General features: G+C 69.9%; 53 protein-coding genes and 1 pseudogene (2 of these 54 running past the window's edge). 32 read left to right on the top strand and 22 right to left on the bottom strand.

The features are described from left to right. A protein-coding gene (locus ACZ3I3_RS01940; protein WP_467361760.1) for an aminotransferase class III-fold pyridoxal phosphate-dependent enzyme crosses the window boundary here: on the bottom strand, positions 1-48 show its beginning. It extends 1,308 nt beyond the left edge of the window; 48 of the gene's 1,356 nt are visible here — the first part of the coding sequence; it begins with the start codon at positions 46-48; its stop codon lies off the left edge, out of view. A gap of 173 nt (positions 49-221) precedes the next feature. Here ACZ3I3_RS01940 and ACZ3I3_RS01945 point away from each other — a divergent pair, with 173 nt between their 5' ends. From ACZ3I3_RS01945 to ACZ3I3_RS01960, 4 genes are all read left to right on the top strand, one after another. Next, entirely contained in the window at positions 222-839 is a 618-nt protein-coding gene (locus ACZ3I3_RS01945; RefSeq protein ID WP_467361762.1) for a type 1 glutamine amidotransferase family protein, read from the top strand. Further along, positions 836-1,294 carry a MarR family winged helix-turn-helix transcriptional regulator gene (locus tag ACZ3I3_RS01950; protein WP_467361763.1) on the top strand — a complete coding sequence of 153 codons (459 nt, stop codon included), beginning with the start codon at positions 836-838 and terminating at the stop codon, positions 1,292-1,294. Before ACZ3I3_RS01945 ends, ACZ3I3_RS01950 begins: the two co-directional genes overlap by 4 nt. A 79-nt stretch (positions 1,295-1,373) precedes the next feature. Further along, positions 1,374-3,398 carry a serine/threonine-protein kinase gene (locus ACZ3I3_RS01955; RefSeq protein ID WP_467361765.1) on the top strand — a complete coding sequence of 675 codons (2,025 nt, stop codon included), beginning with the start codon at positions 1,374-1,376 and terminating at the stop codon, positions 3,396-3,398. A gap of 127 nt (positions 3,399-3,525) precedes the next feature. Further along, the gene (locus tag ACZ3I3_RS01960) at positions 3,526-5,070 is read left to right on the top strand and encodes a substrate-binding domain-containing protein (RefSeq protein ID WP_467361767.1); all 1,545 of its coding nucleotides are present in this window, start codon (positions 3,526-3,528) and stop codon (positions 5,068-5,070) included. Positions 5,071-5,085: 15 nt separating this feature from the next. Here ACZ3I3_RS01960 and ACZ3I3_RS01965 read toward each other — a convergent pair whose 3' ends face one another. After that, positions 5,086-5,841, bottom strand: coding sequence for an SLATT domain-containing protein (locus tag ACZ3I3_RS01965; protein WP_467361768.1), 756 nt, complete (start codon positions 5,839-5,841; stop codon positions 5,086-5,088). 243 nt (positions 5,842-6,084) lie between these two features. Here ACZ3I3_RS01965 and ACZ3I3_RS01970 point away from each other — a divergent pair, with 243 nt between their 5' ends. The 6 genes from ACZ3I3_RS01970 to ACZ3I3_RS01995 all read left to right on the top strand — a co-directional run bounded on the left by ACZ3I3_RS01970 (position 6,085) and on the right by ACZ3I3_RS01995 (position 11,080). After that, positions 6,085-6,444 carry a YbaB/EbfC family nucleoid-associated protein gene (locus tag ACZ3I3_RS01970; RefSeq protein WP_467361770.1) on the top strand — a complete coding sequence of 120 codons (360 nt, stop codon included), beginning with the start codon at positions 6,085-6,087 and terminating at the stop codon, positions 6,442-6,444. 100 nt (positions 6,445-6,544) lie between these two features. Beyond that, on the top strand, positions 6,545-7,144 hold the full coding sequence (gene recR / locus ACZ3I3_RS01975) for a recombination mediator RecR (RefSeq protein WP_003991835.1): 600 nt from the start codon (positions 6,545-6,547) through the stop codon (positions 7,142-7,144). Further along, a complete protein-coding gene (locus tag ACZ3I3_RS01980; protein ID WP_306965117.1) occupies positions 7,137-7,796 on the top strand; it encodes a DUF5063 domain-containing protein in 660 nt (219 codons plus the stop codon). The genes recR and ACZ3I3_RS01980 overlap by 8 nt, the downstream gene beginning before the upstream one ends. A 60-nt stretch (positions 7,797-7,856) precedes the next feature. After that, positions 7,857-8,357, top strand: a complete 501-nt coding sequence (locus ACZ3I3_RS01985; RefSeq protein ID WP_467361771.1) for a hypothetical protein — start codon at positions 7,857-7,859, stop codon at positions 8,355-8,357. Next, complete coding sequence (locus tag ACZ3I3_RS01990) at positions 8,354-10,426, top strand: tetratricopeptide repeat protein (RefSeq protein ID WP_467361773.1); 2,073 nt, start codon at positions 8,354-8,356, stop codon at positions 10,424-10,426. The genes ACZ3I3_RS01985 and ACZ3I3_RS01990 overlap by 4 nt, the downstream gene beginning before the upstream one ends. A gap of 114 nt (positions 10,427-10,540) precedes the next feature. Continuing rightward, positions 10,541-11,080, top strand: a complete 540-nt coding sequence (locus ACZ3I3_RS01995) for an SgcJ/EcaC family oxidoreductase (protein WP_467361774.1) — start codon at positions 10,541-10,543, stop codon at positions 11,078-11,080. Here the strand turns inward: ACZ3I3_RS01995 and ACZ3I3_RS02000 are convergent. Next, positions 11,046-12,431 carry a sensor histidine kinase gene (locus tag ACZ3I3_RS02000; RefSeq protein WP_467361776.1) on the bottom strand — a complete coding sequence of 462 codons (1,386 nt, stop codon included), beginning with the start codon at positions 12,429-12,431 and terminating at the stop codon, positions 11,046-11,048. The two genes, ACZ3I3_RS01995 and ACZ3I3_RS02000, sit on opposite strands and share 35 nt — an antisense overlap. Continuing rightward, positions 12,428-13,183, bottom strand: a complete 756-nt coding sequence (locus ACZ3I3_RS02005; protein ID WP_467361777.1) for a response regulator transcription factor — start codon at positions 13,181-13,183, stop codon at positions 12,428-12,430. Before ACZ3I3_RS02005 ends, ACZ3I3_RS02000 begins: the two co-directional genes overlap by 4 nt. A 236-nt stretch (positions 13,184-13,419) precedes the next feature. On the opposite strand from ACZ3I3_RS02005, the gene ACZ3I3_RS02010 reads away from it, so the two are divergent. The 4 genes from ACZ3I3_RS02010 (at position 13,420) to ACZ3I3_RS02025 (ending at position 18,035) form a co-directional block, all read left to right on the top strand. Further along, positions 13,420-14,697 (top strand): aspartate kinase, encoded by a 1,278-nt coding sequence (locus ACZ3I3_RS02010; protein WP_467361778.1) that lies wholly within the window; start codon positions 13,420-13,422, stop codon positions 14,695-14,697. Next, positions 14,697-15,782: an aspartate-semialdehyde dehydrogenase gene (locus ACZ3I3_RS02015; RefSeq protein WP_467361779.1), complete on the top strand. Its 1,086-nt coding sequence runs from the start codon at positions 14,697-14,699 to the stop codon at positions 15,780-15,782. Before ACZ3I3_RS02010 ends, ACZ3I3_RS02015 begins: the two co-directional genes overlap by 1 nt. Before the next feature lie 526 nt (positions 15,783-16,308). Further along, positions 16,309-16,884, top strand: a complete 576-nt coding sequence (locus tag ACZ3I3_RS02020; RefSeq protein ID WP_306970667.1) for a SigE family RNA polymerase sigma factor — start codon at positions 16,309-16,311, stop codon at positions 16,882-16,884. Between the two features lie 116 nt (positions 16,885-17,000). Beyond that, positions 17,001-18,035, top strand: a complete 1,035-nt coding sequence (locus ACZ3I3_RS02025; RefSeq protein WP_467361781.1) for a hypothetical protein — start codon at positions 17,001-17,003, stop codon at positions 18,033-18,035. A gap of 122 nt (positions 18,036-18,157) precedes the next feature. Here the strand turns inward: ACZ3I3_RS02025 and ACZ3I3_RS02030 are convergent, their stop codons facing one another. The 3 genes from ACZ3I3_RS02030 to ACZ3I3_RS02040 all read right to left on the bottom strand — a co-directional run bounded on the left by ACZ3I3_RS02030 (position 18,158) and on the right by ACZ3I3_RS02040 (position 20,278). Further along, positions 18,158-18,952 (bottom strand): SURF1 family protein, encoded by a 795-nt coding sequence (locus tag ACZ3I3_RS02030; protein WP_467361782.1) that lies wholly within the window; start codon positions 18,950-18,952, stop codon positions 18,158-18,160. 53 nt (positions 18,953-19,005) lie between these two features. After that, complete coding sequence (locus tag ACZ3I3_RS02035) at positions 19,006-19,380, bottom strand: nuclear transport factor 2 family protein (protein WP_467361783.1); 375 nt, start codon at positions 19,378-19,380, stop codon at positions 19,006-19,008. 73 nt (positions 19,381-19,453) lie between these two features. Then, positions 19,454-20,278: a class I SAM-dependent methyltransferase gene (locus tag ACZ3I3_RS02040; protein WP_467361784.1), complete on the bottom strand. Its 825-nt coding sequence runs from the start codon at positions 20,276-20,278 to the stop codon at positions 19,454-19,456. 101 nt (positions 20,279-20,379) lie between these two features. Between ACZ3I3_RS02040 and ACZ3I3_RS02045 the strand changes: the two genes are divergently transcribed. Continuing rightward, complete coding sequence (locus ACZ3I3_RS02045) at positions 20,380-22,248, top strand: S9 family peptidase (protein ID WP_467361785.1); 1,869 nt, start codon at positions 20,380-20,382, stop codon at positions 22,246-22,248. A gap of 295 nt (positions 22,249-22,543) precedes the next feature. On the opposite strand, the gene ACZ3I3_RS02050 is transcribed toward ACZ3I3_RS02045, so the two are convergent. After that, positions 22,544-22,723, bottom strand: coding sequence for a hypothetical protein (locus tag ACZ3I3_RS02050; protein ID WP_467361786.1), 180 nt, complete (start codon positions 22,721-22,723; stop codon positions 22,544-22,546). Between the two features lie 143 nt (positions 22,724-22,866). Between ACZ3I3_RS02050 and ACZ3I3_RS02055 the strand changes: the two genes are divergently transcribed. From ACZ3I3_RS02055 to ACZ3I3_RS02095, 9 genes are all read left to right on the top strand, one after another. Continuing rightward, positions 22,867-23,970, top strand: coding sequence for a permease (locus ACZ3I3_RS02055; RefSeq protein ID WP_467361788.1), 1,104 nt, complete (start codon positions 22,867-22,869; stop codon positions 23,968-23,970). Continuing rightward, entirely contained in the window at positions 23,967-24,677 is a 711-nt protein-coding gene (locus ACZ3I3_RS02060) for a TIGR03943 family putative permease subunit (protein ID WP_467361789.1), read from the top strand. The genes ACZ3I3_RS02055 and ACZ3I3_RS02060 overlap by 4 nt, the downstream gene beginning before the upstream one ends. Positions 24,678-24,764: 87 nt before the next feature. After that, entirely contained in the window at positions 24,765-25,211 is a 447-nt protein-coding gene (locus ACZ3I3_RS02065; RefSeq protein ID WP_467361790.1) for a Pycsar system effector family protein, read from the top strand. A 235-nt stretch (positions 25,212-25,446) separates the two neighbouring features. After that, positions 25,447-26,154, top strand: a complete 708-nt coding sequence (locus ACZ3I3_RS02070) for a Crp/Fnr family transcriptional regulator (RefSeq protein ID WP_467361792.1) — start codon at positions 25,447-25,449, stop codon at positions 26,152-26,154. A 93-nt stretch (positions 26,155-26,247) separates the two neighbouring features. Continuing rightward, positions 26,248-27,048: a hypothetical protein gene (locus tag ACZ3I3_RS02075; RefSeq protein WP_467361794.1), complete on the top strand. Its 801-nt coding sequence runs from the start codon at positions 26,248-26,250 to the stop codon at positions 27,046-27,048. Further along, on the top strand, positions 27,041-29,308 hold the full coding sequence (locus ACZ3I3_RS02080; protein WP_467361795.1) for a hypothetical protein: 2,268 nt from the start codon (positions 27,041-27,043) through the stop codon (positions 29,306-29,308). Before ACZ3I3_RS02075 ends, ACZ3I3_RS02080 begins: the two co-directional genes overlap by 8 nt. Further along, positions 29,305-30,378: a hypothetical protein gene (locus ACZ3I3_RS02085; protein WP_467361796.1), complete on the top strand. Its 1,074-nt coding sequence runs from the start codon at positions 29,305-29,307 to the stop codon at positions 30,376-30,378. The genes ACZ3I3_RS02080 and ACZ3I3_RS02085 overlap by 4 nt, the downstream gene beginning before the upstream one ends. Then, positions 30,371-31,699, top strand: coding sequence for a DUF4407 domain-containing protein (locus ACZ3I3_RS02090; RefSeq protein WP_467361798.1), 1,329 nt, complete (start codon positions 30,371-30,373; stop codon positions 31,697-31,699). The genes ACZ3I3_RS02085 and ACZ3I3_RS02090 overlap by 8 nt, the downstream gene beginning before the upstream one ends. 89 nt (positions 31,700-31,788) lie before the next feature. Then, a complete protein-coding gene (locus ACZ3I3_RS02095; RefSeq protein ID WP_467361800.1) occupies positions 31,789-32,352 on the top strand; it encodes a Pycsar system effector family protein in 564 nt (187 codons plus the stop codon). Positions 32,353-32,357: 5 nt separating this feature from the next. On the opposite strand, the gene ACZ3I3_RS02100 is transcribed toward ACZ3I3_RS02095, so the two are convergent. Together ACZ3I3_RS02100 and ACZ3I3_RS02105 are read right to left on the bottom strand one after the other, a co-directional pair. After that, entirely contained in the window at positions 32,358-32,867 is a 510-nt protein-coding gene (locus ACZ3I3_RS02100) for a hypothetical protein (protein WP_467361802.1), read from the bottom strand. Positions 32,868-32,890: 23 nt separating this feature from the next. Further along, the gene (locus ACZ3I3_RS02105; RefSeq protein ID WP_467361804.1) at positions 32,891-33,961 is read right to left on the bottom strand and encodes a DNA polymerase III subunit beta family protein; all 1,071 of its coding nucleotides are present in this window, start codon (positions 33,959-33,961) and stop codon (positions 32,891-32,893) included. Between the two features lie 73 nt (positions 33,962-34,034). Between ACZ3I3_RS02105 and ACZ3I3_RS02110 the strand changes: the two genes are divergently transcribed. Both ACZ3I3_RS02110 and ACZ3I3_RS02115 read left to right on the top strand, forming a co-directional pair. Next, complete coding sequence (locus tag ACZ3I3_RS02110) at positions 34,035-35,189, top strand: hypothetical protein (protein WP_467361806.1); 1,155 nt, start codon at positions 34,035-34,037, stop codon at positions 35,187-35,189. 319 nt (positions 35,190-35,508) lie between these two features. Next, entirely contained in the window at positions 35,509-36,129 is a 621-nt protein-coding gene (locus ACZ3I3_RS02115) for a restriction endonuclease (protein ID WP_467361977.1), read from the top strand. A gap of 311 nt (positions 36,130-36,440) precedes the next feature. Here ACZ3I3_RS02115 and ACZ3I3_RS02120 read toward each other — a convergent pair whose 3' ends face one another. After that, a complete protein-coding gene (locus ACZ3I3_RS02120; RefSeq protein WP_467361808.1) occupies positions 36,441-38,681 on the bottom strand; it encodes an nSTAND3 domain-containing NTPase in 2,241 nt (746 codons plus the stop codon). Positions 38,682-38,764: 83 nt separating this feature from the next. After that, positions 38,765-39,475, bottom strand: coding sequence for a hypothetical protein (locus tag ACZ3I3_RS02125; RefSeq protein WP_467361810.1), 711 nt, complete (start codon positions 39,473-39,475; stop codon positions 38,765-38,767). Positions 39,476-39,701: 226 nt separating this feature from the next. Between ACZ3I3_RS02125 and ACZ3I3_RS02130 the strand changes: the two genes are divergently transcribed. The 4 genes from ACZ3I3_RS02130 to ACZ3I3_RS02145 all read left to right on the top strand — a co-directional run bounded on the left by ACZ3I3_RS02130 (position 39,702) and on the right by ACZ3I3_RS02145 (position 47,036). Then, the gene (locus ACZ3I3_RS02130) at positions 39,702-41,177 is read left to right on the top strand and encodes an ATP-binding protein (RefSeq protein WP_397856963.1); all 1,476 of its coding nucleotides are present in this window, start codon (positions 39,702-39,704) and stop codon (positions 41,175-41,177) included. A 63-nt stretch (positions 41,178-41,240) separates the two neighbouring features. Then, positions 41,241-44,027 carry a Z1 domain-containing protein gene (locus ACZ3I3_RS02135; RefSeq protein WP_467361812.1) on the top strand — a complete coding sequence of 929 codons (2,787 nt, stop codon included), beginning with the start codon at positions 41,241-41,243 and terminating at the stop codon, positions 44,025-44,027. Then, positions 44,024-45,034: a PD-(D/E)XK motif protein gene (locus tag ACZ3I3_RS02140; RefSeq protein ID WP_467361813.1), complete on the top strand. Its 1,011-nt coding sequence runs from the start codon at positions 44,024-44,026 to the stop codon at positions 45,032-45,034. The genes ACZ3I3_RS02135 and ACZ3I3_RS02140 overlap by 4 nt, the downstream gene beginning before the upstream one ends. Further along, positions 45,027-47,036, top strand: a complete 2,010-nt coding sequence (locus ACZ3I3_RS02145; RefSeq protein ID WP_467361814.1) for an AIPR family protein — start codon at positions 45,027-45,029, stop codon at positions 47,034-47,036. Before ACZ3I3_RS02140 ends, ACZ3I3_RS02145 begins: the two co-directional genes overlap by 8 nt. An 18-nt stretch (positions 47,037-47,054) precedes the next feature. Here the strand turns inward: ACZ3I3_RS02145 and ACZ3I3_RS02150 are convergent, their stop codons facing one another. After that, entirely contained in the window at positions 47,055-47,186 is a 132-nt protein-coding gene (locus tag ACZ3I3_RS02150) for a hypothetical protein (RefSeq protein WP_467361815.1), read from the bottom strand. 113 nt (positions 47,187-47,299) lie between these two features. Here ACZ3I3_RS02150 and ACZ3I3_RS02155 point away from each other — a divergent pair, with 113 nt between their 5' ends. Further along, complete coding sequence (locus ACZ3I3_RS02155; RefSeq protein WP_467361817.1) at positions 47,300-47,737, top strand: very short patch repair endonuclease; 438 nt, start codon at positions 47,300-47,302, stop codon at positions 47,735-47,737. A gap of 24 nt (positions 47,738-47,761) precedes the next feature. On the opposite strand, the gene dcm is transcribed toward ACZ3I3_RS02155, so the two are convergent. Next, the gene (gene dcm, locus ACZ3I3_RS02160; protein WP_467361818.1) at positions 47,762-49,726 is read right to left on the bottom strand and encodes a DNA (cytosine-5-)-methyltransferase; all 1,965 of its coding nucleotides are present in this window, start codon (positions 49,724-49,726) and stop codon (positions 47,762-47,764) included. A gap of 524 nt (positions 49,727-50,250) precedes the next feature. Between dcm and ACZ3I3_RS02165 the strand changes: the two are divergent. After that, positions 50,251-50,619: pseudogene (locus tag ACZ3I3_RS02165) on the top strand (ATP-binding protein); the annotation flags it as partial. A gap of 17 nt (positions 50,620-50,636) precedes the next feature. On the opposite strand, the gene ACZ3I3_RS02170 reads toward ACZ3I3_RS02165, so the two are convergent. The 8 genes from ACZ3I3_RS02170 to ACZ3I3_RS02205 all read right to left on the bottom strand — a co-directional run. Then, entirely contained in the window at positions 50,637-51,050 is a 414-nt protein-coding gene (locus tag ACZ3I3_RS02170) for a transposase (RefSeq protein WP_467361819.1), read from the bottom strand. 360 nt (positions 51,051-51,410) lie between these two features. After that, entirely contained in the window at positions 51,411-52,328 is a 918-nt protein-coding gene (locus ACZ3I3_RS02175; protein WP_467361821.1) for an aKG-HExxH-type peptide beta-hydroxylase, read from the bottom strand. Between the two features lie 56 nt (positions 52,329-52,384). After that, positions 52,385-52,546 carry a hypothetical protein gene (locus ACZ3I3_RS02180; RefSeq protein ID WP_467361823.1) on the bottom strand — a complete coding sequence of 54 codons (162 nt, stop codon included), beginning with the start codon at positions 52,544-52,546 and terminating at the stop codon, positions 52,385-52,387. Between the two features lie 87 nt (positions 52,547-52,633). Continuing rightward, positions 52,634-53,353: a 2OG-Fe(II) oxygenase gene (locus ACZ3I3_RS02185; protein ID WP_467361824.1), complete on the bottom strand. Its 720-nt coding sequence runs from the start codon at positions 53,351-53,353 to the stop codon at positions 52,634-52,636. Then, positions 53,350-55,209: a radical SAM protein gene (locus tag ACZ3I3_RS02190; RefSeq protein WP_467361826.1), complete on the bottom strand. Its 1,860-nt coding sequence runs from the start codon at positions 55,207-55,209 to the stop codon at positions 53,350-53,352. The genes ACZ3I3_RS02185 and ACZ3I3_RS02190 overlap by 4 nt, the downstream gene beginning before the upstream one ends. A 30-nt stretch (positions 55,210-55,239) precedes the next feature. Further along, complete coding sequence (locus ACZ3I3_RS02195; RefSeq protein WP_467361828.1) at positions 55,240-56,109, bottom strand: hypothetical protein; 870 nt, start codon at positions 56,107-56,109, stop codon at positions 55,240-55,242. Next, on the bottom strand, positions 56,106-57,029 hold the full coding sequence (locus ACZ3I3_RS02200; RefSeq protein WP_467361829.1) for an NAD(P)-dependent oxidoreductase: 924 nt from the start codon (positions 57,027-57,029) through the stop codon (positions 56,106-56,108). Before ACZ3I3_RS02200 ends, ACZ3I3_RS02195 begins: the two co-directional genes overlap by 4 nt. Beyond that, positions 57,026-57,285, bottom strand: partial view of a TylF/MycF/NovP-related O-methyltransferase gene (locus ACZ3I3_RS02205; RefSeq protein WP_467361831.1) — the 3' end only. It continues 406 nt past the right edge of the window; the window shows 260 of its 666 coding nt (coding positions 407-666); its start codon lies beyond the right edge, outside the window; it ends in the stop codon at positions 57,026-57,028. The genes ACZ3I3_RS02200 and ACZ3I3_RS02205 overlap by 4 nt, the downstream gene beginning before the upstream one ends.

Below are 57,285 nucleotides of genomic sequence, written 5' to 3' on the forward strand. Positions count from 1 at the left end.
GGCGGCCTTGACGGCGGCACCGGCTTCGGGGTTCGGCTGAGGGGTCATGCGGGCGAGCGTAGGTGCGGGGGAGAGGGCGGTGAAATCGGCGGCCTGTCTGCCGTCGGCGGCATTCCGCGACAGGTTGTCCAGAAGGCCCGGGGTGCATTGACAGTGTGCTGTCTAAATGTCAGGATGCTGTCATAGCCCTTCGGGGTGGAGCCCGGGTCTCAGGAGGAGCCATGAACGCCATCGCAGGCCGCAAGCCCGTCCATCTCGCCGTCTACGACACCCTCGCCGACTGGGAGACGGGCCACGCCACGGCCCATCTCGCCCGCGCCGGGTACCGGATCCGGACCGTCGGCCCGTCCACGGACCAGGTCACCAGCATCGGCGGACTGCGCATCCAGCCCGACACGTCCCTGGACGACGTACGGCCCGAGGACAGCTCCCTGCTGATCCTCCCGGGCGCCGACCTCTGGGACACAAGCGATGACCTGGCGCCCTTCGCCCGCAAGGCCCGGGCCTTCCTCGATGCGGGCGTGCCCGTCGCCGCGATCTGCGGGGCCACCGCCGGGCTCGCCCGCGAGGGCCTGCTCGACGACCGCGACCACACCAGCGCGGTCTCCTTCTACCTGGCCGCGACCGGCTACGCGGGCGGCGAGCGCTACGTCGAGACCGACGCCGTCACCGACCGGAACCTGGTCACCGCGGGCCCGACCGAGCCCGTCGCCTTCGCCCGGGAGATCCTCCGGCTGCTCGGGGTGTACGAGGGCGAGGTGCTCGACGCCTGGTACCGGCTGTTCCACGACTCCGACGCGGCGGCCTACGCCGTGCTGGAGAAGGCCGGGGCGGCATGAGCCGGGAGCGTCAGGACCTGCTCAGCCGCAGCGCCCTCGGGGTCTTCCGGCTGAACGGCCAGTTCCTCGCCGTGGCCGAGGAACTGGCCCGGCCCGCGGGGCTGACCGCCGCCTGGTGGCAGGTGCTCGGCGCGGTCCTGGGGGAGCCGCTGCCCGTCTCCGGCATCGCCCGCGCCATGGGCATCACGCGGCAGAGCGTGCAGCGCATCGCCGACCTGCTGGTGGAGCGCGGGCTCGCCGAGTACCGGCCGAACCCCGCGCACCGCCGCGCCAAGCTCCTCGCGCCGACCGGGGAGGGGCGGGCAGCCATCGCCCGGATCGACCCCGGCCACGCGGCCTTCGCCGACCGGCTGGCGGAGGAGCTCGGGGAGGCGGATCTGGCGGAGGCGGTGCGCGTACTGGAACGGCTGTCGAAGGTGCTCGACGAGGTGGGACCGCCTGTTACGGAACCGTAGAGGTCGTTCGGGCCTGCCCCGCCCGGGCCCCGCACTATTCTCGATCCGTTGCTCACGTATGGGGGAAGGCGGCTGAGCGATGGAGAAGCTGGGGCCCGGGGATCCGCCGCGCATCGGTGCGTACCGGCTGCTGGCGCGGCTCGGTGCGGGCGGCATGGGGCACGTGTATCTGGCCCGCTCGGAGCGGGGCCGTACGGTCGCCGTGAAACTCGTGCGCGAGGAGCTGGCCGCGCAAGAGGAGTTCCGGGAGCGGTTCCGGCAGGAGGTGCAGGCCGCGCGGCGGGTCGGCGGGTACTGGACGGCGCCGGTGCTGGACGCGGACACCGAGGCGGCGGTGCCGTGGGTGGCCACCGGGTACGTCGCCGGGCCGAGCCTCCAGCAGGTCGTCGGGCACGACCACGGCGCCCTGCCCGAGCGGACGGTCCGCATCCTCGCGGCCGGACTCGCGCACGCGCTCAAGGACATCCACGCGGCCGGCATCGTCCACCGCGACCTCAAGCCGTCCAACGTGCTGGTCACCATCGACGGCCCGCGCGTCATCGACTTCGGCATAGCCCGGGCCCTGCAGACCGTGACGGACGGCGGGCTCACCCGCACCGGCGCGCTCGTCGGATCGCCCGGCTTCATGGCGCCCGAGCAGGTGCGGGGCGACCGCATCACCCCGGCGTGCGACGTCTTCTGCCTCGGCTCGGTCCTCGCCTACGCCGCCACCGGCGCCCTGCCCTTCGGCACCGCCAACAGCGGCGTGCACGCCCTGATGTTCCGCATCGCCCAGGAGGAACCGGACCTGGAGGGCGTCCCCGAGGGCATCGCCGACCTGGTCCGCGACTGCCTGCGCAAGGATCCCGCCGCACGCCCGTCCCTCGACCGCGTCCTGGAACGCACGGGTGCGGACGACACCGTCTCCGACGGCCGCGCCCTCGACCCGTGGCTCCCGAGCGCCCTGGTCGCCCAACTCGGGCGGCACGCCGTGCGGTTGCTGGACGCGGAGGATCCGGAGGGGGCCGGTTCCGCCGAGGGAGCGGGTGCTGCCGAGCCGCCCGCCGGACAGCGGGGTTCCGGCCCCGACGAGAACCCCGGCCCCGGCCCCACCCCCGAACACGCCCCCGCCGCCGACGAGTCGTCGCAGCGACCCGCGCTGCCCCCGGCCCCCGCGACGGCACCCGCCGCGGCCCTGGGCCCGCCCCCGCCGGGCCTGCCGGGCGAGGGCGCGCCGGTGAACCATCTGCCCACCATGGTCGCCGGCCAGAGCGCACCCCCGGCACCCCAGCAGCCCCCGGGCACAGGCGCCCCCATTCCGTCCCAGCCGCAGCCGCAGATGCAGCCGCCCCCGCAACCGCACCCGGCGTACGGCTACCCCCAGCAGCATCCCCAGCCCGGCGCCCCCGGCGCTCCGGGTGCCGCCCCGCCGTACCACCCCTCCTACGGCGGCCTCGGCTCCACCCCGCCCTACGGTCCGCAGCCCTACGGCACGACTCCGCCCTACGGCCCCACCCCGCCCTACGGCCCCCCGCAGGACCCGGGGCGGAGAAACGGCCGCTCCACCGCGCTGCTCGTCGTGATCGCCCTGGTCGTCGCGCTGGCCGCGGGCGGCTCGGTGTACGCGCTGATGCAGGGCGGCGACGGTGACCAGGCGGGCGGCGACCCCACCCCCACGCAGAGCACCGGCGCGCCCCCGACCACGCCGGGCCCGTCCCCGACGACCTCGCAGCCGGACACCTCCGCCTCTCCCGCCTCTCCGGCGGACGGCTCGATCCCGACGGCGTATCTGGGCACCTGGACCACGACCATCGACAACGCCGACGGCGAGCACAGCCGTTCGCTCACCATCCAGCAGGGCGAACCGGGTGACACGGTTCTGTCCCTCGTGGCCGACGGCCCGACCAAGGGCGGCGGCAGCTACCACTGCGTGTTCGAGGGGCGATTGACCGCGGAACCCGGCGCCGACGGCACCCTGAAGATCGGCCCGTCCACCGTGACCGTCGGGCAGCCGCGCACCGCCTGCACCCCGGGCGCCGCCACCGAGATCACCGTTCTGTCGGACGGCACGCTCCAGCGCGTCAACACGAGCAGCGGGGAGCGGCTGACGTACACGAGGCAGTGACCAACTCCTCGCGGACGGGACGTCGTTGAACCTCCGGCGAATTCGAGCCGACGAATCACGGATACCCGCTCGTACAGCCGTACGGTGACCGGACGATCGCATTCGTCCGGCGGCGGGGGCACCGACGATGGAGTGGCTGAGCGCGGAGAATCTCGTGGCCGTGGCGACGGCCGTCCTCGGCGTCATCGCCTCGGGCGTGATGGTCTGGTACGAGCGCCGGGTGCCGCGCCGCAAACGCATCGGTTACCGCGTGCAGATGGACAACCCCATCGGCGACGACGTGCGCTCGGGCCGCGCCAACCGCCGGCTGGGGCTGTTCGACGAGGCGCCCGACATGACCGACGCGACGCTGGTTCTGCTGCGCATCGAGAACGACGGCTCACTGGCCATCGACCGCGACGACTACACCGGCCCCGAAGTCCACGGCCTCACCGCGGTGTTCACCGACCGCACCATCCGCGGGGTCTCGGTCACTCAGCCCTCCGACACCGACCACCTCATGGACCACTTCACCGCGGCCCGGGGCTTCGGCTACGAGGACAACACGCTGCGCATCCCGCGCGTCCCGCTCAACCGCGGTGACTACTTCAAGCTTCTCGTGCTGCTGTCCGGCGGCGACGTGGGCCGGGAGGTGCGGCTGACCGGGGGCCTGCGGGAGGGCGAGGTGCGCCCCAATCGCGCGGCCGCCCCGGACGACAAGCCGCCGCTGTTCAGCCGGGCCGCCCGGCTGATCACCATCATGCTCACGCTGTGCGTGGTCACGCTGGCCGCGATCGTCGTGGCCCAGGACGACACCCCGCCGCCGATCGGCTGCGCGAGCGGCAGGCTCACCCTCACCGGCTCGACCGCGTTCGCGCCCGTCCTGCGCGAGGTGGCCGCGAAGTACGAGCGGGACTGCGGCGGCGATCCCCTCATCGACGTGGACCCGCACGGCTCGACGGCCGGGATACGGGAACTCGAGGCGGCCGGCGCGCAGGCGGCCCGGGACGGGCAGGGCTCACCGCCGGTGGTCGCCCTGTCGGACGGCCCCAAGCCGGCCGGCCTGCCCGAACTGCGCGAGAACCGGGTGGCGGTGTCGGTCTTCGCGCTCGTGGTCAACGACGACGTACGCCTGACGAACCTGTCCACGGACGACGTACGGCGCCTCTACCGGGGCGAGATCCGCAACTGGCGGCAGCTCGGCGGCCCGGACCTGCCCGTCCACCTGGTCAGCCGGGACGCCAACTCCGGGACGAGACAGGTGTTCCAGCGCCGGGTACTGGGACGGGGCGAGATCGCCAACTCCTCCGTCGACTGCGTCCACAAGGACGACCCGACTGCGGCCGTCATCCGCTGCGAACTCGACTCGACGGACCAGGTGCTGACCACGGTCGCCGATCTCCCGGGCGCCATCGGCTACAGCGAACTCAACCTGGCCGCCCGCGCCAAGGGCCTGCACGCCCTGCGCCTGGACGGCGACCCGGCCTCCGCCGACGCCCTCGAGCACGGCACGAGCGACTACCCCTACCGCGAGATCGAGTACGCCTACACCTACGGCCGCCCCCCGGCCGACTCCCTGGCGTCGAGCTTCCTCACCTACCTCGCCCGCGGCAACGGCCAGGACGTCATCCGCACACACGGCCACCTGCCGTGCTGGACACCCGAGGGCCTGACCTTGTGCGCGCAGGACTGACCCCCGATCCACCGGTCATCTGGGCTCCGGTGGCCGCTGCCGGGGCATGTTCGGCCGCGCACCACCCCCCGGCGGCACGGAGAACCGTCCATGGAGACCCGCCGCGTCAGCTCCGCGACCACCCGCCGAGAACGCCACCGCCTGCAGCCCCACAGGCGCACCGCCGCTCCGGAATTCGCCCACCCACTCCGCCGTCTCCCCCCGCACCAGCTCGCTCACGTCCTCGGAGAATCTCCGCAGCACCCCGAGACACCGCTCGGCCGCCTCACTCGCCGTCCCCTCCGCGGGGCCCAGGACCTCCCGTACGCACTCCGCGGCCCAGTCGAACTGAAGCGCCTGCAACCGCCGCTGCACGGCCTGCGCGGTGGCCACGTCCCGCATCCAGCCCGACGTCACCCCGAAGTACCGGTCGACGGCCACACAGGCCACGCCCAGCAGCAGTGCCAGGCACCCCCAGGGCGCGATCCCGGCCGCGACCCCGGTCAGATCCAGCAGGGGCAGCGCGACGCCGGTGACCGCCCCCGTCGCGGCCCCGCAGCGCAGTACCCGCGCGCACCGCCGCTTCCACACCCGGTCCTCCAGATACCAGGCCGCCGTCCGCAGCGCGCCGTGCTCCACCCACCGGTACAGCTCGTCGAGCCGGACGGCCGGCTCCCCCCAGTCCCCGAGCGGGAAGGCCCGCCCGGTCAGATCGCCCGGCCGCAGCCGGGCCGCCCCCTCGCCCCGTCCGTCCTGAGGCGGCCTCTCGGGCTGCATCTCCGGCTGACCCACCCGGCACTCCCTACTGACCACGCTGCGTGACAAGTGACACACACGACGCACACGCGCCGGACCCTTCCTACCCCCCAACGGGTGGCGAAGATGTAGCTTTCGCCGCTTTTCCGCCCGGAAGTATTCCTTGATCAGTTATAGGGCGCGAGGGGAACTCACTCGAAAGAGTGCTGGGGCGACGGCAGGCCCGACCACGTAGGCTCGTGCCGAACGGGAAAACCCGTACCGAGCAAGGAGCTGATCGTGATCCCCGGTGGTGGCCAGCCCAATATGCAGCAGCTGCTCCAGCAGGCCCAGAAGATGCAACAGGACCTGGCACAGGCGCAGGAGGAACTGGCGCAGACGGAGGTCGACGGCCAGGCGGGCGGTGGCCTCGTGATCGCGACCGTCACCGGCGCCGGCGAGCTGCGCAATCTGAAGATCGACCCGAAGGCGGTGGACCCGGAGGCTGCCTCTGCCGAAGAGACGGCCGAGACCCTTGCCGACCTGGTCGTGGCGGCGGTACAGGCGGCCAACGAGAACGCGCAGGCGCTCCAGCAGCAGAAGCTGGGCCCGCTCGCGCAGGGTCTGGGCGGCGGCGGCATCCCCGGACTGCCGTTCTGAGACGCCCGCCGCCTTCCTCGGACGGGCGGCTGACAACTACGGTACGTACGGGAAGGCCGTACGGCGCGAACGACCTCGATGAGCCAGGAAAGGCAGTCCGTTGTACGAAGGCGTGGTCCAGGACCTGATCGACGAGCTGGGGCGGCTGCCCGGCGTCGGTCCCAAGAGCGCCCAGCGGATCGCCTTCCACATCCTGCAGGCGGAGCCCACGGACGTGCGGCGGCTCGCCCAGGCCCTCATGGAGGTCAAGGCGAAGGTCCGCTTCTGTGCGACCTGCGGCAACGTCGCGCAGGAGGAGCTGTGCAACATCTGCCGCGACACCCGCCGCGACCCCGCCGTCATCTGCGTCGTCGAGGAGCCGAAGGACGTCGTGGCGATCGAGCGCACGCGTGAGTTCCGGGGCCGGTACCACGTCCTGGGCGGCGCGATCAGCCCGATCGACGGGGTCGGGCCGGACGACCTGCGGATCAGGGAACTCCTGGCCCGCCTGGCCGACGGCACGGTCACGGAGCTCATTCTCGCCACGGACCCGAATCTCGAAGGCGAGGCGACCGCCACGTACCTCGCCCGCATGATCAAGCCCATGGGCCTGAAGGTCACCCGCCTGGCCAGCGGCCTCCCGGTGGGTGGCGACCTGGAATACGCGGACGAGGTGACCCTCGGTCGCGCCTTCGAGGGGAGACGACTCCTAGATGTCTGACGCCACGCTGCACGCGACCGACCAGAACCCGGACGACTTCGCCGTCCAGATCGCGGACCAGGTCGAGAGCTTCCTGGTCGCCGTCACGGAGATCGCGAAGGGCGACGAGCCGGAATCGGCCGTGCCCTTCCTGCTCCTGGAGGTCTCCCAGCTCCTCCTGGCCGGCGGCCGTCTCGGCGCGCACGAGGACATCGTGCCCGACGAGCGCTACGAGCCCGACCCGGGCCCCGAGCCGGACGTCGACGAACTCCGCGAGAACCTGGCCCGCCTCCTCGACCCCGTCGACGTCTACTCGGAGGTCTTCGACCCCTACGAGCCCCGCAAGGCTCCGGTCCCGGCCCGTATCTCCGACGACCTCACCGACGTCATCACCGACCTGCGCCACGGCATGGTCCACTACCGGGCCGGCCGCACCACGGAGGCCCTGTGGTGGTGGCAGTTCTCCTACTTCTCCAACTGGGGTTCCACCGCCTCCGCGACCCTGCGCGCCCTCCAGTCGGTCCTCGCCCACGTCCGCCTCGACCAGCCCCTGGCCGAACTCGACGGCCTCGACACGGACCAGGACATGGGCGACGACACCCTGGAGATCGAGGCGGGCCGGGTGATGGCGGAGGAGATCGCGGGCCCGCTGGGCCTGCGCCCGGCCAAGTAACCGCCCCCGCCTCAACGGCTTTTCGCACCACAGCCCGGCCCCGAGCGCGATGATGGCCGTATGACCGGTCAGTCGAAGGCATTGATGTGGACGGGTATCGGGCTGTGCGCCGCCGGGGCCCTGGGGCTCGTCGTCGGCGCCGTCCTGGACGTCGAGGCGGCGGATCCCTGGGCCAGCGTGGCAGGCGGCGTCGCCGCGCTGATCGGCCTGGCGCTCGCTGTGTACGCCGGGTTCCAGGGCTCGGCGGGTACATCCGGTACGTCGGGTGGTGGTGCTGGTACCCCTGGTACCCCTGGCGGTGCCCCCGGTACGCCCAGTACTCCTGGTACGACGGTGAACGCGAGCGGTACGAGGTCCGTCGCCGCCGGCGGGAGCATCGGTACGGTGTCGACCGGCGACGGCCCGGGGACCCCCGCGCCCGCCCCGCCGGCGAACCCCTCGGCCCCGCCCGCGCCCCCGCCTTCTGCCACGCTGCCGCAGTCACGGAACGTCACCGCCTCCGGCGAGCGTTCCATCGCCGCGGGTGGTGACATCGACTCCGCCTCCACGGGAGACACATGAGCACCTCGGCGGAGGCCTCCGGGGACCGCGCCATCGCCGCCGGGCACGGCATCCGCCAGGCGCTCTCCGGGGACGGCGCGGTCGGGATGTACACGGAGAAGTCGTTCGCCCTGCCACCGGAGGCCTTCGTCCTGCCCGACGTCGCGCCGCCGGGGCTGGCCAACCTGCCCGACGCGGCGGCCCTGTTCGTCGGGCGGGCCCGGGAACTCGCCCTGCTCGACCAGGCGTTGCGATCGACCGGCGGCGTGGTCGTCCAGGCCGTTCACGGGCTGGGCGGCATCGGCAAGTCGACGCTCGCCGCGCGCTGGGCGGCGGGGCGTACGGACGTCTTCAACCCGGTGTGGTGGATCAACGCCGAGACCCCCGCCGACCTCGACGCCGGGCTCGCCGATCTCGCCGTCGCCCTCCAACCCGCCCTGCGGGACGTACAGTCCCGGGACGCGCTGCGGGAGCGGGCCGTGCAGTGGCTCGCGGCGCACGAGGGCTGGCTGGTCGTGCTGGACAACGTCTCGTCCCCGCTCGACATCAAGCCGCTGCTGGCCAGGGCGGCGGGCGGCCGTTTCCTCATCACCACGCGGCGGGCGGCCGGGTGGCACGGCATCGCGGAGCCGCTGTCGCTGGACGTGCTCCAACTGGACGAAGCTGTCGAGCTGTTCGGCAGCATCAGCGGACACGGCCCGGACGACGACGTCACCGCGCTGTGCCGGGACCTCGGCTGTCTGCCCCTGGCCGTGGAACAGGCGGCGGCCTACTGCGCCGAGGCCGGGATCGCACCCGGGCGTTACCGGGAGCTGCTGGCCCAGTACCCCGAGGAGGTGTTCGCACAGTCGGCGGAGGGGGCCGACGGGGAGCGCACGGTGGCCCGGGTCTGGCGTGTGACACTCGACCGGCTCTCGGACACGCCGCTCGCGGGAGCGATCCTGCGGATCATCGCCTGGTGGGCGCCGGAAGGGATTCCGCGGGCGTATCTGGAGCCGTTGGGCAGCCCGGTCGAGGTTACGGACGCCGTCCGGCGACTGGCGGCGTACAGCATGATCTCGCTGCACCATGGGGACACGATCTCCGTGCACCGGCTGGTGCAGGCGGTGGCGCGGGCGGAGGGAGCGGAATCCGCCCACGCAGCGGCCGGACTGCTGCTGCTCGATTCGGGGATGCGTGACTTGGCAGCCGAGCTGCGGTGGCTCACCCATGTCGACGCGCTGGCCTCGCACGTGGCCCCGGAGGACGACGGAGAGAGTGAGGTCTGGCTGTTCGAGGCGAGCGGGCTCAGCTACACCCATCTTGAGGTCACCCGCGCCATCGCGCTGCACGAGAGAGCCCTGGCGGCGGCACGGCGCGTGTACGGGCCTCGTCACGAGGTCACACTTCGTGTGCGCAGGGATCTGGCCCAGTCGTACGGGGTCGCCGGTGACAGGGAGCGCGAGATCGGGTTGCTCGAACAGAACGTGACCGACCACACGCGGGTGTTCGGACGCCGCGACGCACGGACGTTCGATGCGAGAACGGAGCTGGCGCGGGTGCTGACGAAGGCAGGGCGTCTGCAGGACGGGCTGGCGCTGGCGGAGAGGAACGCCAGGAAGGCCGAGCGCGTGCTGGGCCGCGACGCCTACGCGGCTCTGCATGCCTGGTCGGCCCAGGCCTCAGCGCTGGCGGCCGCGGCCTTGAAGGATCCCGATCGGCACGCGGCTGTGGCCCGCGAGGCCATCGAGGAGCTGCTCCCCAGGGCCGTGGCCGCCACGGGCCGGGACAGCGGCGTTTGCATTCAGCTCCGGCTCCATCTGGCGTGGACCAGGCGGCTGGCGGGTGACACAGCGGGGGCCAAGGCCATGTACGAGGAGTACGTGGAGAGCCAGGTCCGCAGACGCGGGGCGACGGACAGATACGCCCTGACCGCCCGCACCTCGTTCGTCCTGTTCCTCTGGAGGGTGGCGGACGACCCCGCACACGCCCACCAGGTGCTCATCCCTCTGCTCGCCGACTGGGAACGCGTGCTCGGTGACGCCCCCCATGTGCGGCGGCTCCGCGAGCAGTTCGCCCCCCTGCTGGACGCGACGGAGAGCGCACCCTGAGTTTCTTGGCCACATGCTGGACCTCCCCTGTACGCCACCTGCACGCCCCCTAACCGGTGACACGCGAGTCTGGAGTCACTTCACCAACTCCCCTCGAACTCACCGGAGACGCAGATGACCCGTCGCCTCGCAGCCCCGTCCATACGCAAGCGCGTCGCCGTCACCACCGCCGTCGTCGCCCTCGCCGCCGGCACCTTCGCCGTCGGTGCCGGTGTCGCCGGAGCCGACTCGCGCGGCGCCTCCGGGAAGACGTCCGCCAAGACGGCCACCAAGGCCCAGGTGCTCGGGCTCTTCGACCAGTGGAACGCGGCGCTGCAGACCGGCGATGCGCAGAAGGTCGCCGACCTGTACGCCAAGGACGCGGTCCTGCTGCCGACCGTCTCCAACAACGTCCGTACGGACAGAGCCGAGATCGTCGACTACTTCGAGCACTTCCTCCAGAACAAGCCGGTCGGCACGAAGGTCGAGTCGGTCGTCAACGTCCTCGACCGGGACACCGTCATCGACACCGGTGTGTACGAGTTCGCGCTCACCGACCACGAGACGGGTGCGAAGAACACCGTCAAGGCCCGCTACACGTACGCCTACGAGAAGCAGGCCGACGGCAAGTGGCTGATCGTCAACCACCACTCCTCGAAGATGCCCGAGAGCTGACCGCCCGCAGGGTGATCGTCACGCACAGGCCGCCTCCGGGAGCGTCCGTCAGGGCCACGGTCCCGCCGTCGTCCGTCGCCAGTTGCTTGACGACGGCGAGACCGAGACCGGAGCCGCCCTTGCCGGTCAGGCCCTGGCCCCGCCAGAAGCGGTCGAAGGCGCGGGACTTCTCGGCGTCCGACATGCCGGGCCCCTCGTCCAGGACCGACACCCCCACCACATCGCCCCGGGGGTCCACCCGCACGGTGATCGTCCCGCCGTCCGGAGAGACCTCCAGGGCGTTGGAGAGCACGTTGTCCAGCATCTGGTCCAGATGGCCGGGGCTGGACAGCACAGACGGCCGGCCGTCGGCACTCCCCCCGAGCGCGACGGTGACTCCGCGTTCGTCGGCGGCCGGCCTCCACACGGCGAGCCGCTCCCGCAGGATGTCCAGCAGCGGGAGCGGCTCGGCCGCCGTCACCTTCGCCTCGGCCCGGGCCAGCACCAGCAGGCCGTTGACCAGCCGGTTCATGCGTACGACCTCGGCGGTGGCCTGCTCCACGTCCTCCCGGACGAACTCGTCGTCCACACCGTCCGCGATGTTGTCCAGGGACAGCCGCAGGGCCGTGAGCGGGGTGCGCAGCTGGTGCGAGGCGTCCGCCACGAAGATGCGCTGGGCCGCGATCAGGGTGTCCAGGCGTTCCGCGCCCTGGTTGAGGGTGCGTGCCAGCGTCTGGGTCTCCGGCGGGCCCGTCACGGGGGAGCGGGCGGTCAGGTCGCCGTCGCTGAACTTGCTCGCCATGTCGTTGAGCTGGCGCAGCGGGCGGGTCAGGCGGCGCGCCACCCCCACGCCGAGCAGGGCGGCCACCACCAGGACCAGCACCGCGAGGATCGCCCGGAAGCCCCAGATCGTCCACAGGCGGTCGGTCATCTCGTTCGTCGAGTAGACGATGCGGACGGCACCGGCGACCCGGTCCTCACCGGCCTTCTCGGCGGGGACCGTGATCACCAGGTCGGGACCCCAGATGAAGGAGGAGCCCCAGTCGGTCGTCGGACGGTTCCGGTCGAGGGCCGTGGTCAGGGCCGCGTCCTCCGCGGGGCGGAGCAGGCCCGGCGCGCAGCCCGGAGCTCCGGTCACCTGCACGTCGCCGGGCGTCTGGGCGGCGTAGGCCTCGGCCATCTTCTGGAGTGCCTCGCACGAGGTGGAGTCGCCGTTGGCCAGCAGCAGCGCCATGGTCTTGGCCTCGCGCAGCACGGAGTCCGCGGTGTCGCCCCGCAGCTGGGACGTGAGCGAGAAGGCCACCGGCACCGTGAACAGGGCGATGGCGATCGCGACGAGGAAGATGTAGCTGCGGACGAGCTGGCGGATCATGAGGTGCCGCTGCCCGTTGCGGTGCCCGGCTCGCCGCCGCTGTCCGTTCCGCTGCCCGGCTCGCCGCCGGCGTCTTCGACGATCTCCAGCCGGAAGCCGACCCCGCGCACCGCCTCGATCGTGATCGCGCCCGCCAGCTTCCGCCGCAGCGCCGCCACGTGCACGTCCAGCGTCTTCGTCGGCCCGAACCAGTTCGCGTCCCAGACCGCTTCCATGATCTGCTCGCGCGACATCAGCGCCCCGGGCTCCTCGGTGAGGAAGGCCAGCAGGTCGTACTCCTTGGGCGCGAGGGCCACCTCCTCGCCGCCGAGCCGCACCCGGGCCGCCTTGCGGTCGACGGTCAGGCGGGGGCCGTAGCGGTCGGGGCCGTTCGCGGGCGCCCCGGTGTCGGTGCCGCGGGGCTGGGCGCGGCGCATGACCGCCCGGATGCGGGCGATGACCTCGCGGACGCCGAACGGCTTGGAGACGTAGTCGTCCGCGCCGATCTCCAGGCCCACCACCCGGTCCGTCTCGTCACTGCGGGCGCTGATCACGATGATCGGGACGTCGCCGCGTGCGCGCAGTGCCTTGCAGACGTCCAGGCCGTCGGTGTCGGGCAGGCCGAGGTCCAGCAGGACGACGTCGTAGGGGTTCGTGTGGTCCAGCGCCGCCCGGCCCGTGGTGACCCACTCCACCTCGAAGCCGTAGCGCTTCAGGCCGCGTCTGAGGGACTCGGCGACCGGTTCATCGTCTTCCACCAGGAGTACGCGCACAGGCGAACCCTAGTGCTTGAAACTTGAGGCATAGTGGGCGACCCGTGTGCGATTGTGACGCCGGGCACTTTCTCGCGTGGCCTGTGCCCAGGTGGGCATGAGCAGATCTGAACGAGTACCCCCGGAAGTCTCACCATGCGATATCGCGGAGGGGTTTTTCGGACGCTCGTTAGACTGAGCCGACCGCAGTACGAATGCGTATGAGCGGATAGAGACGGATTGAGCGAGGAGCGCACGTGGGCCTTGTCGTGCAGAAGTACGGAGGCTCCTCCGTAGCCGATGCCGAGGGCATCAAGCGCGTCGCCAAGCGGATCGTGGAAGCGAAGCAGAACGGCAACCAGGTGGTTGCCGTCGTTTCCGCGATGGGCGACACGACGGACGAGCTGATCGATCTCGCCGAGCAGGTTTCCCCGATGCCTGCCGGGCGCGAGCTCGACATGCTGCTGACCGCCGGAGAGCGGATCTCCATGGCACTGCTGGCCATGGCGATCAAAAAGCTGGGCCACGAGGCCCAGTCGTTCACCGGCAGCCAGGCAGGTGTCATCACCGACTCGGTCCACAACAAAGCCCGGATCATCGACGTCACGCCGGGCCGGATCAAGACCTCGGTGGACGAGGGCAACATCGCGATCGTGGCGGGTTTCCAGGGCGTCAGCCAGGACACCAAGGACATCACCACGCTCGGCCGCGGCGGCTCCGACACCACCGCGGTGGCCCTCGCCGCCGCCCTCGACGCCGACGTGTGCGAGATCTACACCGACGTCGACGGCGTGTTCACCGCCGACCCGCGCGTGGTGAAGAAGGCCCGGAAGATCGACTGGATCTCCCTCGAGGACATGCTCGAGCTGGCGGCATCCGGGTCGAAGGTGCTGCTCCACCGCTGCGTGGAGTACGCCCGCCGGTACGACATCCCGATCCACGTCCGGTCCAGCTTCAGCGGACTTCAGGGCACGTGGGTCAGCAGTGAGCCGATTCAGCAAGGGGACAAGCAGGTGGAGCAGGCCATCATCTCCGGTGTCGCGCACGACACCTCCGAGGCCAAGGTCACGGTCGTCGGCGTGCCGGACAAGCCGGGCGAGGCGGCCGCGATCTTCCGGACGATCTCGGACGCCGAGATCAACATCGACATGATCGTGCAGAACGTGTCCGCCGCCTCCACGGGCCTGACGGACATCTCCTTCACGCTCCCCAAGGCCGAGGGCCGCAAGGCCATCGACGCCCTGGAGAAGAACAAGGGCGGCATCGGCTTCGACTCCCTGCGCTACGACGACCAGATCGGCAAGATCTCCCTCGTCGGCGCCGGGATGAAGACCAACCCGGGTGTCACGGCCGACTTCTTCAAGGCACTGTCCGACGCCGGTGTGAACATCGAGCTGATCTCGACCTCCGAGATCCGCATCTCGGTCGTCACGCGCGCCGACGACGTGCCCGAGGCCGTCCGTGCCGTGCACACCGCGTTCGGGCTCGACTCCGACAGCGACGAGGCCGTCGTCTACGGAGGCACCGGCCGCTGATGACCGGTCTCCGACGGGCCGACCGGCCCGGCCGCTCCGGGCGGCCGACGCTCGCCGTCGTGGGAGCGACCGGGGCCGTCGGCACGGTCATGCTCCAGATCCTGTCCCAGCGGGCGGACGTCTGGGGCGAGATCCGACTGATCGCCTCCCCGCGCTCGGCCGGCCGCAAGCTGGCCGTGCGCGGCGAGGAGACCGAGGTCGTGGCGCTCACCGAGGAGGCCTTCGACGGGGTCGACGTCGCCATGTTCGACGTCCCCGACGAGGTCGCCGAGCGGTGGGCGCCCCTGGCCGCCGCCAAGGGCGCGGTGGTCGTCGACAACTCGGGCACGTTCCGGATGGACCCGGAGGTGCCCCTCGTGGTGCCCGAGGTCAATCCGCACGCCGTGCGGATGCGCCCGCGCGGCATCATCGCCAACCCCAGCTGCACGACGCTCTCCATGATCGTGGCCCTGGGCGCGCTGCACGCCGAGTTCGGGCTGCGAGAGCTGGTGGTCTCCTCGTACCAGGCGGTCAGCGGCGCCGGCCGCGCGGGCGTGGCGACGCTGCGGCAGCAGCTGTCCCTGGTCGCCGGCACGGAACTGGGGACCAGCCCCGGTGACGTACGGCGGGCCGTGGGGGACGGCACCGGGCCGTTCCCGGAGCCGGTCGCGCTGAACGTCGTGCCGTGGGCCGGGTCGCCGCGCGAGGACGGCTGGTCGTCGGAGGAGCTGAAGGTCCGCGACGAGTCCCGCAAGATCCTCGGGCTGCCCGCCCTGCCCGTGGCCGTCACCTGCGTGCGCGTACCGGTGATCACCACGCACTCGCTGACCGTGCACGCCCGCTTCGAGGGCGAGGTCACCGTCGACAAGGCGCGCGAGATCCTCGCCACGGCGCCCGGTGTCGTGCTGTTCGACAACCCGGCCGCGGGCGAGTTCCCGACCCCCGCCGACGTGGTCGGCACCGACCCGACGTGGGTCGGGCGGGTGCGGCGGGCGCTGGACGACCCGACGGCGCTCGAACTGTTCGTCTGCGGGGACAACCTGCGCAAGGGCTCCGCGCTGAACACCGCGCAGATCGCCGAACTGGTGGCCGCCGAGCTCTCGTGACCTGCCGAAGCCCTCGTGGGTTTTCGGGAAGTTTCGCCGCGCCGAATCCCCCGCCGCCTGTCATAGGCGGTTTGTAGGATCTGTGTACGACATGTGAGCCGATCGATGGTCCGGACCACTTGTCCGGGAGCCCATCGGCGTCCGAGGATTTACCTCCCCGCCCTCCGCAACCGCGCGGAGGGCGGGGAGCGTCTTTGCGGTCGCCCTTCCGGGCCGCGGGACGTGCATTCAGGCGTGGGGACGCCTGGAACCGGGCGTGGGGACGCCCGTTCACATATGGACATAGGGGAAGAGCGGGACGCATGAGGGCATTTGATGCACCACCGGTTGTGCTGCCTGACGCGGGTAGACCGTCGACGGCCGAGGTCGGCGTGAAAGTGATGCCCGGCACGTACAACCCTCACGGGGGGGAGCGTGTCCAACAGACGTGGCAGAGGTACTCGACTTCAGCGCGGCACGCGGCGCGGTCATCAGACCGCCCCGTCCGGCGGCTCTACGACCCCGCATGCCCGGTACTGCCGGTGGCATGCCGGTGATCGCGCCCGTGCCCGCAGCGCGGCCGGCCCGCATCCCGAACCAGCGTGACGGCGCCGAGGACGGTGTCGCGGCCGGGACCACCGTCGACCACCTCACCGAGACCTACCGGGCGCACTACCGCTCGCTGCTCGGTCTCGCCGCCCTCCTCCTCGACGACACGGCCTCCTGTGAGGACGTCGTCCAGGAGGCCTTCATCCGTGTCCACTCGGCCCGCAAGCGCGTCCGCGACCCCGAGAAGACCCTGGCGTACCTGCGTCAGACGGTCGTCAACCTGTCGCGCTCGGCGCTGCGCCGCCGCATCCTCGGCCTCAAGCTGCTGTCGAAGCCCATGCCCGACATGGCGAGCGCCGAGGAAGGCGCCTACGACCAGCTGGAGCGCGACTCCCTCATCAAGGCGATGAAGGGCCTCCAGCGCCGCCAGCGCGAGGTGCTGGTGCTGCGCTACTTCGCGGACATGACCGAGGCCCAGGTCGCCGAGACCCTCGGCATATCCCTGGGCTCGGTCAAGGCCTACGGTTCGCGCGGCATCGCGGCGCTCCGGGTGGCCATGGAGGCGCCGGCATGAGCGGCGGCAACGGCGCGCCCCGCGACGGGCGCGACCGGCACGAACCTTTCGAGTGGCACGAGCCGACAAGGCTGCACGGGCAAGATCCGAAGCAATCGCACGCTGGGAACGGAACTGTGAACCACGGCCTGGACGAACAGAGCCCCGAGGGGTTCGACTCGGACGAGCTGGATCTGCGCACGATGCTGCACCAAGTGGTGCAGGAGGTGGAGCCGCGCGACGGCACCCTGGACTATCTGCGCAAGGCGGTGCCCCAGCGCCGGGCCCGCAAGCGGCAGGCCGTCGTCGGCATGGCCGCCGCCGCGCTGTTCATCGGCACGGCCGTGCCCGCCCTGGTGCACGTCTCCAACTCCACCGGCTCCGAGGCCAACCCGTCGGTCGCCGGCCACGCCTCCGAGACCCAGGGCGGCGTAGGCCAGGGCAAGGACCCGGACGGCGGCGAGAGCACCGCGGGCAGGTCCCCCGGCAAGACCGAGGGCAAGGGCAAGGGCGACAAGAAGGAGAAGGAGAAGGAGGGCAAGGCCACCGGCGGCGCCTCGACCGGCGCGTCCCAGGGTGCCGGCCCGTCCGCCACCACCGCCGCCGGCATCCCGGCGTGCACGGCCGCCCAGCTCGGCCCCGCTTCCGGCAGCAGCCTCGCCCCCGACTCCACCGGCGCGGTCTACGGATCCTTCCGCGTCACCAACGTCTCGGCGGCGAGCTGTACGGTCACCGGCCCCGGCGGCGTGAGCGCGCTGGCGCAGGGTTCGGCCGACTCCACCAAGATCGGTGCGGCCCGGCACACGGCCGGGGACGCGGCGGCCGGGCTGCCCGACCCGTCCCTGGAGGCCGCCCAGCTGGAGCTCGCGCCGGGCGCCGCCTACGACGTGAAGTTCGCGTGGGTCCCCACGGAGACCTGCCCCACCCCCGGCGGCGACCCGGACCCCGACCCCACTCCCGACCCCACGCCGACGCCGGACAGCGGCACCACGGGCGGCACCTCCACCGGCGACACGGGCACGGCCCCGCAGCTGGCCACGGAGGACGGCACGCCCGACGGCAGCGTGGCGGTGACGTACACCCCGGCAACCGGCTCGGGCGGGACCTCGGTGACGGTGACCAACGCGTGCGCGGGCACGGTGTACTGGACGGGCGTACTGGCGGCGTCGTAGCCGCATAGCTGCTCTGGCTGCCTTAGCTGCGGGCATCGTGCCGCTAAGGGCGGCACGGGTGGGCGCAGCGGCACCCCGCACCGCCGGGCTGCGGACCCACCGCCCTCAGCAGCGACGCCGCCTCACTTGGCACCGGCGTCAGCAGCGACAGGCTCCGCTTCCGCCACCAACCCCAGCTCCGCATCCCGCGCGAACTCGATCTCCCGCCGCAGCAACCGGAACCACATGAAGATCACAAACCCCACGAAGGCGAACCACTCGGCGGTGTAACCGAGGTTCTGGAACGCCTTCAGATCCAGCCCCGTGTCCGGCGGCGCACTCGCCGGCACCGCCTTCATCCCCGAGTCACCCTTCGCCAGCGTGACCCACGCGTCGTACACGTCGTACGGCACCAGGTTCACCAGAGACGCCGCACTGATCGCCCCGGTCTGCCCGGACGGCAGACCGCCCTGCGCGCTGACGCCGTTGTCACCCGGCGTCTCGGACGCCTGAAGCGCCCCGGTGACCGTGACCTCACCGGCGGGCGCGGCGGGCGCCTTCCCCGCGTCGGCGGTCCCGGGCAGCCAGCCCCGCACCACCGGCAGCGCCTCACCCGAGTCGGTCCGCAGCAGCGTCAGGACGTAGAAGCCCTGCTTGCCGTCGAGCTCCCGGCCGGGCACCAGCAGCTGCTTGCCGTAGCGGCCGGTCGCGGTGACCAGCTTGCCGGACGTCGCCTTGGTCACCGGCAGCATCTCGCCGAGCGGCCGGGGCGCCTCGTGCCGCGCCTCGGAGACCTGCTCGGTCGCCGTGCGGTGGTCCTGCACCCGGTCCTCGAACCGGCCCAGCTGCCAGGACCCCATGAAGATGCAGAAGGGGATGGACAACAGCACGAAGACGTTGATCCCCCACCATCGGGGCGTCAGCAGAAACCGGTACACACCCTTACGGTACGGGGCACCCGTGCGGGTCCGGCCTGCGGGGTCGGTACGGCTCAATACCGCTCCACCAGGTGCTCCCGGCCCGCGGGGGGCTCGTACGGCTCGGTCCAGAAGTCGATGACGGTGGATATCCGGCCCTCCCCGTCCCCGGTGAAGAAGGAGATGCCGTACATCTCCTCCAGCCCCACCGTGAAGTGGATCCAGGTGGCGACCTGGCCCGGCTCGGCGACGACGCGCTCGACACGCAGATGCCAGTCGCCCGGATACTCGCGGTTGAACCGGACGTACCGCTCCCGCCCGCTGACGCGCTCGCGGGTTTGCGGCAACGTGTAGACGACGTCCTCGGCCAGGGTGCCGGCGAACGCGGCCCAGTCCCGCGCCTCGGCCGCGGCCCAGAACTTCTCGACGGTTTCGCGCAGATCGGTCATGTCGAAAAGTGTGCACACCACCACTGACAATCGGCTCTGACCTGCGCGAACGCCGCTCCCGGCCGTCGTCCGGTCAGTCCTTGCGGGCCCGGACGGAGTACATCAGCGGGATCCGCGGCCGGTCCGCCGGATAGCGGAAGTAGCCGTCCCGCCGCTCGAAGCACCCGAACCGCCGGAACAGCGACACGTCGTGCTCGTGCAGGAACTCGATGCGCAGCCCGGCCGCCGCCAGCGCCGAGAGGACCTCGCCGACCGGATGCTGCCACTCCACGCGCCGGTTGTGGACGAACTCGGCGCCCTCGGCCGCGTAGGAACCCGGACTCTCCTCGATCCAGGCGTCACGGGCGAAGTAGTCGTACGTGATCCGCGAGCCGGTCTCGTCGTCGAGGACGTCGGTGAGCGGGTGGAACTCGGACAGGTACAGGAACCCGCCGGGCGCCACCAGCGAGGCCACCGTCTCGGCCCAGCGCTCGATGTCGGGCAGCCAGCACAGCGCGCCGACGCCGGTGTAGACGATGTCGTACGAGGTGTCCGGGACCGCCGTGGCCGCGTCGTACACGTCCGCCGCGACGAACGCGGCCCGGTCCTGGCCGAGACCGAGATCGCGCGCGAGGCCGCGGGCCAGGTCGACAGCGGGAGCGGAGAAGTCGAGGCCGACGACGCGGTCGGCGCCGTGCCGAGCCCAGGACAGGGTGTCGAGGCCGATATGGCACTGCAGGTGCAGCAGCGAGCGGCCGGAGACGTCGCCGACCTCGGCGAGCTCGAAGTCCCGCAAGGGGTCCTGCCCGGCGCGGAAGGCGTCGAGGTCGTAGAAATCGCCCGAGGCGTGCAGCGGGACGCGTTCGTCCCAGTGGGCGCGGTTGGCCTCGTGCCAGTCGGCCGGGGTGGGGGAGTACATGAGGTGACTCCTGACCTGCTCGGAAGGGGGACCGGTGGAGGTTATCCACAGGCTGAGGACCTCGCCAGCGAATTGTCGGTGAGGGCGGGCAGTATGGGGCCATGACTGAGAGCAACGGATCCGACGCGCGGGATCAGCGGGACCAGCAGGAGCAAGAGGTACAGGCGGCACGGCAGGAGCGGATGCCGGACTGGGAGAAGCGCTTCCGGGCGCCCCGGGTGTCCCTGCCCGACTGGGCGGAGGACGCGCCGGACCGCTCCCTGTTCGTGTCGAACGCGACGGGGACGTACGAGCTGTACGCGTGGGACCGGAAGACGGGCGAGCAGCGTCAGGTGACGGACCGGCCGAACGGCACGACGGACGGCGTGCTGTCCCCGGACGGCGCCTGGATCTGGTGGTTCGACGACAAGGACGGTGACGAGTTCGGCGTGTGGCGCCGCCAGCCCTTCGCGGGCGGCGCGGACGAACTCGCCGCCGAGGGCCTGGACCCCTCCTACCCGGCTGGCCTCGCCCTCGGCCGTGACGGGCGCACGGCGGTCATCGGCCGCTCCACCGACGAGGACGGCACGACGATCCACCTCGTCCGCACCGGCGAGGACCCGGTGGAGATCTACCGCCACCGCGAGTCGGCCGGCGTCGGCGACCTCTCCCACGACGGCTCGCTCATCGCCATCGAGCACACCGAGCACGGCGACGCCATGCACTCCGCCCTGCGCGTCCTGCGCACCGACGGCACCCCGGTCGCCGACCTCGACGACACCGAGGGCGGCACGCGCGAGCTCGGCCTGGAGGTCCTCGGCTTCGCCCCCGTCGACGGCGACACCCGCCTCCTCATCGGCCACCAGCGCCGGGGCCGCTGGGAGCCCCTGGTGTGGGACGTCGCCTCCGGCGAGGAGACGGACCTGGCGCTGGAGCTGCCGGGCGACGTCAGCGCCGAGTGGTACCCGGACGGCACCGGCCTGCTCATCGCGCACAGCTTCGAGGCCCGCAGCGAGCTGTTCCGCTACGACCTGGCGAGCCGCGCCCTGACCGAGATCCCGACCCCGCCCGGCACGGTGTCCGGCGCCACGGCCCGGCCCGACGGCAGCGTGGAGTACCTGTGGTCCTCGGCCGCCGAACCGTCGGCGGTCCGCTCCACCTCCGGCGGTGTCGTGCTCGACCCGCCCGGCATGAAGTCGCCCGGCTCGGTGCCGGTGGAGGACGTGTGGGTGGAGGGGCCGGGCGGCCGCATCCACGCACTCGTCCAGAAGCCCGCGGGCAGCACCGGCCCGCTCCCCACGGTCTTCGACATCCACGGCGGCCCGACCTGGCACGACAGCGACTCCTTCGCGGCGGGCCCGGCGGCCTGGGTCGACCACGGCTACGCGGTGATCCGTGTCAACTACCGCGGCTCCACGGGCTACGGCCGTGCCTGGACGGACGCCCTGAAGCACCGCGTGGGCCTCATCGAACTGGAGGACATCGCCGCCGTCCGCGAATGGGCCGTCACCTCCGGCCTCGCGGACCCCGACCGCCTCGTCCTGACCGGCGGTTCCTGGGGCGGCTACCTCACCCTCCTCGGCCTCGGCGTCCAGCCCGACGCGTGGGCTCTGGGCATCGCGGCGGTCCCCGTCGCCGACTACGTCACGGCGTACCACGACGAGATGGAAGCGCTGAAGGCGATGGACCGCACGCTCCTCGGCGGCACCCCCGAGGAGGTCCCCGACCGCTTCGAGGCCTCCTCCCCCCTCACCTACGTCGACCGGGTCAAGGCCCCGGTCTACATCTCGGCCGGCGTCAACGACCCCCGCTGCCCGATCCGCCAGATCGAGAACTACGTCAAGCGCCTGGAGTCGAGGGGCGCGGTCCACGAGGTGTACCGCTACGACGCGGGACACGGCTCACTGGTGGTGGACGAACGGATCAAGCAGGTACGGCTGGAGCTGGAGTTCGCGGAGAGGTACCTCAAGGGGCAGCCGAACGCCCAATAGCTCGGGATGGCCTGTGGTGTGGCGGCTGCGGGCGCATCGTGGCCGATCGCGCAGTTCCCCGCGCCCCCAGGGGCGCGGGCAGTCGCCCAGCCCGCGGGCAGTCGCCCAACCCGCGGGCAGTCGTGCCGCTAAGGGCGGCACGGGTGGGCGCGGGCGGCACCCCGCTGCGCCGGGTTGCGCACGCCCCGGCCTCAGCCTCAACGCCGAGCACCTCGCAACGCCGGGCTGCCCAACCCCGCGCCTCGATCCCCGAGTACCTCGTGATCGCCGGGCAGTGAAGCCCACCGCCCGGCGATCACGCCCCCGCCCGCTCCCGCCGCCTCCGCCCCAGCAGCTCCGCCAACCCCCGCCGCGTAGCCGCCAGCACCACCCGATCACCCGAGGGCGGCACCACGAGCGTGACCTGCTCGCCGTACACACCGCGCAGTTCGGCGGCCAGCCGGTGTGCGAGCCCGTCGTCCCCGCACACGATCATGTGCGTGGCCGGATCACCTGGCAGACCTTGGTTCGGAACGCTCCCCACAAGGGAGAAGACTGCCTCACCGGGACGGCCGGTTCCAGAAGGGAACAGCGGTGGCTGAACGCCCGGTGCGGCCCGGCCGTACAGAAGGGGAGGCAATGCCCTTGCGCACGACCGGAGGTACCGGGCCCGTGGCCACCACGAAACCCGCCCCGCAGGAGACCGACGAGACGGTCGGGAACGAGACCACCGAACCGGTCACCGACAAGGGCCCGGGCCCGGACGACACCCGCCACCCGAGCCCCGACGAGGCCCGCCACCTCAACTCCCCCCTCCTGCTCACCCTCTTCCTGCTCACGGCGGTGATGCTCCAGGGCCCGATCCGCGGGGCCCTGTCCGCACCGGTGATGCAGAGCTGGATGACGGTGTTCGTCGCGGTCATGGTCCAGGCGCTGCCGTTCCTGGTGCTCGGCGTGCTGCTGTCGGCGGCGATCGCCGTGTTCGTGCCGCCGTCCTTCTTCGCCCGGGCCCTGCCGAAGCGCCCGGCCCTTGCGGTCCCGGTCGCGGGCGTGGCGGGCGCGGTGCTGCCGGGCTGCGAGTGCGCGTCGGTGCCGGTGGCCGGGGCGCTGGTCCGCCGCGGGGTCACACCGGCGGCGGCGCTGGCGTTCCTCCTCTCGGCGCCCGCCATCAACCCCATCGTGCTGACGGCGACGGCGGTGGCCTTCCCCGGCAACCCGGAGATGGTCCTGGCCCGTTTCGTCGCGAGCCTGCTGGTGGCGTGCGCGATGGGCTGGCTCTGGCACCGCGTCGGCCGCACGGACTGGCTGCGCCCGCCGGACCGGCCGTCGTACGAGGGACAGGGCAAGGGCGCGGCCTTCTGGGGCTCGGTGCGCCACGACGTGATGCACGCGGGCGGTTTCCTGGTGATCGGTGCGATGGCCGCGGCGACGCTGAAGGCGGTCGTGCCGGAGGAGTGGCTGCGCGCGGCGGCCGGGAATCCCGTGGTCTCGGTGCTGGCCCTGGCGGTGCTCGCCGTCCTGCTGTCCATCTGCTCGGAGGCGGACGCGTTCGTGGCGGCGTCCCTGACCCAGTTCTCGCTGACGGCCCGTCTGACGTTCCTGGTCGTGGGGCCGATGATCGACCTGAAGCTCTTCGCGATGCAGACGGGCACCTTCGGCCGGGCCTTCGCCCTGCGCTTCGCCCCCGCGACGTTCGCCCTGGCCGTCGTCGTGTCGGCCCTGATCGGAACAGTCCTGCTGTGAACCGCCTGGCCCAGACGGCCCTCCTCTTCCTGCTCGGCGCGACCCTCCTGCACGCCGGCCTGACCGACCTGTATCTGCGCTACGTCAAGGCGGGCCTGCGTCCGCTGGTGCTGCTGGCGGGCGTAGTGCTGATCGTGACGGCGGCGGCGACGCTCTGGTACGAACGCCGCCGCACACGTGAACAGCAGCAACACCACCATCACGAGCCCCGTATCTCCTGGCTGCTCACCCTCCCCGTCCTCGCCCTGATCCTGGTCTCCCCGCCGGCCCTGGGTTCCTACAGCGCGGCCCACACGGGCACGGCCCTGACGAAGCCCTTCGGCTTCCCGGACCTCCCCGCCGGCGAACCCCTCCGCCTCGGCGTGGCCGACTACGCGGGCCGAGCGGTGTACGACGACGGCCGCTCCCTCCGCGGCCGCCAGCTGAAGATCACCGGCTTCGTCACGCTGGACCGGGCGGGCACGCCCTACCTGGTCCGCATGGGCCTCAACTGCTGTGCGGCGGACGCCCAGCCGGTCAAGATCGCCCTGACCGGCAGCATCCCCCCGGTCCTGAGTCCGGACACCTGGCTGGAGATCACCGGCCGGTACACACCCCGCCGGACCAAGGACCCGGTCAACGACGGCCCGATCCCGTACCTCGAGGTCACCAGGGCCAGACCGGTACCGGCGCCGGCCGACCCGTACGACGAGACGTGGAACACCTGACACCCGCGTACGAGCCGTCATCACACCGCGTACTAGAAGCACCACTTCCGGGTACCCGGGTATCTCGCTGATCAGCGAGGGGGAGGCATGACCACATCGACTCGCGAGACCGGAACCGGGACGCGGCCCGGCCGCGCGGCGGAACCCGACCCGGACCTGTTGACCGAGGCCCGTGAGCAACTCGCGAAGGCCGACAGCAAGGCCGGACTGACCCTGGCGACCCTGGGCGCGGCCCTGACGGCCCTGCTCGGCGCGATCACCGGCGGCCTCATCGTGCCGGGCCAGTACGCCGTGATCCCACAGCTCCTGGTCTGGTCCGGCTGCGCCGCCTGCGCCCCGTCCCTCGTCCTCCTGGGCCTGGCCGTATCCCCCCGACGCACGGCCCAGGCCTCCTCTGCCCCGGACGAGAGGCAGTGGGAGATGCTGTCCCGCACCGCCCGGCTCAAGTACCGCTGCATACGCCGGGCGATGGTCTGGGGCGCGGCCTTCCTCATCCTCACCCTGGCGGGAACGCTGGCCGGGGCGCTGTCCTGACAGCCCACTCGGATCGCTTCGCGGCCGCCGATGATTTCACGCTCCGATTTACTCGCCAGTAATAATTCTGGGCCGTCTTCTCGCAAGGAACGCCCGTTCGGTCAATTCCGGCTGTAAGGCAGGAAGAACAGGCCACATCCCGTCCTGTCTGTTTGCCGGAGCACGGCTCGGCGGCAGCATGGTCAGACGCTTGAACGGCGCGTTGTGCCGCGGAGTGAGATCGTCGGGGGTGCTGGTGAATCACGTGTGGCCGCCGTCCACTTTTCTTGGCCGGCTGCGGAACACGACACGCGAAGAACTCCTGCGGCAGGGCACCCCCATCGCCTATCCGACGCATCGCGCGCTGCTGCAGCAGGGCGACGACAGCCGGCACGTGCTGTTGGTCACCAGTGGTGTCGTGAAGGTCGTCGCCAGCGCGGAGAGCGGCTACGACATGCTGCTCGCCGTCCGGATAGCGGGCGACCTGGTGGGCGAGATGGCGGCCTTCGAGGAGCGGCCCAGGTCCGGCACGGTGGTCGCATGCAGTGACGTGACCGCGCGGATCATCCAGGTGCAGGCGCTGGAGACCTTCCTCACCCGGTACCCGGACGCCATGCGGGCCATCCTCCAGATGCTCTGCGCCCGGCTGCGCTGGGCCAACCGGCGCCGGGTCGACTTCCAGGCCTACGACTCCCTGACCCGCCTGGCCCGGGTTCTGGCCGAGTTGTGCCAGGCCTACGCCCAGCCCGCGCGGGACGGTGACGGCAGACGGTGCGCCCTCGGCGTGACGCTCACCCAGAAGGAACTCGCGTCGCTGGCAGGCCTGAAGCTCAACACGGCCGAAAAGAGCCTGGCCGCGCTGACAGCCCAGGGACTGGTGGAACGCAGTTACCGAAACATAACCATCTGTGACGTTCCGAAGCTGATGGAATTCGCCAAAGTCGTTGCCGACAACCCGTACTGATACGGAATCACTTCACGCACTCTCTCCTAACCTCTCGGGCAGCACATTCGTGGGCAGTGTCTGCCCATCGCCTGCCCAGAGAGGAATGATCGGGTGGCTGCGTGGCCTGACTTCTATCCCTGCACCTGCATAGCCGTGGACGCACAGTCCTACGGAAGCAAGAACGACCGTAGGCAGTCCGAAATCCAGCACGATCTGCCGAGGCTCCTCGACCGTGCCGCCAGAGGCGCCGGACTGGACCGCGCGCAGTGGCACATCCAGCACAAGGGCGACGAGCAACTGGCGGTCCGGCCCGTCGACGGCAAGGAACCGCGCCTGGTCGACGACTACGTCCGCCATCTCGTCGCCGAGTTGCGCGAGTACAACGCCCAGCGAGTTCCCGAGGCCCGGATGCGGCTGCGGGCCGTCGTCCACCAGGGACTGGTGGAGCTGGCCGACAACGGCTTCGCCGGCACGGCCGTGGTGGCCACGGCCCGCCTGCTGAACGCGCCCGCTCTCTACGACGCCCTGGCCGCGCACCCGGAGGCCGACCTGGCGCTGCTGCTGTCCGACGACGTCTTCCGGTCCACGGTGGCGGGCGGTCACACGACCCTGGCCACGGAGGACTTCACCCGCGTCACCGTCCATGTGAAGGAGTACGAGGCCACGGCCTGGCTGTGGGTGCCCGCGTCCGGCGCACCGGCCGGGGCCTCGCATGAGCCCGGGGCCGCGCAGTGGGGGAAGCACGCGGCCCCGGTGCCGGGGGAGCCCGCGGCGGACCGGCCCGAGCCGGCCGCCGCGGGCGGGACGGGAATCAGCAACGCCTACAGAGGCGACAACATCAACGTCACCAACATCGCCGGCCCGGTGGACGCCCGGGGTGCCGTCTTCGGCTTCGGGAGCACCGGTGGCTGACGACACGGACCCGGACGGCGGGCCGGACACAGCGCCACCCGCCCCCGCACCCGACCAGGACGCCGAGCCGCCCGAGCCGGAGGACGACGGCAGCGCGCCGCAGGCCCGGGACGAGGACCCGGGCCCGGACAAGGCCCCCGAGCAGCGCGCGGAGCCGGACGAACGGGAGGAGGACGACCGCGGCTACGACGACCTCCGCCGCGTCCACCAGCTCGTCAACAACAACTTCTACGGCGTCGTCGACGCGGCCGGGGCGGCGTTCGGCTTCGGCCCCGCCTCCTCCCCGGGTCTCGCCCCCGGCACCATCGAGCCCGAGGAGGCGGACCGGGCACTGCGGTACTACCTGCCCCCGCAGCCCTGCTTCGACGAGGCACTGGGCAGGCTGCGCGCGGACGGCCTCGTGGTCCTGACCGGTCAGGACGGCTGCGGCCGCGGCGCGGCATCCCTCGCCCTGCTCAGGGACGTCCTGGGCGAGCAGGCCACACTGCGCAGCCTGTCGCCCGCCAACGCCCTCGCCGAGCTGGCGGCATCACGGGACCTCAAGCCGGGTCGGGGCTACGTCATCCGCGACTACGTAGGCGAGCTGCCCGACCAGGCCGTGCAGGCGTACGAGGTCGGGCGGCTGAGCGAGGAACTGCACCGCAAGGGGTCGTACCTGGTGATCACGGCGGGCGACACGACCCGCCGCCGGCTGGCGCTGCGGGACCGCTGTGTGCCCTGGCAGTCCCCGGACCCCGTGGAGCTGTTCGCACACTGCCGTGAGCAGCTGCCGCACGCCGGCCTCACGCCGGACACGGAGCAGGAGCTGCTGGAGCGGGTCGGCGAGCAGCGGCGGCCCGCCGACGTCGTCGCGGCGGCCGTGGCCCTGGCCCAGGAAGGCGCGGAGAAGGCGCTGGACACCCTGCGGGACCGGTACCGGGAGCGCGTCCAGGAGTGGTTCCGCCGGCAACCGCCCGCGGACGACCTGCTCCCGCTCGCGGCGCTGGCGTTCCTGGAGGGCGTCCCGGAGCGGACGTTCGAGCAGGAGTGCGCCGCGCTCACCGCCCACGTGCGCAACTGGGAGCAGAGCGGCGAGACACCGGTCGCCGAGCCGGACGACGAGACGAGGACACCGCCGGGCGGCGCGGTGGCCCAGCAGTCCAGAGCCCGGTGGAGGGAGCGGGCGGTGGGACTCGTGGCCACCGAGCACCGCCCGGGCCCGGGCCGGGACGCCGGGCGCAGCGAACGGCGCCTGGTCTTCACCTCGCCGCGCGTCCGCGAGCTCGTCATCGCGGAGCTGCACGACCTGTACGGCTACGAGCTCTGGTACCCGCTGCGCCAGTGGCTGAACGAGCTGGCCCTGCGGGGCGACCTCGACACCCGGACGGAAGTGGCCCGGGGCGTCGCGCTGCTGGCACGGTACGCACTGGTCGAGGTCGACGAGAATCTGCTGAAGGTGTGGTCCGAGGGCATCACCAGCCAGCGGGTGACCGCCGCGCTGACGCTGCAGTTCATGTGCGATGCGGAGCATCTCGCCCCGCAGGCCCTGAACATCGTCCTGAGCTGGACGGACAACAGCGGCCAGGGCCGTGCCGTGACGGCGGCCATGGCCCTGACGGGCCGCCTGGGCTCCCTCTACCGCTTTCAGGCGCTCAACCTGCTGTGGATCCTGATGCAGCGCGGCGAGCGGATCGCGTTCTCGGCCCGGCGTTCCCTGGTCCTCCTGCTGCAGACCGCCGAACAGGACCCCGAGCGCGTCCTGTTCACCCTCCGGTACGTGCGGACGGTGATCACCAGGACGGCGCCCCGCTCCCGGGAGCGGTCGATCGCCCTGCGCACCGCCCTGCAGCTGCTGGAGGCCACCCGGCTGGAGGCCTCCGAGCCCGTCACCGCGGCCCTCCTGCGCGGCGTACCGGACAGTGCCCGCCAGCTCGGGGCGCTGTGGGCGGACGTCCTGCACAGCAGCAACCGGAGCCGGGCGGTCACCGCGCTGTGCCGCACGCTGGTGCAGTTGCGGGACGACCCCTCCGTCACCGGCGCCGTACGCGAACTCGGCGAGGCCATGCGCAACGCCATGAGCGGGCGCCAGTGGGCCGCCCTGTGCCACCACCTGTCCATCGCCCTGAGGCACCCCGACTACGCGATCCCCGGCGCCCGCCAACTGGCGCGGATTCTCCTCGGATCGCTGCGCGGCCGGCCACCGGCCGAGTCCCGGCGCTCCGCCGCGCCCCTGCTGTCCACCGCTCCCGTCCCTTCCTCTCCAGGAGGTCGAAGCAAGTGAACTACCCGGTCATCGCCGAGCACATACTGGCCACGGTCCAGGGCACCTGGTGGTCTCGGCGTCGTCGCCGCGAGGACGTACCGCCGCTGCCGCCCGGCGCGGCCTACGTCTTCAGGGTCGGCGGGAACTACCGCATGTTCCCCGAGGGCATGGTGTTCGACCCGTCCCACCCCGATGTGCTCGACGCCTCCTCGGTCAGCCTGGTCGACACCCGGGCGCGCCTGGTCGACGTGGAGCGTCCCCTGCCGTCGATGAGCGAGGCGGACAACTTCACGATGCGGGCGTCCTTCACCTGCCAGGTGACCGACCCGATCGTCGTCGCCCGGCAGGGCATTCTCGACGTCACCGTCCCCCTGCGCGCCTACCTGATGGGCGACAGCGACCTGCCGAGGGTGAGCGCCGGGCACCGCGTGGAGGAGGTCAACGCGGTGCGCACCGAGGCGAGTCATCGTATGACCGCCTACAGCGCGATCGTGCCGCCGCGTGTCGCGGGCATGAGCGTCGAGTTCGTCAGCGCCGAGGTGCACGCCTCGGACGACCTGCGCGACTGGGAGCAGAAGCTGCGCGACGAGCGGCGCTCCTGGGAACTGCAGCGCGGCCAGCGCGACTTCGAGACCGAGGACGCCCGGCGGATCGCGGAACTGCTCTCCCAGGGATCCGACCACGTGGACGCCTTCGGCATCGCCCGGAAGGAGATGGACGTCACCGAGGTGGCGGCCCGCATCCACCGGATCACCGACGAGGAGTCGGCCCGCCGCCACACGGCGGAGACGACGGAGCGGTCCCACACGCACGCGCGTGAGACGGCGGAGGCGCAGCTGCGCCGCGACATGCTGCTGACGCTGCTGCGGCAGATGGGCGGCAGCGAGTACGTCGACTACCACCAGGTCCTGGAACAGGTCCTGCGCGAGACGGGCGGCCAGGTCGCGCCAGGCCTCTCGGCCGCCGCCGACAGCGCCCGCATGGTCGAGTCGGGACAGGGACGCCCCGGGGGCACGGCAGCGGGCCGGGAGGGGGCGCGCGACGCGCAGGGCGGCTTCATCAGGGACGAGGACGATCTCGTTGACTGACGTCCCGACGAACCGTGTGACGGCCACCGGCACGCCGGACGGCCACAGAACCGGCGACAAGGCCGCACGACGGTTGCGCGCCCTCACCGGTGTCGACGAGGAACTGCTGGCCAGGGTCCGATACGAGCGAAGCAAGTACACGGCCCTCGGCGGGGTGGTGCTCGGCACGTCCGTGATAGCGGCGTTCTCCATGTGGAACTTCGCGACCGAGGCGCTCGGCAGGGTCTCCTTCCTGGCCTTGGTCCCGACGGTCATCTGGATGCTGTTCGTCCTCAACCTCGACCGCTGGCTGGTCACGCCTCAGCCCAACGCCCGGCGCCGGGCCGGCCCTCTCGTCACCCGCCTGCTGATCGCCCTGCTGCTCGGTGTGGTGATCGCCGAGCCGCTGGTGCTGCGCATCTTCCAGACGGCCATCGAGGAACGCGTCGCCGACGAACGCACGGACGCCATCGACCGGTTGCGCACGAACCTCGTCCGCTGCAACCCCGTCCCGTCCACCACGCAGGCCGTCACGCCGAAGGGCTGCGGCAGAACGTACGTCCTCTCCTTCGGCGCGACGCCCGGCGAACGGGGCGAGGAACTGGACGCCTTGCGCTCGGACGCCGCCGCCCTGCAGAAGCGGGTGGACCGGGACACCACCAGGCTGGAGTCGATCGACTCCGAGGTACGGGACGAGTGCCGCCGGCTGATCCGCATCGCCGCCACCGGCCTCTATCAGCGGACGTCCGAGTGCCTGCGCCTGCGCGACAAGGCACAGGACTACCGGACCACCCACCGCACGAGTGAGAACGAGAAGCGGCTCGCCGGCATGCACAACCGCATCTCGAAGATCGAGGCCCAACTGACCTCGTCACGCGGCGCGTTCCTCAAGGACCGGGCCGACGGCATCGAGCGACGGCTGGACGAGGAACGGGCCAAGCAGAAGGAGATCGGGGTCCTGGAACGGATCCGGGCGCTCGATGAACTCGCGAGCGGCAACGCGGTGCTGTTCGTGGGCGTCTGGCTGATCCGCCTGCTGTTCGTCTTCCTCGACATGCTCCCCGTACTGGTGAAGTACCTGAGCGGCGACACCGCGTACGACCGGATGCTCACCAGCGAGAGCAACAGCGCGGTCAAGATCCACGGCGAGGAGGTCCGCGTCGCCGAGCGCCGGGCCGTGGCGAACCTCGAGATCGCCCAGGACGCCATCGAACAGGAGGTCCGGCGTCACCGCGCCGAGTCGGAGGCGGCGGCCCGGGAACACACGGCGGCGATGAACATCCGGGTCCGGCAGGCGGTGAACGCGCTGGAGGACGAGATCCGCCGCTCGTCCACGGTCTGACACACCCGCCCGCAGCACGGACACAGCTTCACGGCCGCCCCGCACGCCGGGGCGGCCGCCCCGGCCACCGACGGAAAGGAGGGGCAGGCATGACCACACCCACAGGCGCCCCCGGCACAGGTCCGGACACCGACACCGACACCGACACCGGTACGAGCACCGCGACCGACGGCGCCGCGGAACTCGCCAGGGTGCTGCTGTCCGAGGTCCGTGAGGAGCTCGTGAAGGCCGACAACAAGGCCGGTCTCATGCTGGCGTCCCTGGGCGCGGTCCTGACCGCCCTGCTCGGCGCGATCGGCAGCGGCGTCATCACCCCGGGCCAGTACCCGGTCGTCCCGCAGCTGCTCCTCTGGGTGGGCTGCGCGGCCTGCGCGCCGGCACTCGTCCTGCTCGGTCTGGCAGTGACCCCACGGCTGGGAAACCCCCACCGCTCCCACACCCACTACTTCGGCGACGCGAGGCTGGCGACGTCGGCCGCACACCTGGAGCGGACGATCCGCCGCACCGACCCCATGACCCGGGACCTGTGCCAACTGGCGGCCCTGTCCCGCACCGCCTGGACCAAATACCGTTGCATACGCCACGCACTGGCCTGGAGCGCGGTCTTCTTCGTGCTCACCCTGTTGGGCATAGTGACGGGAGCGTCGGCTTGACGGCGCTAGGCAGACACTGTTGGTGCGGAGGCTCGCTGCGCGGTCTCCCGCTCGGCGATGGCCACGGCGACCTCTTTGACAGCGAGGCGAAGAAGGTCACCGTAAGGGTTCTGGGGCAGGTCGGGGACGTGCTCTTCGGCCGCGTCGATGTGCTCGGCGGCGGCCTCGAAGGACCCGAGCCGACGGTAGTTGTCGGCAAGGTTGAGGTGGAGGGACGGGTAGAAGCCGGCGAGGCGAAGGCCGGTGTGGTGCTCCTGCACACGCTGCTCGGTCAGGGCGTCGGCAGCGTCCAGGGCCCGGACGTCCCAGGCCAGTGCCTGGGCGGGGTCCTCGTGGAGATCTGCCAGGTGGTGGGCGAGGGTGCAGCGGTGCAGCGCGTCACCGGTGACACCGATCGCGGACCAGAGGGCCAGGAGTTTCCGGCGGGCGGATGTGACGTCACCGGCTTGGCCCTCTGCGACGGCCTGGCCGATGGCTTCCATGGTCAGGTCCGGGCTGGTGGGTGTGGCGGTCATGGCGGTGATCCTTGTCGTAGCGGTCATGAGGAGTGGTCGGGCTTGACGGGCATGGCCAAGGTGGTGAGGTCGCCCCGGTCGGCGGAGCGGATCGTGACGGGGCGGTCGGGCCCCCTCAGGTCGAGCATCACGTCGGGGCCGATGGCGGTGCTGACGGCTGGATAGAGCGTGATCAGCTCGAACCAGACCCGGATGTCCTGCCCGGTCGTGGTGGCTGGAAGCCGGATCCCGGGAAGCTCTTCGCCTGCCGACAGGGCGTGCACGGCGCGGTCGGTGACATGCAGGGCGATCCGCTCGCCGGGGTGGTCCTCCAGGGCTCGCAGGAGCTGATCCTTCGAGACCGTGACGCGGGTGGTGACTTCGTCCAGTGTCGCGAGCATCAGCCGGTAGTCGGGGAACTCCTCGTACAGCAACCGGCAGTACCGGTCTTCTCGGTCCGCCACGCGCAGCCAGATTCCGTGCGGCGTCGCTTCGACGCGCACCAGCGCGCTCCGGCGGATCTCGGCGACCGCGGCCCGCAGCTCATCGCCGTTGACCGTGGCGGCCCACGTCATCGTCGGCGGCTCAGCAGGCACCAGGGTGCGGGTGGAGAGCCGGTATCGGTCCGTTGCGGTCAGTGTGATCGCTTCCTGGGCGGCCTCCATGCGCAAACCACTGAGCACCGGCACCTGCGGCTCGCGTGCGGTCGCGGTGAGAACCTGCTCGACCGCGTCAGCCAGCACGGGCCCCCTCAGTGCGGCGATGTGCAGACTTGGCACGTCGGCGAGCAAAGACCTGACCACAACAGCCTTCCGTTGCACCGCTGCCGCATCCCCGACCACCTGCGCAACGTGCTCATCGATCAGCCGGGACGCCTCGTCCGGCGCGGCGGCGAGGACCGCGTCGACAACGGTGAGGGGCATGCCGATCTCACGGAGCTGACGCAGCGCGGTCGCCCGCGCCACTTGGTCAGCGCTGTAATAGCGGTACCCCGAAACCGGGTCGACCTCGGCGGGATGCAACAGCCCGGAGTCGGCGTAGAACCGCAACGCGCTCGAGGTCAGACCACTGCGTCGGGCGAAGACGCCGATGGGCATCAGTTCAGAACGTGGCACTCGGCCATCATTGAGCTTCAACCAACTCGAAGGTCAACGCCGACGGGCGGCCAACGGCGGGATGGGGTAACAGGTGACTGATCAGTCGGTATTCGTCCTGGGGAGCGCTCTGCAGGCCCTGGAACCGGCCGCGTTCGAGACGGAGGCGGAGTTCCAGGAGCTTCTCGCGCGCCATCCGCGGGTACTGGACTTCGGCTCGCTCGCCGACGGTCAGCCGTTGCGTCTGGTGCTGGTGGCACGGGAGATGGGCGTGTCGACGAGCGCGGAGGGCGGTCCCGCGTACTGGCTGGACCACCTCTTCGTCGACGCCGACGGCGTGCCGACGCTGGTGGAGGTCAAGCGGGCGAGCGATACGCGCATCCGGCGCGAGGTGGTGGGCCAGATGCTGGACTACGCGGCGAACGGAGCACGTTACTGGCCCGGAGCACTCCTCCAGCGCTCCTTCGAGGAGACCTGTGCCGCGGACGGCCGGCCGCTGGAAGAGGCGTACGGAGAACTTCTCGGCGACCGCTCCCCGGAGGAGTTCTGGTCGACGGTCGAGGAGCGGCTGACCGCCGGGCAGATGCGGCTGCTGTTCGTGGCCGACCGGATCCCGCTGGAGCTGAGGGCGATCGTCGAGTTCTTGAACCGCCAGATGCGGCAGACCGACGTGTACGCGGTCGAGCTGACCCAGTACCGGGGCGACGGTGACCTCCGCGTCCTCGTCCCACGCATCCACGGGGAGGTAGCCACGGCGGCGAAGTCCCCGTCCGGACGCCGCACCACCCATCGGACCACGCGTGCCGACATGGACGCGGTGATCCGCTCCCGGCTCGCCCCCGAGCCGAGTCGCACGGCAACCGCACTGCTCGACCACGCGACGGCACGGGGACGGCTGGAAGGCGGAGCGGCCAGGTACCCGAGCATGTCCGTCTACTACCCCGTCGCCGGCCGGCAGGTGCCGATCTGGACCCTGTCCCTGTACGACACCCCCGCAAAGGAGGAACTCGCCTTCAGCTTCGGCTCCATCACCCACCACCTCGGCCTCGACCGCGCGACGGCCTTCGCGCAGTCCCTGCCGTCCGTTCCCGAGCTGGAGAGAAAACTGGAGATGCAACGGGAGAAGGGCTACAGAGGCTGGCCGTCGATCTCACTCTCCGCCCTGGCGGCGGAACCCGGCGCGCTGGAGGGCATCCTGGCCGCAATCGAAGACCTCATGGACGGTGCCGCGAATCCACTGCCTGAGTGACTCGGCGACAGGGGGTGAGCAAGGAGCCGGGGATAGCGAGCCCGGGACGTACTCCACGCATGACTTCGCTCGGGCCGGTGCGTGGCTCAGCCTGGAAGATGACCTCTGTGTCTCGTCGCCGGCCCGCGCCTGCCTGCGATGCCGAGTCGGCACGACATGGCCAACTCGCGCCTTTCGCACGCTGCTTCGACCTGCGCAGACTGCCGTACACGAACCTGTGGGGGGAGGGCTTCGATAGGTGGCTGGGCGTAGACGGGGTGCCGCTGCTCGTAGGCGGCGGGCGGCGCGGCTGAAAGCGGTGGCGGCCGGCGGTTGCCTGATGCTGGCCCTGCTGGCGGTGTTCTGGTCGAGCGTGTGGCCGTACCTCACCGGCGCACTGGCCCTCGGCGGCGTCGGCGCGGTGGGCTGGTGGTTGTGGCGTACGGACCGGATCGAGCGGGGCCGGGACCGTCTGTGGCGGCAGGAAGAGAAGGTGAAGGCCGGCCACCGGACGCTCGCCGAGGTGGACGCGATGACCGGTACCGAGTTCGAGGACCTGGTCGCGGGCCTGTGCAGGAGGGACGGGTGCACGCAGGTGCGTCGGGTGGGTGGCGCCAACGACAATGGTGCCGATGTCGTCGGACGCCTCCCCGACGGGCGGACCATGGTGATCCAGTGCAAGCGCTACGCGCCGAGGAGCACGATCGCCAGTCGCGAGTTGAGGGATCTGCTGGGTGCCAAGGTGCACTTCGGGGCCGACCTGGCGGTGTTCGTGACGACCACGCGCTTCAGCCGGCCCTCCGAGAAGTTCGCTGTACAACACGGCATCCTTGCCTTGCACCGCGATCATCTGGGTCTGTGGAACAGCGGAGCGTCGTTGCTGTCCCTGGGTGAGGTGAATGGCAAGGGACAGGGTGACTTGCGGCACCGGGGGCGCTGGAAGCGGACGTACGAGAGATGACCGCCTCGCGGGCGCGCGAGCGGCTCGCAGCGCGCGAAGGGGAACGCCCCTCGCTGGCTCCCAAAACGGGACCCCACAGCAGGTCAGGCCCGGTGCTGATCTCTCAGCACCGGGCCTGACCTGGTGTTTCAACTGTCGGGGTGGCGGGATTTGAACCCACGACCTCTTCGTCCCGAATGAGGTTCGGCAAGATCGACACCGGGGGGGTTGGCGTTTTGCCTGGTCAGAGCGTTGGCGTGCGGTGGTGTCGGGTGGTCTGGAAGGGGCTTGGGGAGCGGGTTGGCTCCCAGATGGCTCCCAGCGGGAAGCGGTCAGCGTGTGTCGTCGAGCTTGCGCATCAGGTCGGTGACCAGCGTGTGATCGCGAGCGACGTCGGAACGCTCGGACGGATCCCGTTGGACTAGGTGCTTCTGGAGCCACTCGTTCCGCTCTGCTTCCCGGAGCGCGAACACGCGCTCGGCTCTGCCGTACACGACGGCGAACTCCTCGGGCAGCTCGTCCTCGGCCCCCTGCTCCAGGAGGAAGTCCACCAGTTCCTCCAACAGTTCCAGGTAGGCAATACGTGGTTCGCGCTCGGGCTGCGCGGCGAGCCGGCGCAGCTCTTCCAGGCCGTTCTGGACCAGACCCTCGGTCGCCTGTTCGCGGGAGGCTCTGGACGGTGTCCGGCGCAGCTGGTGGTACAGCGCGATGGACCAGTACCAGTCGCCGGCCTCGACGTACTCCAGCATTTCGGCGTGGATGGCGGAAGTCACCTTTTCCCGGAACCGCTGGGCGTGCTCCCGCGGCACTAACGGGCTGGCATCGAGAGAGTTGATCAGGCCCTCCAGGTGGGAGAAGGGTCCATAGGGGGTGAACGGGGAGACCGTCTCCTGCATCACGTACGCGGCCAGCGTGGCAGAGTCCAGCAACTCGGCCGTCTCCAGTACCCACTCCAGATGCGTCGACCGGCTTTCGTCCTCGTGCCACAACCTGGTCTCCATGTCACCGTCCATCGCTTGGACGATGGTGCTCACGGTCGACTCGTGCTCCCGCAGTCGGGTCAGAATGCCCGCCCCGTCAGCCGTACGAGCTGCAGCGACGAGTCGTTGCACCTGTTCCTCGTGGACGAGTGCCTTGAGGAGTTCCGAGAAGTGGGCCCGGCCGGCGTCGAGGTGGAAGCGGACATAGTCCTCGATCGATGGGTTGTGGAATGCCACCCGCCCCTGTTCGACCGAGATCATCGTGCCGTCCAGCAGCTGCAGTGCCCTGCGGAACGTTCTGCCGTCCGCCGCCCGCTCCATCTTCTTGCGGTACGAGCGCCAGGACTCCTCCAGGTCGTCCAGACCGGCGGATTTGAAGGTGAACAGCACCTCCAGCATGTGGACGGCCTCGTCCGTCAGCTCGTTCTCAACGATGCGTTCCCATACGCGGCGGGGGTCGTCCAGGTTCTTCCGCATCGCCGCGGCGACGTCCTGGCCCCGGCGCGCGGACAGCCTGAGGGTCTCCTGGACCAGACGCGGATTGAAGTGCTTGTGCCGAACCACCGGACGCCACACCTTCGGATCGGCGAACCGGCGCTTGACGTCCGGTGGCAGGGAGGAGTGGTGGACGTGGTTGTAGAGGATCTGGCCCCGCACCCGCCGATGCAGGTCGGTCAGCCGGATCACGCTGACCGCGTCCGACACGTCCGGCGCCATCAGCCGGTCGTACCGGAGACGGGCGTGCTCCAGCAGGTAGTCGCGGGTCGTCATCACCAGTGCCTTGCCAGGTGTCTCCTGGATCTCCCGGATCACCGACAGCAGGCGGTTGTCCTCGTTCTTGTTCAACGACGTGTCCAGGGTCGTACGCCCAAGGAAGTCGTCGTAGAGGAACACCTGCCGAGTGCCCTCGCGCCACAGGGTGCCGATCTCGTCGACGTCTTGAGTGATCTCGTGGACCTCGTAGCCATTGCCAATCAGCCAGGCCGTGAGCATCAGCGCCACCGTCGTCTTGCCCACCCCGGGGATGCCAGCGATGACACAGACCTGCTGGGTGTCCAAAAGCTGCTGGGCTCGTTCGAAGCCCTCGTGCGGGACGAAGGTGTCGGCGACGCCCGGTAGCCGTTTCCGAAGCCACGACGAGCGCAGGTACTGGTCCTGGTTCAGCACGGTCTGAAGGACGGCGGTACTGCTCAGCCAGAGCCGGAAGTGTCGTCGGACCAGGTCCGGGCGGCGCAGCAGCTCGGCGACGATCTCGTCCACGCCGTACAGGTCGCCGGTGCCGCGAACGTACGGGGAGAAGGCGCTGCGGAGCTCTTCCTTGCCGTCGACGGTCAGACCGACCGTCGTGGCGACGATGTAACGGTCGGGTGCCAGCGCGCGGACCTTGGGTAGTTCATCCTTGACCAGGCGTCTGATCAGAGTCTTCTGGGTCGCGCTCGGCCAGTGCTTGCACTGCACGACGGTCGTCCCGGCGGGGCCGGTGTGCCGCAGGTCGACGCCACGGTCCCGGCCGCGCGGGAAGATCTCCAGCGGGATGCCAAGGACATCACTGAACAGATCACGGCAGACCACCTCGAAGTCATGGTCTGTCAACCGCCCCAACTCGAAAGAGTCCATGCTGTGTTCGCCCCGTGAATGCTGCCGCTGGCCTTGATTCTCCTGGTCCCCGGCAAGCTCTACTCCAGCACGGAGAGGAGTCCGCCCCACTTGCCCATATCTGGGGCGGGGAGCCCCCAGTCACGGTACGGGCACCCGTCGCCGTCGCACGTGCCCCCGAGGAGCGGTTGGACGCCAGCGGCAAGGAGATCGGCCGCCAAGCCCTGGGGCGGGAGCAGGGCCATCGGGGGTCCGGCGAGCTCCGCACGTTCCAAGACGAGCCGGTCACGGGTGAGGAAAACGTGAGCGCCAACGGCCTGAGCCTCAAGTACCAAGTCGCGGTCGGCGCCATCAGAAAGGCCGGTCACCTCACCGACGGGAGTGGGCCACGGTCCGTGCGACGGCGCAGGCAGGGACCAGTTTCCTACCTGGAATGCCAAGCTCTCCGCTACCGCGTTGATCGACGGGAGCCTGCGTTCCAGGAAGCGCTCGGTGACCTTCTTGGCGTCGGTCTTCGAGCGGGGGGTCACCACGAATCGAATGTCGGGCAACAGCCACAGGTTGAGAAGGTCCGCGAGGCCGGACAGCTCGTCGGCGTAGGCGACGTCCGCCGCAACGCGATCGGGCAGCGGCTCATCGTTCATGAGCGCAGCCCCATGCTGCTGGAGGTCGATCAGGACGTTCGAGTCGAGGGCGACGACCAACGGACCGTGGTAGCCGGGCGGCAGCAGACCCGGAAGGACGTGATGGCAGAAGCCCAACCCGCCATCCTCGGTGACTTCGTGGAGCACCCCCGCAGACTACGCCGGTGCGGGAAGCGATGTAGACCAGCCGACGCACCGACCTTGCTGGCCAGGCTCAACTACCATCTTGCGTAGGTGGGGAGTTGGCCCGGGGGATGAGAGCAGAGCTACTTACGAGACTTCCAGAAGAACGTCTCAGTTCTCAGCTCCATGGATCGCTCAGACACCACGCGTCGGCAAGGGGTTGCAACGGGGAGCAGGACTGGAACTGGGCATGAAATACGACATCGCAGCCCCTGAACCTGCAGGCATGGTCGCCTCGCTCAGCTCTCTCGGCTATTCACTGCCCGCCGCCATCGCGGATCTCGTGGACAACAGCATCTCCGCGAAGGCAGCCAACATCGACATCGAGTTCACATGGGCTGGACAGGACTCGTGGATCGCTGTTGTCGACAACGGCGAAGGGATGAGCGCGGACGAGCTCGTGACCGCCATGACCGTGGCTGCGCGCGGTCCCGCCACACCGCGTACCGCCACGGACCTGGGGCGCTTCGGCGTCGGACTCAAGTCCGCGTCGTTCTCCCAGGCCCGTCAGCTCACCGTCGCGACCGCTGTCTCCGGAGAGTGGCACGTACGTACGTGGGATCTCGACGTCGTTGAGAAGTTCGGTGAGTGGAGGCTGTTGCACGGCGCGGACGAGGCGACGGCGGACCTGCTCGACAGGATCCGCGGTAGCGCTGACCACGGCACGGTCGTTTTGTGGCGGCGGCTAAACGGATACCACGTCGACGGCGTGACCGAGGACGACGAGCGGACCCAGAAGCAGTTCTACGCAGAGGCCGCCCGCGCGGAGTCGCACTTGGGCATGGTCTTCGCCCGGTTCCTGACGGGCAGTCGACGCCGCACCATGCGTGTCTCCGGTAGCCCGGTCGAGCCCTGGGACCCCTTCCTCTCCGGTCACCCTTCCGTTCAGCCCCTCCCTGTGGAGCAACTTCCGCTCGGCACCGGCTCCGTACGAGTGGAGGCGTTCGTCCTCCCCAGCGCGCAGCGGCTCACGCCTACCGAGTACGAGAAGGCCGGCGGCCCACGCGGTTGGCTCGATCAGCAGGGGTTCTACGTGTACCGGCGGGACCGTCTGATCCTGGCCGGCGACTGGCTTGGCCAGCGCGGTGTACGTCGCGAGGAGAAGTACAACCTGGCACGGATCGCCGTGGACATCCCCGCTGAGACGGACGTCGAGTGGGGCGTCGACGTCCGTAAGTCCAGTGTTGTGCCACCCGTCGGCCTGCGTCCTCACCTTCGCCGCATCGCCCTGCAGGCTCGGAGGAGAGCCTCCGACGTGCTGCGCTACCGCGGGCAGATCGCGGCGCGAACGCATGGGGACCCGCTCCTGTACGCGTGGAACGTCCGCCGTGCGAATGACCAGGTCATCTGCAGGATCAACCGTGGCCACCCTTTGGTGAGGGCGGCGCTACGCCCCGGAGGCGCCAGCGCAGACGACGTGCGAGCCCTGATCCGCCTGTTGGAGGAGACCGTGCCGGTTACGGCCCTCCGCGTGATGCATGAGACGGACACCAGTGACGACCCCGAGCCCTTCGGCGGTCCGGGACCCGCCGACGCCGGAGCGACCGAGGTTGCACAACGGATCTACGAGGCGATGGTCTCCGACGGTCGTTCGCCCGCTGCTGCCAGGGAGCGACTCCGGACCATGCCCCCCTTCGACCAGATGCAGGGCTTCTGGAGCGGGTGAGCCCGTTGTCAGTGGTCGCCCCTACCCTGCCCGAGACCGTCCCCGTTCAGCTGGAGGTCAGCTGTGAGTTCCACCCCTGAGGACTCCCTCGAGTCCCTTGCCAAAGCCAGGCGCTTGGTTCTCGCCTTGCTGTCCCAGGACCGCCAGCCGACTCCGGAAGAGGTACAGAACGCGGTCACCGTCATCTTCGGGATGTTGGCCGGCCAAGGGGAGGTTCTCGACCGAGACCTGCTGGCCAAGGAGATCGAGGCCATAACCGCCGTGTTCCAGGAGGGCTCCTCCGGTCTGGAGAGCGACAGGGGACACGAGCCGTGGCTGCCGGAGGCGAAGAACGACCGCGAGTGGGACTTCTGGGAGCGCTACCGGCGCTACCTCGAGGACGTCCGTAGCCTGCCCCCGGTCGTCGTGCGTCGGCTGGACCAGAGCACGGACGAGGTCCTGAGCCAGTTGGAGGACCCGCGTCGCATCGGCTCCTGGCGCCGGACCGGCCTCGTGATCGGGCAGGTTCAGTCGGGCAAGACAGGGCAGTACATCGGGCTCGCCGCGAAGGCCGTGGACGCGGGATACCAGTTCGTGGTGATCCTGGCCGGAATCCACAACGACCTCCGCAGCCAGACGCAACTGCGTGTCGACGAGGGCCTTCTGGGTTTCGACACACAGCACCAGCAGCGGTCCAACCAGAACGGGAAGTCCCGACTCATGGGTGCTGGGCGGATGCCCGGCGCCAAGAGGCTCGACATCGCGTCGCCCACCAACAGCTCCGAGAAGGGCGACTTCGGTCGTCAGGCGGCCAACGCGGTCAACTTCCCCCTCGGTCGGTTCCCGGTCGTCCTAGTCGTGAAGAAGCACTGGAAGATCCTCGAGTACCTGCGTACCTGGGTGACGGAGGTCCAAGGCACCGAGGACGAGACCGGCCGCAAGGTCGTGCGTGACATCCCGCTGTTCGTCATCGACGACGAGGCCGACAACGCCTCCATCAACACCAAGCGGGACCCTGACGCGGATCCGACGAAGACCAACGCCGCGATCCGAGACCTCATGCAGAGTTTCGAGAAGTCGGCCTACGTCGGGTACACCGCGACGCCCTACGCCAACATCTACATCGATCCCGATGTAGACCACGCCGACCTCGGCGCCGACCTCTTTCCCGACAGCTTCATCCGGACCCTGCCCTCACCATCCAACTACCTCGGTCCGGAGCGGGTCTTCGGACTCCAGGTCGACAACGATGACGAGGACGACGTGCCCCCGTTGCCGCTCGTGCGTCCCGTGGACGACGCCGAGAGCTGGGTTCCGAGCAAGCACAAGTCCGCCTTCGTGCCGTCCGACGACCTACCCCAGTCCCTGCGTGAGGCGATCGCCTCGTTCGTGCTCTCGTGTGCCGCTCGCAGGGCGCGGGGGCAGACGAAGGTGCACAACTCCATGCTGGTGCACGTCACCCGCTTCACCGCGGTCCAGGGGATCGTTCGTGACCAAGTGGCCGACCATCTGGGCCTTCTCGTGGACTCGCTCCGTGACCGGTACGGGCAGGCTCCAGAGCGGATGGCAGAGCTCCAAGCCCTGTGGGAGCGCGACTTCGTCCCCACCACGGACCACTTCCCCGCGGACGAGGCCGAGCCCTTGACCTGGGAGGAGGTGGCCCCACAGGTCATGCCAGCCCTGCGCAAGATCGTGGTCAAGACGGTGAACGGCGCCTCACGTGACGCGCTCGACTACTACGAGCACCGTAGGACCGGTCTCTCCGTCATCGCCATCGGAGGTCAGAAACTCTCCCGAGGACTCACCCTGGAAGGGCTGACCGTCAGCTACTACCTGCGTACGTCCAACACCTACGACACCCTGCTGCAGATGGGCCGGTGGTTCGGATTCCGCCCGGGGTACGAGGACCTGTGCCGTCTCTACACGACGTCCGACCTCCAGGCCAAGTACGTCGAGGTGACCGCCGCGACCGACGAACTGCGCCGTGAGGTGGAGGAAATGGCCGCGCTCAACCTCACCCCGAGGAACTTCGGGCTGAAGGTACGTGCCTCCTCGCTCGGCCTCGCGATCACAGCCACCAACAAGATGCGCCAGGGTACGAAGGTCATGCTCAGTTACTCCGGCGAGGGCCCGGAGACCGTGATCTTCAACCTTGCTCAGAAGACCGTTGACCAAAACCTCAAGGCACTTGAGGACTTCGTCCAGCGGCTCGACGGCGTCGCGGCGGCCGAGTCGAAGGTTTCGGGCGGCAATGTCGCGTGGAAGTCGGTGCCTTCCGAGGTGATCGCCGACTTCCTCTCCAGCTACGAGACCGACCGCATGGCGCAGCGCGTCCGTCCCAGGTTCATCGCGAAGTACATCGACCAGTGCGTGGCGGTGGGCGAACTGCCTGAGTGGACGGTGCACCTGGTCGGCAAGGCCGCGGCACAGGATCCGCAGAACGTCGCCGGACACACCATCGGGCCGGTGACCCGCGCGGCGATCAACCCCGGTTTCAGGACGGAGGGGCGCTACACGATCCGCCGGGTACTCAGTCCGCCCGACGAGTACCTCGACCTCGAACCGGCCCAGGTGAAGGCCGCTCTCGACGCCACGCAGATGGCCGCGGTGATGAAGAAGAAGGAGAAGGTTCCCCAGACCCCCTCGGGCGAGCACCTGCGCTGGCAGAGGAGGCCCGACCAGGCCCTGCTGCTGATCTACCTGATCGAGCGGCCGGCGGCCTCTCCGGACGGTGAGGCAGAACCGCCTCTGGTGGGCTTCAAGGTGAGCTTCCCCCGCTCCGAGCACCAGTCCGACACGGAGTACGTCGTCAACACCATCTGGCAGCAGGAGGGCCTCGACGCCTTCGACGACGAGGAGGGCGGGGAATGACCGTCACCGAGGCCGAGTGGCGTGACCTGGAGACCCCCCAGATCACGCCCGGTAGGTCCCGGCTTCGGCTGCACCCGAACGCTCCTCTGGACGTCTTCCTGTCCGTCACCCACCCTGGCCACCAACGCATGTTGGTCCTCAGGACCGACGCCCGCTCCGCGGACCACATCGTGCGCTCGGTGGGGCGGCTGCCGCGTGCGGCCGGACTGGAGATGAACCTGAGCGCGGTGTCGCGGCTCGAGTACGAACTCCAGGTGGTCCTGACCGCGAACGAACTGCGTGAGGTTTTCAACCCGCTCGTCACCGACGTTGCCGACACCGTCAGGGACGCCCCCGAGGCCGCTGCCGCCCTGACCGCCGCCGTGGACAGGTTCGAGCGGTGGCAGGACCTCCTGCGCTCCGTAAGTAGGGACGGCTTGGCGCCCGAGGCGCGCCGCGGCCTCGTTGGCGAGCTCCTCGTACTCCGAGAGCACGTCCTGCCCGCTGTCGACCCGGCTGATGCAGTGGAGGCGTGGACTGGTCCGAGCGGAGCCAACCAGGACTTCCAGCTACCCGAGGTGGCGATCGAGGCGAAGGCCAGCACCGCCAAGCGTCCGCGGAGCATCCGTATCGCCAGCGAGCGGCAGCTGGACGGCACCGGCACGCCCGCGCTGCTGCTGGCACTGGCGATGCTCGACGAACGGCGTGGTGGATCGGGCGAGAGTCTGAACCGGCTGGTCGAACGCATACGCGAGCGGCTCACCAGCTTCGCTGACCGGGCTGAGTTCGATGGGCGTCTCGTCCAAGCCGGATACCTTCCCGGACAGCGAGACATGTACGACGAGCCCCGCTACACCCTTCGCGACCTGCACTTCTGGCATGTGCGGGGGGATTTTCCGAGAATCGTCGAAGCGGATCTCGCGGCAGGTGTCGGCGACTGCACTTACCACGTGAGTACCTCGGGGCTGGATGCGTACCGCGCCACGACCGACGAGGTGACCGAACTGATCGGGGGCTTGCATGCCTGAGCTCGACCTGTCCGAGTACTCCCGCGATCTCGTGGCAGACGTCCAGGCGACCGCCGACGCAGAGGGAACCAATCCCCCGGAGGCGTTCACCCGCCGGGTCTTCGAAGACCTGGAGCAGGCGGGCATCGCTTCCAACACCTTCACCGCTTACCACAAGGCGCAAGGGCATCTGGTCCACGGATATGGCATCGGGGAGTCCGGGGAGTGCCTCGACCTGTTCGTCACGGACTTCACCCTGGACCCCTCGCAGTCCAAGCTCACGAAGAGCCAGACCGAGACGGCCTTCAAGCGGCTGCTGACGTTCGTAAAACGGTGCCGGGACGGGCTGCGTCAGCACATCGACGAGTCCTTCGACGTCTACGACATGTGCGCGGCGGTCGAGAAGGCCCTCACCGAGGTACAGAGGATCCGGCTCTTCCTCCTCAGTAACCGTGTCGGCACCAGCACCGTGGTTCCGCCCACCGACTTCGACGGTCTCCCCGTGACCCACGAGGTGTGGGACCTGGCGCGGCTGCACCGCCATGCGACGTCCGGCAGCATCAGCGAGCCCATCGTGGTCTCCTTCGAACCTCCGCTGCCGTGCGTCTCCGCGCCCAGCAGCGAGTCGGACCACTCGGTGGCCATGGCAGTCATCCCGGGGCGGAGACTGGCCGAGCTGTACGGGGAGTACGGCACCCGACTCCTCGAACTCAACGTCCGCTCGTTCCTGCAGGCCCGTGGCTCGGTGAACCGGGGAATCAGGGAGACGCTCCTGAGTGCGCCCGGCAGGTTCCTGGCGTACAACAACGGCATCACGGCGACCGCCTCGCAGGTCGACTTCGTGCACGGCCCGGACGGACAGCCGACAGGCATTTCCCGTGTTCACGGACTCCAAGTGGTGAACGGTGGCCAGACGACGGCGTCACTGCACTACGCGCAGAGCCGCGACAAGGCGGATCTCTCGCATGTGTCGGTACAGATGAAACTGACGGAGGTGTCCCCCGAGCGGCTCGCGGAGATCGTCCCGATGATCTCCGAGTACTCGAACACACAGAACCGGGTGACGCTGGTCGACTTCAGTTCGAACCACGAGTACCACGTGGCCGTCCAGCGGATCACGCGATCCCTTTGGGCGCCGGCGACCGACGGGAGCGGTCAGGAGACTCACTGGTTCTACGAGCGTGCACGCGGCCAGTACACCGACGAGGTGGCCAAGGCCCGGACCCCCGCGAAGCAGCGCACCTTCAAGAAGCTCAACCCTACGAGGCAGAAGTTCACGAAGGCGGACCTCGCCAAGTACGTCAACTCCTGGAACCACCTTCCGTTCCAGGTCAGTCGTGGAGCGCAGAAGAATTTCGCGGCGTTCATGGTCCGCATCGACGAGGCGCCCCCTCACGTCGACGTGCAGTACTGCCAACGCGTGATCGCGATGGCTGTTCTGTTCAAAGCGGTCGACCGCATCGCGGCGACCCACGATGCAGGCAGTTACAAGAGCATGATCACGACCTACACGGTGGCACGCCTGTCCCTCGCCACGGACCGGCGCATCGACCTCGACCGGATCTGGCGTGAACAGCGGATCTCGCCGGCTCTCGAAGACGCGATCGACGACCTGTGTCCTCGGGTCATGGCGGTGGTGACCAATCCACGCGAGGGTAACCACGTCGGCGAATGGGCCAAGAAGCCCAGCTGCTGGGACGCGGTTTCCAGGGTTCGCTGGACCGTCCCCCGCGACCTGCAGTCGGAGCTCCGCGAGCACCCCTTGGACGAGGAGGCACTCGCGGGCGGCACCGATGGCGACGAGAGGGCCGGGGACGCGGTGACGATGGTCCCTGCGGAAGAGTGGTATGCGCTCGAGCGCTGGGCCAAGGAGACCCACAACCTCGAACCCGCGCAGCGTCAGCTGGCCCAGTACGTCGGAAGGCGTCTCGAACTAGACCAAGAGGTCCCCGAGCCGCAGGCGGTGCAGGCCCTGCACGCTCGCAACGAGGCCCTGTCCCTCGGGTTCACCCCGGGGGCGTAGACGACGCCCCTCCGACGGTCAGAGCTGCCCCCACTCGATCAGGTCCCTCATCGCGTTCTCGGCGCGGCGGAGCACGATCCGCCCGTCTCCGTCACTGAACGCGATGAGGGCGGCCTCCGGCGCGATGCCCGCCCCCGCTAGCAGGCTCATGGGGAGTTCGATCCGGCCCTGGCTGTCGATCCGGAGTTCAGATGGTTCCCTAAGCGTGGGGAGAGTGGGGCACCCTCCCCACGCCCAGATCTGCCGACGGCGGGACAACGAGCATGGCAACGGGAGACGACACGGCGGGCACCGGTTGGGTCAGCACCGAGAAGAGCGGTCACCTGCGCGGGCGGCGCGTACGTGACACCGCTCCGGAGGTCGCTCTCCGACGCGCCGTGCACCGGCTCGGGCTGAGGTTCCGACTTCAGCGCCGGGTGGCTGCCCGCTGCAGAGCGGACTTCGTCCTGCCCAGGTACCGCGTCGCCGTCTTCGTCGACGGGTGCTTCTGGCATGGCTGCCCAGTACACGGGCCTGCGGACTTCCGAGCCCCGCTGTGGAGGGAGAAGATCGAGACGAACAGAGCGCGGGACCTCCGCAACACCGAGGCGGCCAAGTCGGAGAACTGGACCGTGCTCCGCGTTTGGGAGTGCGAGATCCGCACCGATGTCGAGCAGGCCGCGCTCAGGGTGTACGAAGCCTGCACCGGGCAGCCCTCTTGATCGCCATCCTCCAGCCCGCTCCCCCTACGTCGCGGTCTGTTTCCTCTCTCCGCGCTCCCTGACCTGTGATTCCCCGTTGCCCTTTGTGGTCACTGAGACGTCTGATGCGTCGGACTTCCGCTTGCAGTGTTTACTCAGCGGGCATTCGGAGCACATCGGTTCACGCGCGCTGCAGACCGTGTTGCTGATGAGACGCAGCGCCGCCATCCGGAGCGGTGCGTCCTCGCCCCCGGCGCCCACGAGCCTTACCAGGTTGACCCGGCCGTCACTGAGTCTGTTCGTGCGGTCCGCGTCGCTGTCGTTCAGGCGCGCGGCAACGCGTAGCGCCCCTTGGCCCACCCAGAGGAGGTCCTCGCCCACCAGCAGGCGATAGAGCGACGCTTCGGCCGGCTTGAGGGCGAGGCGCTTGGGAATCTCAAGACGCCTGTTCTCCTGCCAGGCGGCTGAGTCATCGACGAGCGGAGCAAGGCGTTCCAGTCGTGTCCTGATCTTCTCGGAGGGGGCTGCGTCCAAGAGGTTCTGGAACGCCTTGGACGTGAGGGTCTTGCGCCATCTCACGTCCTTCAGGATCTCGTCCAGTTGGGCTGCCGACGGTTTGGCGCCGGAGAGAAGCGCAATCACGGCTGCCGCGAGCTGCGACATCTGCTCGCCGGGGAGGTGGCACCAGTCGTCGCCGTTCCGCCTCTCCCGGGCCCAGGCCACCAGCTCCTCCCTGACCTGCCGCCAATGCGGCTGTAGTCCTCCGAGCTGTGCCTGCACGCCTTCCACGGGTGCGAGTGCCTCGGCTGCTGCCTTGCCCAGCAGCGGTGGCACCGCGTTTCCGATCTGCCGGAAGGCGTCGCTACGGGTGCCGGCGAACCGGAACCAGTCCGGGAACGTCTGCAGCCGGGCCGCCTCACGCACAGTGAGTGTTCGGGGCTCGTCCGGGTGGATGTACCAGTAGCCGTCCTTGGCGATATGCGCAGTGATGGAACGGCTGCGCTCACCCCAGGCCAGCTTCTTGTACTTGTCCGTGAAGTTCTCGGCACTGTAGCGACGGAACTCCTCCGGAATATCCGAGTACAGGGTCTTGGAGTCCATGTGCTCGGAGAAGATCTTCCAGTCGTCGTCTCGGACCCGGCGCGTCATGTGGTCCCAGACAAGCCCCTCCGGGGCGCCCTTACGCATCATCTCCACGAAGGCGGAGGGAGCCTCTGGCATGCGGTAGGGCATCTCTCGTTCACCGACGCGTTTCCTGGGTTGCGGATCGAGGCCGGGAAGGTCGCCGATCGCCTCACGGAGGCTGGTGAAGCCGTCCTGCTTCGGCTGCCAGTCGAAGCGCTCGACGTCGTTCCTCGCGAGCAGGATCAGGCGCTTCCGGTGCTGCGGAACACCGTAGTGCCAGGCGTCGACAAGGCGGACCTGCGTGGCGTACCCAAGATCCTCCAAGTGCTGCTCGATCGTGCGCACCACGAAGAAGTCGTCTCCAAGCCCCATGTCTGGCACGTTCTCCATGAGGATGGCCCGGGGCCTGACACGCGTGACAACGTCCACGTAGGCGCGCCACAGTTCCTTGCGAAGATCCTCCGGGTCCCGCTTGTGGTTCGTCACAAGATCCCGGATCTTGCTGCGTCCCGCGCGGCTGAAGGGCTGGCAGGGAGGCCCGCCTGCGATCAGGTCGATGTCAGCAGTCTTCAGGAGCTCAACCAAGCGGTCACGCTCGTCAGGGTTACCGAGGTCCATGTGGAGACTCATGCCGGGAAAGTTCGCCGCATGGGTCTCCAGAGCGCGCTCGTCGAAGTCGACGGCAGCCGCGACCGTCCAACCCGCCTGCTTCACGCCGTAGCTCAGACCGCCGGCTCCGGAGAAAAGGTCGACGGCGAGCCGCTTGCCCTTACCGTGGGTCTTCAGCCATTTCCGGAAGTCCTCCGGAGAGCAGCTCTCCTCGTGCCGTTCGAGCGGAAGGTAGTCGCTCCGCTCCAGGGGTACGCCGTACTTCCCCTTCTCCACAGCACAACCTCCAACACGCACGAGACGAACGAGCACCAGGAGATCACGGACACGCTCGCGGAAGCAACAATTCCGACGAGGTCGAGCCTCCCGAACACCCGGCATCCACCTGGCTCGATCCGCCAGCGGGCTTCATGATCGGTAAGGTTCGCCCACTGTGTCTTCGAGATGATGTTTCTGGCACACCCTTGAAATGATCGATCGTACGGGATGCCGCCGACAGCTCGATCAGGGGCCTCGCGCACAACCATCCCGTTCCACCCGTTACGCCCCAACGGATCCGCCCGCCAGAAGGCACACCAGAGTGAGTCATTTCCCTGGTTGGCGCCGCTCTGGAGCGGTTTTCAGCCACTCCTGAGCAAGGATGTCCTCAGCCGCACGGCTACGCACGGGCCGTCATCCGCAACGTCGATAGAATCTGCCTCCGTCCCGCCGCGCTGAGGGCTGGACCGAAACGGACCAAAAGTGGGGCCCAGTTGGATGCGGAGGGCACGGAAGCGTATCTCCGGCCGCGCGCGCGGTTGATGAGCACCTTGGGCGAGGAACTGATTAGCAACGAGCGTGTGGTGCTCACCGAACTGGTGAAGAACTCCTACGACGCTGATGCCAGCCTCGTACTGATCCGCTTCAACCCACCGCTCGAGGAGGGTCAAGGCTCGATCGAAGTATGGGACGACGGGCACGGTATGTCCCCGGACACGGTGCGCGGTACCCGGATGGAGATCGCCACTCCGCACAGGCACCGGAACCACCGCAGCGAGTCGGGCGGGCGGCGTGTGCTCGGAGCCAAGGGCATCGGCCGGTTCGCAGCCGCCTGCTTGGCCCATGTCACCACCATCACGACGCGACGTGTCAACGAGCCAGAGGTCACCCTCCGGATCAACTGGAGCAACTTCACGCAGTGTGACGCCTACCTAAACGAGGTTCCGGTCACCTGGTCCACAGCTTCGCCGTCCGTCTTCGCCGTGGGCGGCGAGGCGGAGCGGAACTTCGCCGAGGTCGTCAGGGGGTTCCAGACAGCTTCGGCCGGCGCGGCCGTCGGCTCCGCGTCCCGGCCCAGCTCCTCGCGGACCTGTCCGCGCAGGCGGTCGTGGAACTCCCTGACCAGACCATGGTCACGCCAGCGACGGAAGAACGCATAGACCCGCTCCCATGGCGGGAAGCCCCCGGGCATCGCCCGCCACTTGATCCCGTTGTCGACGAGATACCGGATTGCATCGAGCATCGCCCGGTGGCAGTACGCCTCCGGCTGGCCGCCCCGCCCCCGCAGCCAGCCCGGCACCGGCAGCAGCGGCCGGACTACGGCCCACTCCGCGTCTGTCATGTCCGAGGGGTACCGCCGAACGCGTTCCGGATGATCGGCCGCATTCCCGAACCGGTGAGCGACACAATCACACGTTGGTGCAGCCGAGTTGAACTCCACCGGCGCGAGCACGTACAACTGCGGCAACAGGGTCTCCCAGATCTCGGTTGGCTTCGCAACCTCGAGCTACCAAGAGTCCCTGTTCTCATGCCCGCGGCCAGCTGCGATCACCCGATCGAGACTCTCGTTCGACGCGCACCCCTCAAGATCGGAACGACAACAGCTTCTAAGCCGGTCATACGGAGCCATCTGCACGGCCAACCATCCGAGCTGATCCCCTAGTCGCGGACGAACCGAGGGGGCTCGCCTCCTGCCGAACGCCTACAAGCAGAATGGTGATGCTTCTGATCCCGCTGGACCCACGACCTTGCCGACCGCGCGACCGATCCGTTCACGAATCTCGTGTGCGGTCACGTACGAGAGGGCCTGTTCCATCTGCTCGGTGGCGGCAGCGAACTGGACCGCCTGCTGGCGCAGGTGGGTGTCGAGGAAGGGTACGACGGCGCCCGTGGCGCTGCGCTGCGCCTCCCGTACGTACAGCACGGTGAGGGAGAAGGCCCAGCATGCATGGAGAAATCCGAAGACGGGACGGTCGGTGCCTCGCCAGGGCGAGAAGAAGGTGACGTCCGTGGGGAGGCGCACGTTGTGTGCTGCGAGGGCGTCGTTGAGCCAGTTGTGGGCGGCCTCGTGGATCAGGTCGCGGGCCAGGACCTCGGGGTGAGCGGTGTAGTCGGTGAAGACGGTGCCCGGGAGGCGGGTGATGGCCCAGCTGTGGAGGGTCTCGTCGAGTCGGCGACGGTTGAGCAGGCAGATGACGGGGGCGTGCTGAGCGAGCAGGGTCCCGAAGCCGTGCTCGGTCGCGGAGGTGATGGCGGCACGAACGAGGCCAAGGGCCTCGGGTGGGGCGGGGCTGGTGTCGGGGCCGACGAGGTAGTACGCGGTTTCGGAAATCCGCGAGCGGAGCAGGTCCGCGGTGCGCGGGTTGAGCACGATGTGCGGGCCGGTCGACAGGTGGGTGAGGTCTCCCACCGTCGTACGGCGGTACCAGTCGAGGCGGTCCGCGTCCCGGGCGCGCGCCGCGTGTTCGGCGCCTTCGAGTAGATGGTGGGCCACGGCGTAGTCGAGAGCGGACGAGCCGAGGCAGTTGGCGAGTACGGAGGTGATACGGCTGGTCCGTAGGCGCTGATGGTCAGCGATGCCACCGAGGGCGACCAGGGCTTCCGGGGAGAGAGCGCTCATCTGGGGCTCCAGGGGTCGAACGGGGCCGGACCGGGACGGCCCGGCCCCGTGGCGGGTCAGGACTCGGTGGTGGGCTCTGCGGTGGCGGGCTGCACCGTGGTGGCCAGCCAGGTCTCGGTGGCCGCGTTGGAGGTGTGCGCGGTGGTGCGCACGGGGTCGCTGTCGCGCAGGGACGCGACTGCCTCCAGGAACTCGTCGAATGTCTTGTCTTCTGCCACTGCTCGCTCTCTCCTCTGGTCGGGGCCGTGGGTTGGGGGCGTGGCTGCGGGGCGGGCCGCGGGGGCCAGTCATGGCGGGGAAGCCTCCTACTCGGAGACGAAGAGCGTGAGGAACTTGCGAACGCGCCCGGCGCGGACGGGTTCGGTGCCGTGGACGAGCTGACTGCCGAAGACCACGAGCGTGCCGGGAGCGGGTGCGACGCTCCATCGGGTGCGGGGCATGGCGCGGAACCAGGGGGAGGACATGTCCGCCCCTTCGTGTGCGAAGCGCATTCCCTGGGCGTAACCCGATCCGATCGGCGCCTCGTCGGCGGTCCAGACGGCGTCGCTGCCCGTGGTCTCCACGTAGAACGCGCCGCCGGTGTCGTGGATGTCCGTGAGCGTGACCGTCGCGGCGGCGATCTGGCGGGGACGAGTGAGGGGATCGGGAGCGATGCCATCGGCATGCGGGGTGACGTACTGGGCGGGGCCGTATTCGAGGTAGATCCACGGCCGGTGGCCGGTGACCGACGGCAGGGCGCGCGTGATGACGGCCATGTGCAGCTTCAGGGCCTGGTCGAGGAGGGCGGTCGCCTCGGACGGGATGTCGGTCATCTCGATCCGGCCAGCTGGCTCGTAGACGTCCTGCGCCTCGGCGGCTGAGTGACCGGGGATCTCATGGATGGTGGTACGGCGAGCTGTGCCGTACCGGTTGCGCCCGAGGGAGCCGAGTGTGTCGTCCATGACGAGGTTGAGTTGCTCGATCTCGTCCGGCTTGAGGAAGCCCTCCACAGTACGAGTGGACAGAGTCTCGGCGATGTGGATCACTGGTCGCCTCCGCACGCGCAGGGGGTGGACGGCGGGGCGGAGGCGGCTTCGGCCAGGGCCACCGTGAGTACGTGCACCGCCTGGGCGAGGTCCTCGAAGTACTCGGCCGACGTGGTGCCGGCAGCGGGCACGAGATGGAGGTCGAGCGTCGGATACACCCGGCCGGTGGTGCGGCAGGCGAGTTCGCCGCGAGCGAGGACCAGCGAACACGCGCCCGGCAGGAAGGACTCGGCTCGGCTGGCGGCACGGCATAGGCGTGCAGCTGTGCGCGCGTACTCGGCGCGGTCGCGCGGCAGGATGCCGACCGAGAGGAACCGGGGCTCGGCTCCGGTGAGGTCTGCGTAGGCGTGACCCTGGCAGCTGTCGTAGGTGACGGCGTTCCAGCCTGAGGTGAGCGAGTCGACGACCGGGCGGATGCCGGACTCGATGCCCTCGTACCACTGGGGATGGTGGGGGTCGAGATCGTCTGCCTCGTGCACGCCAGGGAGGCCGACCGTGTTGATGTTCCCGTTGGCGCTGACCTGGAGACGCGCGGGCGGGCGGGGAACAGTGGGGTCGTTCCAGCGGGCCAGGAAGGCGGAGACGTGGTGCATGTTGTTGGGGCGGACGGGACGCCAGCGCAACCGGGAACATGAGGCACCGGGCGGGAGGTCTGGCTGGGCGAGGAGGGCGGCGACGCCGTCGATCAGGCGCATGCGGTGGTCGCAGTACGCGTCTTCGTCGCCCGCGGCGGCGAAACGGAGGCGGACGGCCGGGCAGCCTGCGCCGCAGGTGTCGCGGTAGTCGCAGGTCGTGCACCTCGTGACCAGGGAGCGTGCCTGCTGAAGCAAGTGAGAGCCCCCCTGGGCGCTGGCCACGTCCGCCTCGGTGTGGACGTCGCCGAGGGAGGCTAGGCCGGCCTGCGGCCAGGGCAGCTCGTCACAGCTTCCCAGGCGGTCATCGGGATAGAGGGTGAGGACGTGGTCGCACTTCAAATCGGAGAAGTGACAGGAACGGGTCCCCAGACCCTTCAGACGGCGGATGGCGGAGACGACGGGCTCCAGTTTGACGCGGCGGAACATGCCGTCGGCGACCCAGTGGTGGGCGGCCTCCAACACGAAGTCGGCGTACTGGCGAGGCGTGACGGCCCAGGCCGGGCCGGTGGGGCCGATGGCCCGTCGCTGGAGTGCCCGACTGGTCGGCGCACGGGATCCGACCACCGTGGTCGACCGGGTGACCGCCGCGTCGAAGCACGGCACAAGGCTGACCGTCGTCACGGTGGGAAAGGAGGCGAGGTGCTCCATGACCTCGGAGGCCCGGCCGAGGACGTACGGGGTGACGGCGCAGATGACGCCGATGCGGCGTTCCCGGCGGCCGAGGAGCTTCAAGGCTTCGACCACTCGCGGGTAGGTGGGGCGGCCGTCGTAGCCCACTCGCCACGAGTTCCCCAGCGCGTCCCCGTCGAGGGAGATGCCGATTTCCAGCTCCGGGTAGTGCCGCTCGAACAGGTCCAGCCAGGCGTCGTCGAGCTGGAGACCGTTGGTCTGGAGGCTCACGCGGATGACGTTCGGCTGTGTGGCGAGCGCGTCCAGGATCTCCGCGATCCGTTCCCGGCCGGCGGTCAGGGGCTCCCCGCCGTGGAGTTCGACGCTGAGCGGACGCCCGGAGAAGATCGAACCGAGGCGGTGGACCTGTTCCGCGCTGATACGGGCGCCGCCCGGTGACTCCTTGCGCTTCTCGAAGCAGTACAGGCAGTCGATGTCGCAGGTCTCTCCCCGCAGCTTGAGGATGACGGAGACCGCCGTGTCCGGCCCGGTGCTCGACATTGGGGCGTAGAGACTCTCCAGGTGCGTGGGGGCGGTGCGGGTGATGGGCATCAGAGACCTCCCGAGGAGGAGAGGCGCGGTCTACGCGCCATCGGTCGAGACCGTGGACAGCCACCCGAGGAGCTGTCCGCCGGTGATGGTGATGTGGACGTCGCCGCGGCGAAGGAACCATCCGTCGGCGTACCGCTGGGGCAGCCAGCCGACGTCAGGGGCACCACCCAGGTTGGGAGGCTTCTGCAGCGGGTCGTCGACGGGCCAACAGTCCAGGAGCGCTCTGGTCACGCGTCGCTGAACCGGATGGAACCACTCCCACGTTTCCGTGCGGGCCGGAGCGAGCGGCGGATGGAACGGAGCGCTGGCAAGCAGCGGCAGCCACTTGTCGCCCAGGACCGGGTGGCCGGCCGCCGCGCAGCCGAGCGCGGCGAGACAGGTCTCCAGCTTCCGGCACACGACGCCGGCCGATTCGGCCAGGCCGTCCTCGACGAGGCCGGTCAGGTCTTCGGCGAGGCTCGCCGCGACCTCCGCCTGGTCGGCGACCGCCCAGCGTCGGTAGCCCTGGCGCTCCCCGGGGTCGAGCACCGGATCCCAGCGTCCGGAGCCGTACGAGAGAGCGGTGCGCAGACACATGAGGTCGTGCATCGAGGCGCGTACCCGGCGGAACGATCCGAGATCGTCGCGGTGGACGTCGAAGGAGCGGAGCAGGTGACGGAGTTCCTCGGCTTGTTGCGGCGCCGTCGCCTGGAGGTCGACACGGACGCCGTCCACGATGCGTGACTCCCACCCCGGAAGGGCGCCGTCCACGATGCCACGCAGGTCGATGTCGCTCGCCGCGTGGGCGAAGCCGCAGGCGAGGGCCCCCTCCAGCCAGACCTCGCGGGCCTCACCGGATGCGAGCAGAGCCTGGGCGACTCTGTCGGCGATCTCCCGGCGCCGTCGTGCCGATGGGTTCACCGGTGGCCTCCTTCGATCAGGATCTTGCGGTCGGCGGTGATCTCCCTGAGGAGATCGATGGCCCATCGGTCGAGTGCGCCGCGCACGTCGGAGCGCTGGGCGCCGATGTGGGGCGAGACCAGTAGGTTGAGCGGCGTCATGGAGCCGGTGAGGAGCGGCAGGTGCTGCCGCTCGACCGGGTCGAGTGCGAGGCCCGAAAGCCTCCCGTCCGCCAGTGCCCGCAGGCAGGCCGCGACGTCGAGGGTCTCCAGCCGCCCTACGCAGATGAGCAGAGGCCGCTGCGGAGCGACGCGTTCGAGGAAGTCCTCGCCGAAGAGATTTTCGGTCGTGGGGCGCAGCGGCAGAGCGATCACGTGTACCTGCGACTGCTCTATGAGCGCTGTCTGCGACAGCTCACGCAGACCGGGAGGGTTCGACGGCCACGCAGCGAAGGCCGTGCGGCCCACGTAGGGGGCGAGGGCACAGTCGGCGGCCAGCCCCACCGGGCCAGCTCCCCAGATCCCTGTGGCCAGGGTGCCGAGTGACGCGCCCATGCATGCCTGCTTCTCGTGCCGACCGAGGAGCAGCGCGTGCTGCCCCAAGGGGATCCGCCGGGCTAGTGCGAGGGCAGCGGCGAGGACCCACTCGCCCACGGCGCCCGCGCCGGCCTTGGCGTTGCGGTGCAGAGTGATGCCACGCTGCCGAAGGGCGTTCACGTCGATGTGGTCGATGCCGGAGCCGGTCCGTACGACGTGCCGCAGACAAGGGAGCGCGTCGAGCTCCCTCTCGCCGAGACGGACGCCGGAACGCAGGACGAGCACAGCCGTGTCGGCAGGCGGAGGCGAGTCCAGATCCGGCAACTCGTGTACGAGGACATCGGGCAGGGTGCGGCGGATCGCGCTCGCGTCCGCCGCACCGCGTAGCACCAAGACAGCGCTCATCCGCGGAACTCCGGCTTCTCGTACCGGCCGAAGGCGAGATCACCCTCGCCGACGACGACGGTCACAGGCGAAGGCCCGCCGAAGTACGCGTCGCAGGCGCGCTTCACCCCCGGGAGGCCGTCCCAGGCCCGCGGATTGACCGCAGTGTTCGCGTAGTCGTCGACGAGCAACACACCCGTCGGCACCAGGCGGGTGACGCAGTGCATGAGTCCCGTGATGGTTGAGTCGTAGAAGTCGCCGTCCAAGTAGGCGAACG

This window comes from Streptomyces sp. NPDC016851, assembly GCF_055562795.1.

Coding starts and splice junctions, on each gene's coding strand:
- ACZ3I3_RS01945 (WP_467361762.1), top strand. CDS start 222: ATGAACGCCATCGCAGGCCGCAAGCCCGTCCATCTCGCCGTCTACGAC.
- ACZ3I3_RS01950 (WP_467361763.1), top strand. CDS start 836: ATGAGCCGGGAGCGTCAGGACCTGCTCAGCCGCAGCGCCCTCGGGGTC.
- ACZ3I3_RS01955 (WP_467361765.1), top strand. CDS start 1,374: ATGGAGAAGCTGGGGCCCGGGGATCCGCCGCGCATCGGTGCGTACCGG.
- ACZ3I3_RS01960 (WP_467361767.1), top strand. CDS start 3,526: ATGGAGTGGCTGAGCGCGGAGAATCTCGTGGCCGTGGCGACGGCCGTC.
- ACZ3I3_RS01980 (WP_306965117.1), top strand. CDS start 7,137: ATGTCTGACGCCACGCTGCACGCGACCGACCAGAACCCGGACGACTTC.
- ACZ3I3_RS01985 (WP_467361771.1), top strand. CDS start 7,857: ATGACCGGTCAGTCGAAGGCATTGATGTGGACGGGTATCGGGCTGTGC.
- ACZ3I3_RS01990 (WP_467361773.1), top strand. CDS start 8,354: ATGAGCACCTCGGCGGAGGCCTCCGGGGACCGCGCCATCGCCGCCGGG.
- ACZ3I3_RS01995 (WP_467361774.1), top strand. CDS start 10,541: ATGACCCGTCGCCTCGCAGCCCCGTCCATACGCAAGCGCGTCGCCGTC.
- ACZ3I3_RS02000 (WP_467361776.1), bottom strand. CDS start 12,431: ATGATCCGCCAGCTCGTCCGCAGCTACATCTTCCTCGTCGCGATCGCC.
- ACZ3I3_RS02015 (WP_467361779.1), top strand. CDS start 14,697: ATGACCGGTCTCCGACGGGCCGACCGGCCCGGCCGCTCCGGGCGGCCG.
- ACZ3I3_RS02020 (WP_306970667.1), top strand. CDS start 16,309: ATGCCGGTGATCGCGCCCGTGCCCGCAGCGCGGCCGGCCCGCATCCCG.
- ACZ3I3_RS02035 (WP_467361783.1), bottom strand. CDS start 19,380: ATGACCGATCTGCGCGAAACCGTCGAGAAGTTCTGGGCCGCGGCCGAG.
- ACZ3I3_RS02040 (WP_467361784.1), bottom strand. CDS start 20,278: ATGTACTCCCCCACCCCGGCCGACTGGCACGAGGCCAACCGCGCCCAC.
- ACZ3I3_RS02045 (WP_467361785.1), top strand. CDS start 20,380: ATGACTGAGAGCAACGGATCCGACGCGCGGGATCAGCGGGACCAGCAG.
- ACZ3I3_RS02050 (WP_467361786.1), bottom strand. CDS start 22,723: ATGATCGTGTGCGGGGACGACGGGCTCGCACACCGGCTGGCCGCCGAA.
- ACZ3I3_RS02055 (WP_467361788.1), top strand. CDS start 22,867: ATGCCCTTGCGCACGACCGGAGGTACCGGGCCCGTGGCCACCACGAAA.
- ACZ3I3_RS02065 (WP_467361790.1), top strand. CDS start 24,765: ATGACCACATCGACTCGCGAGACCGGAACCGGGACGCGGCCCGGCCGC.
- ACZ3I3_RS02095 (WP_467361800.1), top strand. CDS start 31,789: ATGACCACACCCACAGGCGCCCCCGGCACAGGTCCGGACACCGACACC.
- ACZ3I3_RS02100 (WP_467361802.1), bottom strand. CDS start 32,867: ATGACCGCCACACCCACCAGCCCGGACCTGACCATGGAAGCCATCGGC.
- ACZ3I3_RS02115 (WP_467361977.1), top strand. CDS start 35,509: ATGCTGGCCCTGCTGGCGGTGTTCTGGTCGAGCGTGTGGCCGTACCTC.
- ACZ3I3_RS02130 (WP_397856963.1), top strand. CDS start 39,702: ATGAAATACGACATCGCAGCCCCTGAACCTGCAGGCATGGTCGCCTCG.
- ACZ3I3_RS02140 (WP_467361813.1), top strand. CDS start 44,024: ATGACCGTCACCGAGGCCGAGTGGCGTGACCTGGAGACCCCCCAGATC.
- ACZ3I3_RS02145 (WP_467361814.1), top strand. CDS start 45,027: ATGCCTGAGCTCGACCTGTCCGAGTACTCCCGCGATCTCGTGGCAGAC.
- ACZ3I3_RS02150 (WP_467361815.1), bottom strand. CDS start 47,186: ATGAGCCTGCTAGCGGGGGCGGGCATCGCGCCGGAGGCCGCCCTCATC.
- ACZ3I3_RS02155 (WP_467361817.1), top strand. CDS start 47,300: ATGGCAACGGGAGACGACACGGCGGGCACCGGTTGGGTCAGCACCGAG.
- ACZ3I3_RS02170 (WP_467361819.1), bottom strand. CDS start 51,050: ATGACAGACGCGGAGTGGGCCGTAGTCCGGCCGCTGCTGCCGGTGCCG.
- ACZ3I3_RS02175 (WP_467361821.1), bottom strand. CDS start 52,328: ATGAGCGCTCTCTCCCCGGAAGCCCTGGTCGCCCTCGGTGGCATCGCT.
- ACZ3I3_RS02190 (WP_467361826.1), bottom strand. CDS start 55,209: ATGCCCATCACCCGCACCGCCCCCACGCACCTGGAGAGTCTCTACGCC.
- ACZ3I3_RS02200 (WP_467361829.1), bottom strand. CDS start 57,029: ATGAGCGCTGTCTTGGTGCTACGCGGTGCGGCGGACGCGAGCGCGATC.